Below are 55,733 nucleotides of genomic sequence, written 5' to 3'. Positions count from 1 at the left end.
ATGACATTTCCCGCCGTAGAACTCTATGAGATGACACTTCTCCGGCGACGTGGAGGCGGGCATGACCGCGATGAACGGAAGACCGAGCAACCGGGCGAAGTACGCCTCGCTGACGGCGGTGGACCCGCTCGACGCCTCGACGATCGTGGTGGTGGGGCCGATCCAGCCGTTGGCCAGGCCGTACAGGAAGAGGGAGCGGGCCAGCCGGTGCTTCAGTGAACCGGTAGGGTGCACCGACTCGTCTTTCAGATAAAGGTTTACGCCCCACTGCGGGGGCAGCGGAAAGACGTGCAGATGTGTGTCGCAACTACGGTTGGCGTCGGCCTCGACCTTGCGTATGGCCTCAGCCACCCAGTGGCGTGTACCCGTCTCGTGCCGGTCCACGAATCTCATGGCCATACGCTATCTCATGTGACACTCGCCACTATTCCTGTGGAAAAGGGCGAGTAGTGTTATGATAATGAGACTTGTCCGGCCGTGGACGTGACCACGCACGCCGCGAGCAGATGGACGTAACCCCCACTGACCACAGGCGGACCTCGCTAACGCGCCCCTTACCAAGGGCTTGCGATGATGGAACCGCCGTCAGGCGGCTTGTGCCGAAACGGGGGATAGCGCAAGGGGGAATGAATTGATCACCATGACCGATGAGCAGCGACAGGATTGGTTCGAGCGGGACGTCGTGCCCGTGACGTCGCAGCTGTTCGCCTCCGCCATGCGCCTGACCCGCAACACCGCGGACGCGGAGGACCTGGTGCAGGAGACGGTGGCGAAGGCGTACACGTCGTACCACCAGTTTCGCGAAGGCACCAACCTCAAGGCCTGGCTGCACCGCATCCTCACCAACAACTTCATCAACGACTACCGCAAGAAGCAGCGCTCGCCCAAGCTGTCCGCCGCCGAGGACATCGAGGACTGGCAGTTGCACGCCGCCGAGTCGCACAGCTCCACCGGTCTGCGGTCGGCCGAGACCGAGGCGCTCGACCGGCTGCCCGACAATGTCGTCATGAACGCCCTGCGCTCCCTCCCCGAGGACTTCCGCGTGGCCGTCTACCTGGCCGACGTCGAGGGGTTCGCGTACAAGGAGATCGCCGAGCGCATGGGCACGCCCATCGGCACCGTGATGTCGCGGCTGCACCGCGGCCGCCGCCAGCTTCGGGGGATGCTGGAGGAGTACGCCCGCGAGGAGGGCGCCGTACGCCTGCCCGCGCAGCGGGCCGCCTGACTCACGTCTCCGTCCTCAGATGGAGGCGGACCCCTAACAGGCCGTCCTCCGAGCGCAGATCCACCAAGTCGCACAACTGCCTGCTGATCCAGAGCCCGTATCCCCGAGGGGATTCGGGCTCCGGTGGTATGTAGCCGGGCAGCGGGTCGTCCAGCGCGCCTCCCGGGTCGGCGATCTCGCAGATCAGCTCGCCCTCACGCGGCCCTCCAGGCCGGCTCGCCGAAACGACCCACCATCGGAACGTGCCCGGTCAGGGCGTACGGGCGCAACGTAACAAGGCTAGGGGTGCTGTGCAACGGCTATGAGAGCCACCGCGGCAAGCGCGCAGACGACGCCGGTGATCTGGACGGTACGCAACCGCTCGCCGAGCACCCGGTTGGCGAGCAGCAGCGTGCTGGCGGGATAGAGCGAGACGAGCACCGCGACCAGGCTGAGCAGGCCGTCGCGCTGGGCGAGCAGGTAGAGCACGTTGGCCGCCATGTCGAGCACGCCGGCCGCCGCGATGACGCCCAGCGAGCCCGGCACCGGCCTGAGCCCGCGCCTGGTCAGCAGGGCCAGCAGGGCGACGACCGACACCGACGACAGGCGGGCGCCGACCAGCGGCCACATGCCGGCGTCGTCGGGCGCCATGGCGAGCAGGATGAAGAAGCCGCCGAAGCCCGCGCCGGCGGCCAGCGAGATCAGCACCGAGCGCGGCGTGACCTTCCCGCCTCCCGAGCCGTCCTGGCTGACCAGCAGCACCGCGCCGAGCGCGAGCACCACCCCGACCAGTGCCCACGGGCCGGGACGGTCACCGGTGGCCAGGCCGAACACGACCGGCAGCGCGGCCGAGGTGACCGCGGTCGTGGGGGCCACCACGGACATCACGCCGGTGGCCAGCGCCCGGTAGAACAGCACCAGCCCCGCCGCTCCCGCGAGGCCGGAGGCGAGGCCCCAGGAGAGCGCCTGGGCGCTGTACGTGCCGGGCAGCAGCGGCAGCAGGGCGAGGACCAGCGCCAGACCCGCCGTCTGGGAGAGCACGACGACGGAGAGCACCTGCGAGCGCCGGGTGGCCAGGCCGCCGAAGAAGTCGGCGGTGCCGTAGACGATGGCGCAGGCGGTTGCCAGGATGACGGTCACCAGGGGGAGTCCTCTCTGTTGCACTAATAGTGCAACATACAGAGTACAGTGCGCTGCACGAGACATTCACTACACTGCACTGACATGTTGCGTCCTGGACGGCCAAGCAGTCGCCGGAGCGGCGTTTCCATGCCCTGTATGACCGTGTCCACAGAGGTCGTGTCCACAGAGGTCGTGTCCACAGAGGTCGTGTCCACAGAGGTGACGTGCTGTGGGAGGCGTGGGAGCGGGTCCGGGCCAATAAGGGTGCCGCCGGAGTCGATCGGGTGACTGCGCGTAACCATGTCAAGAAGATCATCGGTAAGCCGTATGCGGGAGAACCGCACGTACGGAATTGAAAGGGGGATGGGGAACCGGGCCTTCACGGCACCGCGCCCCTGACTACCAATGGAAGACCCCGAGCTGATCACCCAGGCCATCGCCAACAACGTGCGCGCCCAGCGGGCCCACCGCGGGCTCACCCTCGACTCGCTGGCCGCCAGGTCGGGCGTGAGCCGGGGCATGCTCGTCCAGGTCGAGCAGGGCCGCACCAATCCCAGCGTGTCCACCCTCACCCGCATCGCCTCCGCGCTCGGCGTCACCGTGGCCCGGCTGGTGGAGGTCGCCGACGTGCCCATGGTGCGGGTCGTCCAGAAGAGCGACGTGGTCACCTTCGAGCAGGGCGACGTCCAGGCGCGGCTGCTGGTCGGCGCCGACATGCCGCTGATCCTGGAACTGTGGGACTGGCGTCTCGCCCCCGGCGAGCACCACGACGGCGACGCCCACCCGCCCGGCACCCGCGAGATGCTCACCGTCCTGCAAGGCGAGCTGACGCTGATCGTGGCCGGCAAGAGCCACGCGGTCGGCGAGGACGCCGCCGTGCTCTTCACCGCCGACCGGCCTCACCGCTACGCCAACCACGGCGATGCGGACCTCAGGTTCGTCATGGCCGTGGCCGAGCCGCGCGCCGCGAACGACGCCTGAGACTCCGCCACCGCGTGCCTGATCAATAAGCGCGAAACCCCTCCGGATGACCCGGCGGAGTTTCATGATTACTCCATGCTTTGGACGGCTGAGGCCCGTGGCTGGGTACATCCCCAGTGTGCGCCGGCCGCGCTCCGCGGCCCGGGGTGCGCGACGTCGGCAGGGGGTGACGTGTGAGTGAGGCTCGAGCGGCGACGGAGAAGCTCCAGGCGGAGCTTCATGGCCTGGGCGTCACCAGCGCTTACGAGGTGGGAGACGGCGAGACCATCTCGGTGTGGATAGGGCTGGTCGTACGTTATAGAGATGGTTTTTACCGTTGGCAGGAAGGACCGGTGAAACGTCGGCATCTGGGTACGGATCCGCTTGGTTGTGCCATGCGCGTGGCGCGCCGCTTCCAGGAATTGCAGGCCGATATCCCACTCTGGTGGGACGACCTGGCCAGGGAACTGCGGGGGGTGCCGGTCCAGGACTATCCATAGGCCCCCGCATGCGGCGTTCCGGGGGGAAGCATGCGCGTATGGGCCTTGCCGCTGGCCCTGCTCGCGCTGGCCGTCTGCGTCACCCACGCGGTGCCGCGGCGTCAGCACCAGCACATGAAGGTCACACCCATCAAGCCCGCCACCATCGATCCCGTGACGCTCGCCAAACGGCTGGTGTCGATGCAGGCGGGCTGGCCGCGCAGCCGGAACTTCGACTGCTCCAAGATCAAGTGCGTGGCACTCACCTTCGACGACGGGCCGGGCGAGCACACCTGGCGGCTGCTCGACCTGCTGCGCAGCCGTGACGTCAGAGCCACCTTCTTCGTCATCGGCCAGATGGTGGCGGCCGACAAGGGCGGCCACACCGTACGCCGCATCGTGGACGACGGTCACGAGATCGGCAACCACTCCTGGAGCCATCCGCCGCTCGCCGAGCTGCCGCCGCACCGGGTCAAGCAGGAGCTGCGGCACACCGAGCACATCGTGCGGCAGCTCACCGGGGTGCGGATGCGGGTGATGCGGCCGCCGTACGGGTCGACCGACGAGCAGGTCGCGGCCGTGACCAGACGCGAGGGCCTGGCCCAGATCCTGTGGAACCTCGACACCCTCGACTGGCGTGACCGTGTCACCGAGACCGTCGCCAGACGGGCGTCGCACGCCGAGCCCGGTTCGATCGTGCTGCTGCACGACATCCACCGCACCACGGTGGACGCCATGCCGAAGGTGCTCGACGTCCTCGCGAGGAGGGGCTTCACCTTCGTCACCGTCTCGGAGCTGTACGGCAGGACACCGTCACCGGGGAAGATGTACACCGAACGCTGAGTTGTCGGTGGCTCGTGGCACCCTTGCCTCATGGGATTCACCGGCTTTCCCGACGAGGCGTTCCTGTTCTACGAGGGGCTCGAGGCTGACAACTCCAAGACCTACTTCGCCCAGCACAAGCAGCTCTACGAGGAGGCCGTGCGGGCGCCCATGCTGGCGCTGGCCGACGAGCTGGGCCCGGAGTTCGGTGAGGTCCACCTGTTCCGGCCCTACCGCGACGTGCGCTTCGCCAAGGACAAGTCGCCCTACAAGACCCACCAGGGGGCCTTCGTCGGCCTGATGCCCGGCATCGGCTACTACGTCGAGCTGAGCGCGGCCGGCGTCTTCGCCGCGGGCGGCGTCTACACCGGCGCGTCCGACCAGGTGGCCCGCTATCGCGCCGCGGTCGACGAAGACGTCTCGGGCAAGCCGCTGGCGGCGCTCACCGAGCGGCTGGTGACCGCGGGCTACGAGCTGATGGGCGACCGCCTCAAGACCAGGCCCAGGGGCTTCGACGACGATCATCCGCGCATCGGCCTGCTGCGCCACCGCTCGATCTACGCCGGGGTGCGGTGGGAGCCCGAGCCGTGGGTGCACACGCCCGAGGTGCGCGCGCGGGTCGAGCGCTCGTGGCGGGCCTTCGGGCCGCTGGTCGAGTGGCTGTGCACGCACGTACGCGGGAGCGAGCTGCCCCGCCGCTGAAGGGCAGCGGGGAGCAGTTGTGCACGCTCGTGTGCGGGAGTGAGCTGCCTCGCCGCTGAGGGGCGGCGGGGAGCAGTTTGTGCGCGGGAGTGAGCTGCCCGAACCCGCGCTTCGTCGGCAAAAGGCAAACGAAACGCGGCTCTCGGCGGAACGTGCGTCAGGCGCGCTTGGCGCGGGCCGCTGCCCGGCCGCGCGTGGCGGCGTCGAGCACGACCTTGCGGATGCGTACGTGGTCGGGCGTGATCTCCACGCACTCGTCCTCGCGGATGAACTCCAGCGCCTGCTCCAGCGACATCACCCGCGGCGGGATCACCTTCTCCGTCTCCTCGCTCGTGGAGGAGCGCATGTTGGTGAGCTTCTTCTCCTTGGTGATGTTGACGTCCATGTCGTCGGAGCGGGAGTTCTCGCCGATGATCATGCCCTCGTAGACCTCGGTGCCGGGCGAGACGAACAGCGTGCCGCGCTCCTGGAGGTTGAGCATCGCGAACGCGGTGACCGGGCCCGACCTGTCGGCGACCAGCGAGCCGTTGTTGCGGGTGCGCAGCTCGCCGAACCACGGCTCGTAGGAGTCGAACACGTGGTGCACCAGGCCCGTGCCGCGGGTCTCGGTGAGGAACTCGGTGCGGAAGCCGATCAGCCCGCGCGCCGGCACCACGAACTCCATGCGGATCCAGCCGGTGCCGTGGTTGGTCATGTGCTCCATGCGGCCCTTGCGCACGGCCAGCAGCTGGGTGACCGCGCCCAGGTAGTCCTCGGGGCAGTCGACCGTCAGCCGCTCGACCGGCTCGTGCACCTTGCCGTCGATGACCTTGGTGACCACCTGCGGCTTGCCGACCGTCAGCTCGTAGCCCTCGCGGCGCATCTGCTCGACCAGGATGGCCAGCGCCAGCTCGCCGCGGCCCTGCACCTCCCAGGCGTCGGGGCGGTCGGTGGGCAGCACGCGCAGCGAGACGTTGCCGACCAGCTCCTTCTCCAGCCGGTCCTTCACCATGCGGGCGGTCACCTTCGAGCCCTTGACCTTGCCGACCAGCGGCGAGGTGTTGGTGCCGATGGTCATCGAGATGGCCGGCTCGTCGACGGTGATCAGCGGCAGCGGGCGCGGGTCGTCGGGGTCGGCCAGCGTCTCACCGATCATGATCTCGGGGATGCCGGCGATCGCGATGATGTCGCCGGGGCCCGCCTCCTCGGCCGGCTTGCGCTCAAGCGCCTGCGTCATCAGCAGCTCGGTGATCTTCACCCGCTGGATCGACCCGTCAGTACGGCACCACGCCACCTGCTGGCCCTTGCGCATGACCCCCTGGTGGATGCGGCACAGCGCGATGCGGCCGAGATAGGAGGAGGCGTCGAGGTTGGTGACGTGGGCCTGAAGCGGCGCGCTCGGGTCGTAGGTGGGCGCCGGGATCGTCGACTTGATGATGTCGAACAGCGGCTCGAGGTCCTCGGAGTCGGGCATGCCGCCGTCGTCGGGACGCTCCAGCGAGGCCCGGCCCGCCTTGGCCGAGGCGTAGACGATCGGGAAGTCGATCTGCTCCTCGGTGGCGTCGAGGTCCATGAACAGCTCGTAGACCTCGTCGACGACCTCTTTGATGCGGGCGTCCGGCCGGTCGACCTTGTTGATGCACAGGATGACCGGCATCTTCGCGGCCAGCGCCTTACGCAGCACGAACCGCGTCTGCGGCAGCGGCCCCTCGGACGCGTCGACCAGCAGCACCACCCCGTCGACCATCGACAGCCCGCGCTCGACCTCGCCGCCGAAGTCGGCGTGGCCCGGCGTGTCGATGATGTTGATGGTCATGCCGCCGTGCTGGACGGCGGTGTTCTTCGCGAGAATGGTGATGCCCTTCTCGCGCTCGAGGTCGTTGGAGTCCATGACGCGGTCGTCGACGTCCTGGTTGGCGCGGAAGGCCCCGGACTGCCAGAGCATGGCGTCGACCAGTGTGGTCTTGCCATGGTCGACGTGCGCGATGATCGCGATGTTCCGCAGGTCGTCGCGGCTGTTCAAAGGCATGATGACGTCTCGCTCTGTGTCGTGGGGGCGGCCGCGCGAAGTCGCGACCTCATAAGTCTAGTTGATCCCCTCGGCTGGCAGGCGCGAGCCGGGAACCTCAGCGACGGCCCCCGCGATGGTCCGCGACGGTCCGCGACTACATAGCGGCCTGCACAATCCTGCGCATGGCAAGTGCGGCCCGGATCCCTAGATTGGCGGCATGACCTGGACAGAGCTCGTGATGGCGGCGGCACCGATGCAGGGCGATCAGCCGGCGGTGAGCGACGTCAGGACCGGCGAGGTGCTGTCCTACGCGGCCTTCGCCAGACGGGTGACCAGAGCGGCGGCCGGGCTGCAGGCGCAGGGGCTGCGTTACGGCGAGCGGGTGCTCGTCGACGTCCCGCTGGGCGCGGCCCTGCCGGTGGCGGTGCACGCGGTGGCCTGGGCAGGGGGCATCGCCGTGCTCGGCAGCCATGGCGAGTCGCGCATCTCGATCACCTACGACCGCTACGACCCGGCCGCGGTCAAGGCCGACCTCGTCTTCTCCTTCCGTCCCGTCGCGGGGGCGAGGCCGTTCAACGAGCTGGTGGGGCCGGCGGCGGTCGAGTTCGGCCCGCTGGCCGGGCCCGCGCTCACGCTCGACGGCACCCGGCTGCTCGACAACGCCGAGCTGGCGACCGACCTGCGCAGGCTCGCCACCCGCCTGGTCGTCGGCAAGGACGACGTGCTGATCAGCGCGGTCAGCGAGCCGTTCCGCGGCCTGCGCACGATCGATTTAGCGATGACGGCGGGCGCCCACGTCGTGGTCGCCCACGAGCCGAGCCTGGTGGGCTGCCGGGTGCTGGCGCAGGAGCGGCGGGCCACGGTGGTCGTCGCCCCCTACGACCTGGCCAGGAGGCTGCTGGGCGACCCCACCCTGCGGGTCGTCGACGAAAGGGCGGTCGTCAGCTCGCTTGGCCTGTGAGAAGTGCGACACTGTGGGAGAGTGTGATCCTTCCGCGACGCAGGGTGAGCACATGCCAGATTCCCCCCGGCACAACCTGCCGGTCGAGCCCAACCGGTTCGTCGGGCGCGAGCGTGACGTCGACGACCTGCGCGAGCTGATCGGCGAGACGCGCGTGGTGACGCTGTGCGGGGTGGGCGGCATCGGCAAGACCCGGCTGGCCCTGCGGGTCGCCGCCGGGCTCGTGCCGTCCTTCCCCGGTGGCGTCTGGCTGGTCGAGCTGGCCAGGATCGCCAGGCCCGAGCTGGTCGAGCGGGAGGTCGCCCAGGTGCTCGGCGTGGCGGAGGAGCAGGGCGCCCCGCTGCTCGACACCGTCACGGCCCGGCTGCGCGACCAGCGCTGCCTGCTGCTGCTCGACAACTGCGAGCACCTCGTCGACAGGTCGGCACAGGTGGCGGCGGCGCTGGTGTCGGCCTGCCCGTCGCTGCGCGTGCTGGCCACCAGCAGAGAGCCGCTGCGCATCGCCAGCGAGCTGATCTGGCGGGTGCCGCCGCTCGACGTGCCGGAGGAGGCCACGGCCGACGCCGAGTCGGTGCGGCTGTTCCTCGACCGGGCGGCGGCGGCCGGCACCCGGCTGGGGCCGGAGAGCCTGCCCGACGTGGTGCGCCTGTGCCGGGCGCTCGACGGGCTGCCGCTGGCGATCGAGCTGGCCGCGGCCCGTACGACCGTGCTGAGCCCCGCCCGCATCGCGGGCCGGCTCGACGACCGCTTCTCGCTGCTGACCACCGGCGGGCGCACGGCCCCCGCCCGGCAGCGCACGCTGCTCGCGACCGTCGAGTGGAGCTACGACCTGCTCTCGCCCCGGGAGCAGGTGCTGCTGCGGCGGCTGTCGGTGTTCGCCGGCGACTTCGACCTGGAGCTGGCCGAGCGGGTGTGCGCGGCGCCGCCCGTCGCGGCCGACGAGATCCTCGACCTGCTCGGCGGCCTGGTGGACAAGTCGCTGGTGCTCTGCGACGGCGCCCGCGGCCGCTACTGGATGCTGGAGACCATCAAGCGGTACGCGCTCGAGCGCCTCGACCGGGCGGGCGAGCGCGGCGCGCTGCGCGAGCGGCACCTGCACGTGCTCTGCGACCTGATGGAGCGCCACTTCGCCGTCGAGATGGTGGAGCCCAGGCAGCCGTGGTCGCGCCGGCTGGCGGCGGCCAGGGCGAGCCGCGGCCTGCTGGACGACCAGCGGCTGGCGCTCGACTGGGCCGCCGAGTCCGGCAACGTGGTCATGGGGCTGCGGCTGTGCCGGACGAGCACGGGCCTGCTGCCGCTGGGCGGCAACGTGACGGAGATCGTCGGCTGGGTCGAGCGGCTGCTCTCGCTCGACACCGGTGACGTGCCGGCCGAGGAGGTCGCCCACTCACAGGCGTACCTCGCCTATGGGCTCGAAGCGCGCGACGAGCTGAGCAGGTCGCTGGAGATGGCCGGGCGCAGCCTGGCCGGGCTGCCTCCCGGCCAGGTGTTCCCGCGCTGCGTCATGCACAGCCTCATGGTCGTGGTGCTGCTGCGCATGGGCCGCGCAGAGGAGGCGCTGCACCACGCCGAGGAGGGCCTGGCGCTGGCCATCGGCTCGGGCGACACCTGGAACCAGGCGGCGGGCCTCGCGGGGCTGTCGGCGGTGGCGCTGGTGCGCGGCCGGCTGCGCGAGGCGCAGCGGCTCGGCGAGGACGCGCTGGCGCGGGCGCGCGAGCACGGCCACCGCTGGATCATGGCCAGGACGGCCGCCCAGCTCGGCTCCGTGGCCGAGGCCAGGGGTGACCAGGTGACCGCCAAGAAGCAGTACGAGCGGGCCGTGCCGTGGCTGCGCGAGCTGGGCGGCGACCTTGAGCTGGCGCGCTGCCTGGCCAGGATCGGCCGGGTGGCGGCGCTGCTGCACGAGTTCGGCGTGGCCCGCGAGCGGCTGGCCGCCGGCCTCGCGCTGGACCTGGCGACCGGGCAGCGCCAGGGGGTGGCGCGCTGCCTGGTGGGCCTGTCGGTGCTGGCCGAGTGCGAGGGCGACCTCGAGGGCGCGGTGCCGGCGGCAGCGGCGGCGGCAGTCCTGCGCGAGTCGATCGGCCAGCACGCGGCCACCAGGAGGATCGAAGAGCTGCTCGGCCGGGCCAGGACGAAGCTGGGCGAGGGCCGCACCACCGCGTTGTGGTCGCGGGGGAGGGCGATACGCCCGTACGACGCGGCCCGCCACGTGCTGGAGGGCGCGCGGCCGCCGGCGGCGGCGCCCGCGCCGGCCGAGCCGGTCAGGCGCTCGCTGCTGACCGCCCGCGAACTGGAGATCGCCGGCCTGCTCACCCGTGGCCTGTCCAACCGGGCGATCGCCGAGGAGCTGGTGATCAGCCCGGCCACGGTGGCCCGCCACATCGCCAACATCATGGAGAAACTGGGCTACACCTCGCGGGCGCAGATCGCGGTGTGGGCGGCGGAACAGCCCAGGTCCGCCCCGTAGGGGGCGGCCGCTTCTGCATACGGATCTGCATATTCCGCCCCATGTGTGCACAGGTCACCCTCCTTACGGTGTTCCCCATGGATGAGCGCATCGTGATGGTGGATTCCGGCACCGGCCTGAAGCTCACCGAGGAGCAGCTCGACGAGCGGTCCGCGGTCGCGGCCGTCCAGCTGCGGCGCAGCGGGGTGCGCGCGGGTGACACCGTGCTCATCTGCCTGCCGGTCGGGCCCGACCTGCTGGTGGCGACCGATGCGGTGATCGCCGCGGGCGGCGTGGTGTGGCCGCTGCCCGCCCATCTCGACGCGGCCGAGCTGCGCCGGCGCATCCTGGACAGCGGCGCACGGGTGATGATCTCCAACGTCCGCGAGGCGCTCGACGCGGCCGAGGAGTCGCGGGTGCGGATCGTGGTGAGCATGGCCGATCTGGTGCCGCGGCACCCCTGAGCTGGAGGGTCGCGCGAGGACCGGGCGACGGCGAATCTAAGCTCATGTCATGCCGTTCGCGCCCAGCTTCCCCGTCATGCTCAGAACCGAGGACGGCGTCCGCATCGACGCCGCGCACACCCCTTCTACCAGCACCGATCTCGGCATCGTCGTGGCGCACGGCTTCACCGGCTCGTGGCGCGAGCGCAGCGCCCGCCGCATCGTCCACGTGCTGAGCCGCTACGGCGGCGTGGTGGCCTTCGACTTCAGGGGCCACGGCCGCTCGGGCGGCGAGACCACGGTCGGCGACCTGGAGATCCTCGACGTGGAGGCGGCGGTCAGGCACGCCAGGGTGATCGGCTACCGGCGGGTCGCGGTGGTGGGCTTCTCCATGGGCGCGGCGGTGGCCGTGCGGCACGCGGGGCTGCGCGGCGGCGTGGACGCGGTGGTCGCGGTGAGCGGCCCGGCCCGCTGGTACTACCGGGGCACCCGGCCGATGCGGCAGGTGCACTGGGCGATCGAGCAGCCGGTCGGCCGGTGGGCGGCCAGGGTGGCCAAGCGCACCCGCATCGCGCGCGGGCAGTGGGACCCGATCCCGATGCCGCCGCACGAGGCGGCCGGGCTCATCTCGCCGGTGCCGCTGCTGATCGTGCACGGCGACGCCGACCACTTCTTCCCGCTGGATCACGCCCAGCAGCTGTACGCGGGCGCCAAGGAGCCGAAGGAGCTGTGGGTGGAGCCCGGCTTCGGGCACGCGGAGTCGGCGGCGACCCCCGATCTCGTCCGCCGGATCGGCAAGTGGCTGACAACTCACCCTTCCTGAGTAATACCCGTCATCCTGCGGCGTACGGATGGAAACCGCCGGGAGAAAGTCTCCGGGGGAGCAAAGTGTCGTTGTGCTTGCCGTGGGACATACTGCTGTGGTCGGTCTGTAGCGGTCGCGTCACGCATGGTGCTCCGCCGCCGGCGGGACCTAGCGTCGCGGGGGCGCGCTAGGTCCGCCCGAGAGGGGCCTCCGGGGGGGAGGCCCCTCTCACGCACGGCTCAGCCCAGGCGGGCGATCGTCTTGTACTCCAGGTAGCCGTTGAGCCCCTCGGGGCCCAGCTCGCGGCCGATGCCGCTGGCCTTGTAGCCGCCGAAGGGGGCGTTGGTCTCCAGCATGAAGCAGTTCACCCCGTACGTCCCCGTACGCACCTGGCGGGCCACCTCCATGCCGTGCTCGGAGTCGGCCGTCCACACCGTGCCGGCCAGGCCGTAGTCGCTGTCGTTGGCGATGCGTACGGCGTCGGCCTCGTCCTCGTACGGGATGACCGCGAGCACCGGCCCGAAGATCTCCTCCCTGGCGATGCGCATGTCGTTGGAGACGCCCGCGAAGACGGTGGGGGAGACGTACCAGCCCTTGTCACGCGGCCGGTCGAGCCCGCCGACGACGACCTTGGCGCCCTCCTCCATGCCGATCCTGATGTAGCCCTCGACGCGGTCCTGCTGCCGCTTGGCGACGAGCGGGCCGATGCCGGTGGCGGGGTCGGCCGGGTCGCCGACGGGCTGCGAGGTGACCATGCCGGCGATGGCGTCCACGACCTCGTCGTAGCGCTGCCGGGAGGCGAGGATGCGGGTCTGGGCCACGCACGCCTGCCCGTTGTTCATCAGCGAGGCCATCGACAGGAAGCCCATGCTGGCGTTCAGGTCGGCGTCGTCGAGGATGATCGCGGCGGACTTGCCGCCCAGCTCCAGGCTGACCCGCTTGAGCTGCTCGCCGCAGATGGCGGCGATGCGCCGGCCGGCGGCGGTGGAGCCGGTGAAGGCGACCTTGTCCACGCCGGGGTGCGAGACGAGGTGCTCGCCGGCCTCGCGGCCGGCCGCCACGATGTTGAGCACGCCGGCCGGCACTCCGGCCTCGGCCGCCCACTCGGCCAGCAGGTACGCGTCGAGCGGCGTCTCAGGCGCGGGCTTGAGCACGATCGTGCACCCGGCGAGCAGCGCGGGCGCGACCTTGGTCATGGTGACGAACTGGGGCACGTTCCACGGCACCACGGCCGCCACGACGCCGACGGGCTCCCTGCGCACGGTGATCGGCCCGAAGATGCCGGGCCGCTGCTCCTCCTGCTCGAACGTCTTGCCCAGCTCGGCGTAGAACTGCAGCATGCCGAGCGGCTGCGGCGCCTGGGCGAGGTTGGAGAAGGTGATCGGCGAGCCCATCTCCTCGGTGATGAGCTGGGCCATCTCGCCCTGCCGCTCGTTGTAGATCGCGGCCAGCCGGCCGATCACCTCGGCCCGCTCGGCGAACGTCATGCGCGGCCACGGCCCGTGGTCGAACGCCTCGCGGGCGGCGGCGACGGCGCGGTCCATGTCCTGGGCGGTGCCGTCGGGCACCCGGCCGACGACCTCCTCGGTGTGGGGGGAGATGACGTCGATCGTCCCGGTGCCCGCTGGGGCCACCCATTCGCCCCCGATGAACAGCGTGTCGTGCTGGCGCATGACGTGGACCTCCTGCTTGACCGAATGCTTGCTTGCTACGGGTGTGCCTCAAGGTGACCGAACCATGTTCTGTCCGTGCATGCAAGAGGGGTGCGGCGCGGGGCCGCACCCCTCGGAGGGGCTCTAGCGCGAGGGTCCGAGCAGGTGCCGCATGGACCTCTTGAGCAGGTCCGCACGCGCCGCCTGATCGGTCACGCTCTCCACGCCGAAGCCGAGGTAGACGGTGTCCTCGGTGGTGATGCCGCCGCCCTCCTCGAAGACCTGGTCCGTACGGAACCAGTTGTTGATCGACGGCGAGGTGCCCTCGGGCGGCGCGCCCACCGCCCAGCCGCCGAGGTCGCTCTCGAACGAGGTCGTCCCGGCCGCCGCGCCGTCCAGGGAGACCGTGACGTCGTCGAGGAAGACGCCCGCGCCCTGGGTGCCCCAGTCGCTGATGTACGAGATCGACACCTCGACCTGCCTGCCCGCGTACGGGGTGAGGTCGACGCGCCACTGCTGCCAGCCCGCCGAGTTGCCCGACGCCGCGTGCCAGGCGCCGGAGCTGCCGGCCGGCTCGCAGTCCACGCCCTGGTAGCGCTGCGTGAACGGGTGGATCGTGCGCCAGCCGCCGCTGTTCTCGACCAGGCAGCTGTCACCGACCTCCTGGGTGGTGTGGCCGTTGGCGTCCGGCAGCGTGGTCCAGTCGTCGCCGCCCGCCGTCCTCGCCTCGACGGTCAGGAAGTCCCAGTGGAACTCGGTGTCGTACGAGGTCCAGAACGACAGCTCACCACTGGTCCTGCCGGTGAGGTCGATCGTCGTGGTCAGCCGCTTCCAGGAGACGTCCGCGATGCCGCTGTAGACGTCCCAGGAGCCGGTGTGCGGGTCGAACGGACCACCTGGCCTGCCCCACTTCACCGGGGCCGAACTGGCGAACCTGGGGAACCGCGCGGCGGGCAGCACCGCAGAGGTGGCCACGAACGAGTTGGTGTGAGTCTGCTCCAGCGTGGCGTTATAGCCGTCGAACGCGCCGCCCACCCCGCTCAGCGGGTACGGCTGCCCTGTCGCCTGGTCGGTGCCGGCGTCGTCGAAGAACACGTACGCGCCCAGCCAGTACTGCTGGAAGTCGTTGAACACCGGGATGCAGGGCGGGTCGTCCGGCACCGTGCACTCCGGGTTGCCCGGCTGGTCCGGCTCGTAGTAGTAGGAGCCGTTGAAGTTGGCCGCGTACGACGGGTACTTCCCGGCGTGCAGCAGCTTGCCGCCCTCGTTGAGGTAGTCGCGCACGGCCAGCTCGGTGTCCACGCCGGCCTTCGACGTGGTGCCCGGCGCCTGGCCCTGCGACCTCGGGATGATGTCGTCGCCGGTCTCCCAGACCACCGCCTTGTAGTGGCTGAGCACGCCGAGCGGGTGCGGGGCCTTGCGGCCCGTCTTGTCCATGTCGTACACGTCGGTGCTGTAGCCGGCGGCCTGGAGCGCGGCGGTGTAGACGCCGGCGTACTTGGCCTCGGTGCCCTCCTGCGCGGGGCTGGGGCCGGTGACGTCCTCGGCGGCGAGCACCAGCACCTTGCCGCCGATGTCGGAGGCGACCGTGTAGGTGAAGCCGCCGCTCTTCCTGCCGATCGAGGTGAACCAGACCTTCACCTCGTCGCCCGGTCTGGTGCCGGTGATCGTGCCGCGCAGGCGGTGGTAGTAGCGGTCGTAGCCCTTGCCGTACCGCTCGCCGCCCTTCCACTCCTTGGTCAGGGCGGTCTTCGTCCTGCCGCCTTTGACCTGGTAGTTGAGGAAGACGGGGCCGAGCTTGCGCTTGGCGTTGACCTGGACGACCTGGTTCCTGCCGTGGCTGACCTCGAACGGGTCGAGCACGAAGTCGGGCGTCCTGTTGCCCAGGTGGCTGACCGGCTCGACCGGGTCGACCGCCGACTTCGCCACGTCGAGCGCGAACGGCAGGTTCTTCTCGAACTCGGCCTGCACCAGCGCCTCGTCGTCGGGGAAGACGAAGCCGCAGCCGTCGCAGCCCTCGTTCAGCTCGGGCGTCCACGACAGCGTCCCGTACGTGGAGTGGGCGTGGTCGTTGGTGTCGCCGTTGGTGGTGTAGAGCTCGGCGCCCAGGTCGGGGTCGAAGCCGGGGACGGCGGGCCGGGTGTCGTCGCCGGTCAGCGCCTCGTAGATGGGGTTGTCCGCGGTCTCCGTGGCGATCTGGAAGCCGCTCGGGTAGAGCAGCAGCGGCCCGTAGGAGTGGTAGTTGAGCTGCGTCTCGAACCCGACCCGGCGCAGCAGGCCGTCCATGGCCCTGGTCTCGGGCTCGCTGGCCGGCCCGGTGCCGCGGTAGGTCTCGCTGCTCGGGATGCTCGACGAGCCCTCCTCGTCGTAGTGGAAGTTCGTCGGGAAGTTGCGGTTGGGGTCGACGCCGTCGCCCGTCGTGATCTGGCCGTCGCCGTTCACGTCGCGCAGGTTCTTGCGCCACAGGCGGTTGCCCTCGGTGAAGGTGAAGTCGTAGCCGTCGGGGTTGGCGACGGGGACGAACCACAGCTCGACCTTGTTGAGCAGGTCGCGCAGCTTCGACTTGTTCGCGACCACGTACTTGAGCAGCCGCATGTCGACCTCGGTCGCGATCCACTCGCGGGCGTGCTGGGTGGCCGAGTAGAGCGCCGAGGGCTTGAGGCCGTCGGGCAGCGATCGGGCTCCCGTGGTGACCTTGGCGGCGAGGATGTCCTGGCCGCGCAGGGTCTTCCCGATCGACTGGACCTTGACGACGTCCTTGTGGGCATGGGCGATGGCCCTGAGCTGGTCGGCGATGCCGCCGCGCTCGGAGTAGGAACGGAAGACGGCGTAGCCGCCGGCGGCCTGCGCCCGCGCGGCCTCCAGCTGGGTCTGGCCCTGAGCGTTGCGCACCGGCGCCGGGCGGTGGCCGAGCTTGGCCAGGGCGTCCAGGTCCGTACGGTCGGCGGTCAGCTCGATGTGCTCCTTGCCGTCCGCGTGCTCCTGCTGGACGACGTCGAAGCCCTTCTCCCTGAGCAGTTGGGCGGTGCCCGGCGGGCTGTCGAGCTCGTACAGCTCGATGCGGTCGCGGGGCGGCAGGGGGGCCACGGCCGCGTGCGCGGGCGGCGTGACCACCACGACGGACGTGCCCAGGCCGAGGGTGACGGCCGCGGTGAGCTTCAGTAATCGAGACACGGTCTGCCCCTTCGCAGAGACGGGAATCGATCGCCATCTCAGACCTTTGGAGCGCTCCCGGGAAGGCCCAACTTTTAGGTCGGGCTTAAGTCGGACAAAAGCCAGAAAAACCCATCAAAGGTGCAGCAGTTCGGTCGTTCGGATGACAGGAATCAAGATCATCTTCTATAGTTTCGGTCCGTCTATGAGGGGAGGGGACGGGTGTGAGGATCTGGCGGCTCGCCGTTCTCGTCGCCGTGCTCGCCGGGCTGCTCGGACTCCCCACCCCGCCTTCCGCCGCAGCCGATCCCTCGCCCGCTGAGCTGCGCAGGCTCACCAAGCAGGCGGCCCAGCTCGAAAAGCTCTACCGCGGCCAGCTCCAGAGCCTGGAGGACATCAAGCTCCAGGTGAGGCGCGCCAGCGCCACGTCCGGCACCCTGCAGGCCCAGCTCAAGGCCGCCCAGGAGGAGGTCAGCCGGATCGCCCAGACCTCCTACATGGTCGGGCCCATCGACGGCATCCAGCTCCTCACGCCGTCCGGCGACCCGTACAAGGTGCTCGGGCAGGCGGCGAACATGGCGTACATGGCCAACGAGCGCGCCAGGCGCGTCGAGAGCATCAAGAAGCTCATCGAGAAGTCCAAGCAGGCCAAGCTCAACGCCAACAAGAAGGTCGAGAAGCTGGCCAAGGAGATCAAGCGGCTCCAGGCCAAGCGCACCGACATCGAGAAACTGCTCGCCAAGTACGGCTTCCAGCAGCCCGGCGGCGCCGAGGGCCTGACCCAGCGCATGATCCAGGTACGCGCGGAGATCATGGCCAACTTCCCCATGAAGTACGGCGTCGGCTGCCTGCGCCCCGGCGACCCCGGCGAACACGGCAAGGGCCGGGCCTGCGACTTCATGATGTCCAGAGGCGGCACCATGGCCGCCGGCTCCGACGCGGCCAACGGCGACGCGCTGGCCGCCTGGCTGATCAGGAACGGCGCCCGCATCGGCGTCATGTACATCATCTGGAAGCAGCGCTACTACGACATCCGCTCAGGCGGCGGCTGGGACCCGATGTCCGACCGTGGCGGCGTGACGGCCAACCACTACGACCACGTTCACGTGTCGGTGTTCTGAGCCTTCAGGAAATCCCGGTACCAGTGGTACGAGCGCTTCGGCGTGCGCCGCTGCGTCGCGTAGTCCACGTGCACGAGGCCGAAGCGCTGGTGGTAGCCCTCGGCCCACTCGAAGTTGTCGAGCAGCGACCAGACGAAGTAGCCGCGCACGTCCACGCCCTCGTCCATGGCCCGGCGCAGCGCGGCGATGTGACCGTCGAGGAAGGCGATCCGGCCGGCGTCGTCGATCGTGCCGTCCGCGCCGGGGACGTCGGGCTGCGAGCAGCCGTTCTCGGTGACGAGGATCGGCGGGAGCGCGGCGCCGTAGCGTGACTTCAGGCCGGTGAGCAGCTCCCGCAGGCCGTCGGGGACGACCGGCCAGCCGAAGGCGGTCGTGGGGTGGCCGGTGATGCCGGCGTCGGTGAACGGCAGGCCCGCGTCCGTGGGGGCGGCGATGCGGGTGGGGTTGTAGTAGTTGATGCCCAGCGCGTCGATGGGGGGCCGAGACGGCCTCCAGGTCGCCGTCCCTGACGAAGCCGAGGTCGCCTGTGTAGGCCGACAGGTCGGGGTAGGCGCCGGTCAGCACCGGGTCGGTGAACAGGCGGTTGTGCAGGATGTCGTACGCCTCGGCGGCCCGTACGTCCTGCTCCCGCGACGAGGCGGGCCAGACCGGGGTGCAGTTGTTGGTCAGCGCCACCTGGCACGCGCCGGCCGCCCTGAGCGCCGCCACCGCGCGGCCGTGGGCCAGCAACTGGTGGTGTGCGGCGGGCAGGGCGCCGGTCATCAGGGCGTGGCCGGGGGCGTGCAGGCCCATGGCGTACCCGAAGGCCATGTGCACGAACGGCTCGTTGAGCGTGATCCACAGCGGCACCCGGTCGGCGAGGCGGGCGGCGGCGACGCCGGCGTAGTCGGCGAACAGCTCCGCGACGTCGCGGTTCAGCCAGCCGCCCCGGTCCTCAAGTGCCTGCGGCAGGTCCCAGTGGAACAGCGTCGGCACCGGCTGCACGCCCGCCGCCAGCAGCGCGTCCACCAGGCGGTCGTAGAAGTCGAGGCCGCGCCCGTTGACCGCGCCCGCGCCGTCGGGCAGCACGCGCGGCCAGGCGATCGAGAAGCGGTAGGCGTTGACGCCGAGGTCCGCCATGAGCGCGACGTCCTCGCGCCAGCGGTGGTAGTGGTCGCAGGCCACGTCGCCGGTGTGCCCGTCGCGGGTGCGGCCCGGCTCGCGGGCGAAGGTGTCCCAGATGGAGGGGCCCCTGCCGTCCTCGCCGGTCGCGCCCTCGATCTGGTAGGCCGCCGTGGCCGTACCCCACAGAAACATCCTGGGCCTCCGCTGCTACCCGAGTGGGGCTCATGTTATCTGGGGCCGGAGACCCTGACTCGGCATCACCGAAATGCGTCAGGATGGAAACATGACCAGTACCTTGCGCCGCCGCCCCGCCCAGCGCCGGAGCGTCGAGCGCGTCGAACGCATGCTCGACGAGTGCGCGCTGCTGCTCGACGAGGTCGGCTACGACGCGCTGACCACCAAGGAGGTCGCCCGCCGCGCCGAGGTGCCGATCGGCACCTTCTACCAGTTCTTCCGCGACAAGCAGGGCCTGGTGCGTGCGCTCGCGCGGCGCAACCTGGAGGCGTTCCTCCAGCGCGTCGTCCAGCGCATCCAGGAGACCGGCCCAGGCCACTGGACCGACCTCGTCGACCTCGCCATCGACGTGTTCGTGGACATGAAGCGCACCACTCCCGGGTTCGGGGTCGTCGACTTCGGCGAGGTGCTGCTCACCCCGGGCGGGCCTGCCGTCGGGGGCAGCAAGCGGGCGCTCGACGAGACCCAGGAGAACGGCGTCGTGGTGGCCGAGCGCCTGCGCGACCTGATGCTCGGCCTCCTCCACGCCCCCGCGGGCCCGGGGCTCGACCGCGCCCTGCTCGTCGCCGTCGAGGCCACCGACGCGGTGCTCAAGCTGGCCTTCAGAGCCGACCCGGCCGGCGACCCCGGGCTGATCGCCGAGTGCAAGCAGCTCGTCCGCCGCTACCTCGCCGGCCACCTGCCCTCATGAGCCGGCAGGTGAGCTAGCAGATGGTGTCCAGGCGGGCGCGCAGCTCGGCGTCCAGCGTGAGGCGCGCCCCGCCGATCGCCTCCTCCAGTTGCTCCATCGTGGAGACCCCGACGATGGGCACCACGCCGCCGCCGATCAGCCAGGCCAGCACCACCTGGTTCGGGGTGGCGCCCAGCTCACCCGCCACCTCGCGCAGCGCGGCCAGCCGCCGCGTCGTGCCGGGGTGGTGGTAGATGTCGGGGATCGGCCGGTCCTGCCGCGTGTACGCCCCGAACATCAGCGTGTTGTACGCCCACAACGTGATCCCGGGCTCGGCCGCCAGGTAGTCGAGCGTGTCGTCGTTCACCAGCCGGTGACCGGACTCGGCCGGCCTGGTGCCCGGCCGCGGCCGCAGGTAGGTGTGGCGGAGCTGCAGATACGTGTACGGCGTCCAGCCGTGCCCCGCCGAGATGTTCCTGGCCCGCTCCAGCCGCCAGGCGGCCATGTTGCCGGCCCCGATCGCCCGCGCCTTCCCGGCCCGTACGACCGCGTCGAACGCCCCCAGGGTCTCCTCCAGCGGCGTGTCCCGGTCGTCCACGTGCGCCCAGTACACGTCGATCCGGTCCGTCCCGAGGCGCTGCAGGCTGTCCTCCACCCCCTTGGCGATCACCTCGGCCGACAGGCCCTCGGCCGAGTCGAGCGTCACGTCGCCCGGCACGGTCGGCCGCGCCCCCACCTTCGTGCTGATCACCATCTCGTCGCGGGTGCCGCGCGCGGCCAGCCACGCGCCGATGGCCAGCTCGCTCTCGTCGCCGGAGCAGCCCTCCACCCAGAACGGGTAGTTGTCGGCCGTGTCGATCCTGGTGCCGCCGGCCTCGTGGTAGCGGTCGAGGATGGCGAAGGTCTCGTCGATGCCGACGGATGTGCCGAACGGAATGGTGCCCAATGCGATGTCCATGGCCCATGACTGTGGAAGCTGGAGCGCACTCCATGTCAACAGCGCCCTTGTCCGGTTGACCTGGAGTGCACTCCAGGTGCGATCCTGATACCCGTGAGCGTGTACACCCCGGCGGAGGTCGTCGAAGAGACCGGCTTCACCATCGACACCCTCCGCTATTACGAGAAGATCGGCCTGCTCGAACGCGTCGATCGCAACGCGGCGGGCCAGCGCAGGTTCAGCGAAGAGGACATCGGCTGGCTCGGCATGCTCCGGTGCCTGCGCGACACCGGCATGCCCATCGCCACGATGCTGCGCTTCGCCGAGCTCGTCCGCGCCGGTGACCACACCATCCCCGAGCGCATCGAGCTGCTGGAGGAGCACGACCGCACGGTGCAGGCGCAGATCGGCAACCTCGTCGAGCGCCAGCACTACATCCACCACAAGATTTCCTACTACCGCAGCGTCCTCTAGCTCCCGCTTTGCGGGGCGGTTGGTACACCTCGAACCATGGCCGGTTCGAGGGCGAGGTGGATCAACGTGCCCCTGGCCCGCGTGGCCATGATGTGCGCGGTGATGCTGTTCGTGCTGCTCGCGCACATCACGCTGGTGCAGGCGTTCGGCTCGCGCGTGCTCGACGCCGACCCGAGGAACGAGCGCACGCTGATCCTCAGGTACGCCCACCCGCGCGGCGACATCCGCACCTACGACGGCACCACCATCGCCACCAGCCGCCCCACCACCGGCGGCCCCTACCGCTACCAGCGGGTCTACCCCTTCGGCGAGCGGTACGCGGCCGTCACGGGGCACGTCTCGCTGCGCCGGGCGACCGGCATCGAGCAGGCCCAGGAGGCCGTGCTGACCGGCGACGACCCCAGGGTCAAGGTGCGCTCGCTGGTCAGCGCGGGCAGCGGGGTGGGCGCCCACGTCCGGCTGACGATCAGGGACCGCGTGCAGCGGGCCGCCCACGACGGGCTCGCCGCCGCGGGGGTGCCCGGCGCGGCGGTCGCCATCCACCCGGCGACCGGCGCTGTGCTGGCGCTGGCCGGCCATCCGACGTACGACCCCAACGCGCTGGCCACCTTCGACCGGCTCAGGCTCGCGCTGACCTCGCGGCGGCTGCGCGAGTCGCCCGATCGGCCGCTGCTCAACCGGGCGCTCAACCGGCTCTATCCGCCCGGGGCCACGTTCAAGCTGGTGACGGCGGCGGCGGCGCTGGCGTCCGGCGAGTACACGCCGACGTCCCTGGTGGACGCGCCGCCGCGGCTGCGGCTGCCCGGCTCGTCCGCGTACGTCCGCGACACCGGCTGCGGCTCCGCCCACCCGACGCTCGTGTACGCCTTCCAGGCGCCCTGCGACACCGCCTTCGCAGGCATCGGGCTGCGGCTGGGGCACGACCTGCTGCGGGACCAGGCAGAGGCGTTCGGCTTCAACGCGGGCGTGCTGCGGATCCCGCTGGCCGCGACCGGCAGCCGCTACCCGGTCACCACCGACCGGTCGCAGACCGCGCTCGCCGCCATCGGACGGCACGAGAACCTGGCCACGCCGCTCATGGTGGCCATGCTGTCGGCGGCGGTGGCCAACGACGGGGTGCTGATGCGGCCGTACCTGGTGGAGGACGTTCGGCTCCCCGACCGGTCGGTGGTGAGCCGGGCGGCGCCCGCGCCGTACCGCACGGTGATGTCCCCGACGCTGGCCCGCTACCTCGCGGCCATGATGGCGACCACCCCCCGCCGCGGCGGCACCCGATCGGCGGCCCCGGGCGTCCGCGTGGCGATGACGAGCGTCCCCCTGACGGAGGACCACGCCCTGGTCACGGCCTTCGCCCCCGCCGGCGCCCCGGAGGTCGCGGTGGGCGTCGTCCTGGAACGCCCCGGCCCCCAGGCCACCGCCGTGACCACGATCGCCCGCTCGATCATCCAAGCCGCCCTCTCATGACCGCGGCGTCCGCTCTTGGGGTGGGCGGGGCCCTGGGCGCGAAACGTAGTTGGTGTCACACTCACAGTGATGCTGCGAACCGCCGACCCCAGCAACCTGCCGGCCGAGCCCAATCCTTTCGTGGGCCGGGAGTCCGATCTCGACGAGCTCGTCCATCTGCTCGGTGTCACCCGGTGCGTGACCCTGTGCGGGGCGGGTGGCATCGGGAAGACGCGGCTGGCGTTGCGGCTGGCCTCCCGCCTGGGCACCGCTCATCCGGCGACCAGGTCCGGCGGGGTCTGTCTGGTCGAGCTGGCCGATCTCGACAAGGGGGAGTTGCGCGGGCATGTGGCGGCGGCGCTCGGGATCGCCGGCGACCTCGCGGAGACGATCGGCGACCGCCGGCTGCTCCTGCTGCTCGACAACTGCGAGCCGGTGATCGGGGAGTGCGCGGAGCTGTGCAGGGACCTGCTGGGCGCCTGCAAGGGGCTGACCGTGCTGGCCACCAGCCGTGAGCCGCTGCGCGTCCCGGGCGAGACCGTGTGGCGGGTGCCGCCGCTGTCGGTCAGCAGGCCGGACGACGGTGAGAGCGAGGCGGTGCGGCTGTTCGTGACGAGGGCGACGGCGGCGCGGCCCGAGTTCGAGCTGACCGGCGAGACCAGGCCGCTGGCCGAGGAGCTGTGCCGGGCGCTCGACGGGCTGCCGCTGGCGATCGAACTGGCCGCCGCCATGGTCAGGGTCCTGTCCGTACGCCAGCTCGTGGAGCGCCTCGACGACCGGTTCACCCTGCTGGCGGGCGGTGCGCGCACGGCTCCTGCCCGCCACCGCACGCTCAGGGCGGCGGTCGACTGGAGCTACCGGCTGCTCAGCCCCCAGGAGCGCCTGCTGCTGCGCAGGACCGCCGTCTTCCGCTCGTCCTGGACCCTCGACCTGGCCGAGTGGGTCTGCGCGGGCCCGGGGCTGACCGAGGAGGAGGTGCTGCCCCGGCTGTGCGACCTGGTGGACAAGTCGCTGGTCGTCCTCGACGGCGAGATCGCCGGGCAGGCCCGCTACCGCCTGCTGGAGACCGTCCGCGAGTACGCACTGGAGCAGCTGGCCGAGTCGGGCGAGGAGGCCGGGCTGCGCGGGCGGCACCTGGCGGCGCTGGCGAGGCTGGGGGAGCGGTTCAAGCACGCGCTGGCTCCGGGCGTACGCACGTCGTGGCCGGTGGTCGAGCGCTTCATCAACCTGTTCGACGGCCTCAAGGCGGAGGTGGGGGCGGCCTGCGACTGGTCGATCGCCACCGGTGCGGCGCGGACGGCGCTCGCCCTGCTGGCCGACACCCGCTACCTGCTGATCGGCAGCGGCAGGAAGCTCGACATGGCCGAGCGGCTCGACCGGCTGCTCGCCCTCGACGACGCGCAGGTGCCGGAGGCGCTGCGCGGCCAGGCCACGATCCTGCGCGGCGAGCTGGCGCTGGCAGCGGGCGACGTCGAGCCGGCACTGCGGTACGTACGGGCGGGACACGAGCAGTGCACGGCGGCCGGCGACGAGTACGGCGAGACGATAGGGGCGATCGTGCTGTCCCAGCTCACCGGCGACCAGGCGCTGCTGGATCGCGCCCTTGAGCTGACCGGACGCTCGGGCGACCTGGCGCTGGAGTCGCTGGCCAAGGCCGTCAGAGCGCGGTCAGGGCTGCACCACGGCAGGCTGAAGGAGGCCAGGCGGGACTTCCGCGACGTGCTGAGCGTCCACGAGGAGCTGGACAACCACTACGGGCAGAGCCTGGCGCACATCGGCCTGGCCCAGGTGGCACGGCGCTCCGGCGACCTCGCGGCGGCCCGGCGGCACTACGACGCGGGGCTGCGCCTGCTGCGCCACATCGACGCCCGCCAGCACATCGTGAGCTGCCTGGCCGGCCTCGGCAGGGTGGCGCTGGACGAGGGCGACCTGACCGAGGCGCGGGCCAGGCTGACGGAGGCGCTGACGCTCAGCCGCGACGCCGGCCTGCGGGCGGGCATCGCGCGGCGGCTGGAGGCGTGGGCGGTGCTGGTGGCGGCGGAGGGCGACCACCGGCGGGCGGTGCTGCTGGCGGCGGCCGCGGTGACACTGGGCGGGCGGCAGCCGGACGCGCGTACCGAGGACGTGCTGCGACCGGTCCGCGACCGGCTGGGCGAGGCCGTGGTCGGCGTGCTGTGGGCCGAGGGCGCCGCCATGACGGCCGAGCAGGCGGTGGCCTGCGCGCTCGACGGTGAGCTGCCCGAGCCGCCGGCCCGTCCCGTCGTGCCGGTGAGCCGCGACAGCAGGCTCACGGCCAGGGAGCGGGAGATCGCCGAGCTGGTCGCGCGCGGGCTGAGCAACAGGGCGATCGCTGAGGAGCTGGTGATCAGTCCGGCGACCGTCGCCAGGCACGTCGCCAACATGCTCGCGAAGCTGGGCTTCTCCACACGTACACAGATCGCCGCATGGGTGATCGGCAGCCGGTGACGTCTCTACACATCCCGGCGCCCGTCGGCTTACATCGTCGAATGGCCATGTCAGCGCATGTGCGGGGGCATTGTGCACGCCTACCGTTCTTCGTGTGATCGGCCGTGCCGCGCGATCCCCGTCTCATCCCAACGGGGAGCCGCGCAGCCGTTCGGTCGATGACGTCACGCGCCCACACGGGGAGCGGCCTTCTCGGAGGGGTGGGGGCCGGGCCCCGGGCGCGTGACAGCGGGCCCGGGTCGCGCAGGGCTCGGGCCCGCCCACAGGTTCCTCCCGTCGCCGAATGCACACCCGCCTACATAGATCGGTGGATGCTCGCCCGCCTGAGCCCGCCGTACGTTGGCGGGCATGAGACCCACCGCCCCGGTCACCGGCACCGTGATCCACGAAGTGTTCCGCCGGGCCTACGAGCGTGGCGACCGGCCCGCGCTGGTCGATCTGCGGGGCGGTCACGTCTACGGCTACCGGCGCCTGGTGACCGAGGTGACCAGGGCGGCGTCCGGTCTCGTGCGCAGGGGCGCCCGGCGTGACCAGGTGGTGGGCGTGCATGTCTCCACGGCGGGGGCGCAGACGCTGGCGGTGCACACCGTGGTGGCCGCGGGCGGGGTGGCGGCGCCCGTCGAGGCGGGGGCGGGGGCGTACGAGCTGGCCGAGCGGCTGCGCGAGTGCGACGCCCGCGCCCTGATCACCACCCCCGACCTGGCCGAGTCGGCGATCCAGGCGGCCGAGCAGTCGCGGGTGCGCCAGGTCTACTCACTGGGCCGCGCGCTCGACACGATCGACTTCCGCTGCCTGCTCACGCTGGAGCCGACCGCGCTGCCCGCGCTCGACGCGGCGAGCCAGCCCGCGCTGCTGCTGGCCGACGGCCGCCGCCTGTCCCACGCGGAGCTGCTGGCCCGGATGGCGGAGCTTGATGCCCGCATCCGCCTGGCCGAGTCCGACGTGGTGCTGACCATGTGGCGGCCCGACGGCGGCTGCGATCTGCTCGCCCTGGTTGCGCTCGGCGTGTCGAAGGGCGCCCTGGTGGTGGCGGCGGGCGGCCGTGACCTGGCCGGCACCCGGCACGACTTCGGCGTCACCGTGCTGGCAGGCCCTGGCGGCACGCTGGAGCGCGTCGCCTGACGGCCCGAATATGCGGAGCTGTTACCCGGGTCGGAGTGGACGGTCACCCACCTGCTGGAGAGCGTGCTGCTCGGCACGCTCGGCGCCGACGCCTACAACGCGCTGTTCAAGCCGGGCGCCGACGTCATGAACGCCTCTCCTTACGCACCGACCAGATCAGGTACGGGATCACGAAGTTCAAGCCGCTCACCGAGGCCGATCCCGGGCAGGCGTGGAACCTGCCGCAGACGTGGACGACCGAGGCGTGGCGGGTGGCCTGGGAGAAGCTGGCCCCCGGCCTGTGGAACAGCGTGCTGCTCGCGGTGCCCGGGTCGCTGCTGTCGTGCGCGCTCGGCTCCATGAACGGCTACGTGCTGTCCAAATGGCGCTTCCCCGGTGCCGACGTGCTGTTCACGCTGTTCCTGTTCGGCATGTTCATCCCGTACCAGGGCGTGATGATCCCGCTCGTGCAGCTCCTCGTCGGGCTGAACGACCTCACCGGGCTCCAGGGCGTCTTCTACGGCGGCATCCCCGGCCTGGTGCTGGCGCACGTCGTGTACGGCATCCCGATCTGCACGCTGATCTTCCGCAACTACTACGTGACGATCCCCGACGAGCTGATCGAGGCGTCACGGGTGGACGGGGCCGGCATGCTGCGCGCGTACTGGTCGGTCATCCTGCCGGTGTCGGGGCCCGCCATCGCCGTGGTGATCATCTGGCAGTTCACCTCGATGTGGAACGACTTCCTGTTCGCGGTGTTCCTCACCGGGCCGACGAGCTGGCCCACGACCGTGATGCTGAACAACATCGCGGGCGCGCAGGCCACCCCGTACAGCCAGCAGATGGCCGCCGCCATCCTGGCGTCGATCCCGACGATGCTGATCTACGTGCTGCTCGGCCGGTTCTTCATGCGCGGGCTCATGGCGGGCGCACTCAAGGGTTAGCTCGGGTTGGCGAGGTGGGCGACGGGCTCGCCGCGTACGTAGCGGGCCACGTCGGCGGCCACGATGGTGGCCGCCTTCATCGCCGTCTCCTTGCTGGCCCCGGCCAGATGCGGGGTCATCACCAGGTTCGGCGTCGTGAGCAGGCGCGAGCCCGGCGGGATCGGCTCGTCGGGGAAGACGTCGCACGCGGCGCCGAACAGGTGGCCGGAGTCGAGCGCGTCGCACAGCGCGTCGTAGTCGAGCAGCGCGCCCCTCGCGCAGTTGACCAGCACCGAGCCGGCCGGCATGGCGGCGATCTCGGCCTTGCCGATCATCCCGGTGGTCTCGGGGGTGGCGCGGGCGTGCAGGGAGACGAACAGCGAGCGTTCGAGCAGCTCGGGCAGCGCGACGTTGCCGGGCACGTCCACGTAGGGGTCGTGGACGAGCACGGTCGCGCCGAACCCTTCGAGCATGCGGGCCACCCTGCTGCCGATCGCGCCGTAGCCGACCAGGCCGACCGTGTTGCCCTCCAGCTCGGGCCCCACCCGGTCGTAGGTGTAGTAGTCGCCCCGCCACACCCCGGCGGCCAGCTCCGCGTGGGTCTGCGGGATGCGCCGGGTGGCGGCGAGCAGCATGGCCAGCGTGTGCTCGGCGGTGGCCACCGCGTTGCGGCCCGGCGCGAACGTCACCTTCACCCCGGCCTCGGACGCCGCCTCAAGGTTGGCGTTGACCGGGCCGCCCCTGCTCACGCAGAACAACCGCAGCTCCGGCGAGGCGTCCAGGACCCGCTTGGTCAGCGGCGCCATCTGGGTGACGCACACCTCCACCCCGCGCAGCGCCTCGATCAGCTCGTCCTCCACGTCGGACGCCTCGTCCACCTCGCCCACCCGGCCGAACGGCTCGACCGGCCAGGGCAGCGTCAGCTCGCGGACGTCCAGCTCACCGGGCACCGCGCTCCTCAGCGCGTCGATGAGCAGGCTGTTCCTGACGAAGTGGTCGCCTGCGGCAAGGACTTTGAGTGTCAACGAACGGCTCCAATCGGGGAGTTGTACTGCAGCATCGCCACCCGTCCCGTACGGGCGTCGCACAGGCGCAGCTCGGTCAGTGCGCAGTTGTCGAGGCGGGGGAACAGCCGCCGGTACTCGCCGAGCGGCACCCCCAGCAGCCCGCACAGGGCGAGCCTGATGGCGGTCGTGTGCGCGACCACCAGCACCCGGCCTCCGGAGTGCGCGGCGGCGATGTCGTCGAGCGCGGCGGTGAACCGGCCCGCGGCCTCGTACGGGTCCTCGCTCCCCGGCAGCGGGTTCCCGGCCGGGTCGGCCTCGAACGCGGCCCTGGCCTCGGGGAAGCGGGCCTTCATCTCGGCCGAGGTGAGCCCCTCACCCTGCCCGAAGTCCAGCTCGCGCAGCCGCTCGTCGGTCCGCACGGGAAGTCCCGCCCGGTCGGCGGCTGCCTGGGCGGTGATCCTGGCCCGGGTCAGCGTGGACGCCCACACGGCGGTCAGCCCCGCTCCTGCCGCCCAGGACGCCAGCTCCGCGGCCTGCTCGCGGCCGCGCTGCGTCAGCTCGACGTCGCTGATCCCGGCGTAGCGGTTCTCGGCGTGCCAGACGGTCTCGCCGTGGCGGACGAGAACGAGGTCGGTCATCGGGTGGTCCTCTCGCGGGCGTGTGCGGCGGCCCGGCCGTCGAGCCAGCCGCGTTGTTCGAGCTCGGCCACGAACCGCAGGTACGGCTCGCGCGCACCGGTGTCCGACGGCTCGACGACGGCGCTGGTCCTGATCATGGCGGCTGGGTCGCCGCCCGCCAGGACGGCCATGCCGAGGGCGGGCTCGGCGTTCTCGCGCAGCGTCACCGGGCGTTCCAGCACGTCGGCGCGGAGCCGCGTCCAGTACGCGCTCCTGGTGGCGCCGCCGGTCAGGATGATCTCCCCGTCCACGGGCGCGCCGAGCAGGTCGAGGTAGTCGAAGCAGAGCCGCTCGACGAAGGCCGCGCCGAGCAGGATGGCGGCGTAGCGCTCGACGTCGTCGGCCGGCTCCCCGAGCGTGAAGCCCTCGGCGGCGGGCGCCGCGAACGGGAACCGCTCGCCCCGCGACACCAGCGGATACGTGACGACCGGTGGCAGGCGGCGGCCGTACCGCTCGGCGGCCCGCCGGCTGAGCGCGTCGAGGTCGGCGCCGGGCAGGTCGCGGGAGAGCACGCCGGCGCCCGTGCTGGACGCGCCGCCGGGCAGCCAGGAGCCGTCGGGGGCGCGGTGGGAGTAGACCACGCCGAGCGGGTCGTGGATCAGCTCCTTGGTGACGCCCTTGAGCACCAGGGTCGTGCCGATCACGGAGTTCCAGCTCCCCGGCTGCCGGGCGCCCGCGCCGAGCTGGGCGGCGCAGCCGTCGGTGGTGCCGGCGATCACCGGGGTGCCTTCGGGCAGGCCGGTCTCCCCGGCCGCCGCCGCGCACACCGTGCCGAGGCGGGCGCCGGGGCGTACGACGGCGGGCAGCATGCCCTCAGGCACGCCCAGAGCCTCGAACACGTCGGAAGGCCAGCGCTCGTCGATCAGGTCCACGCCGGTCTTGAGCGCGTTGCTCAGGTCGGTGGCCACCTCGTGGCCGACCAGGCGGCGGTTGACGAAGTCGCTCTGGTGGGCGGCGCGGGCGCCTGGAGGGGCGTCGCGCAGCAGCCACAGCAGCTTCGGCAGCGCCCAGTTCGGCTGCATGCGGCGGTAGCCGAGCCGCTCCCACACCGCGGCGCCCGCCTCGTTCGCGCGGGTGGCGTCGGCGCGGCGGTCGTCGTACATGAGGGCGGGCGTCACGGCGCGGCCCTCGGCGTCGGTCAGCAGGATCGTTCCAGAGGTGGCGTCCACCGCGACGCCCTCGACCCGCTCACCGGCGGGCACGCCGCGCAGCGCCTCGCGGGTGGCCGCGGCCAGCTCCCGCCACCACTGCTCGGGGTCCTGCTCGTGCCGCGGCCCGTCGCGGTGGCTGGTCAGCGGGCGGCTGCCGGTGCCGAGCACCCGCCCGTCGCCCGCCACGGCCAGCGCGCGCACGCTCTGGGTCCCGAGGTCGATGCCGATCCACACGCTCATGTACGGTCCCTCAGCTCGGCCAGCAGCGGCCAGTTCCCGGCGGTGCCGCCGCGCAGGGTCAGGAAGGCGGCGAAGAGGTCGTCGTAGAGTGCCCGCCGGCCGGGGTCGGGCTCGACGGCCTGGCGCAGCCGTACGTGCCGGGCCGCCGCCTCGGCGACCGACGGCGCCCCGCCCGTGGCGGCCATCCCCACCAGCGCCGCCCCGCGCGCGCCCACCTCGGTGTCGGTGGAGCGGCGCACGGGCAGCCCGGTGACGTCGGCGATGAGCTGCAGCCAGACCGCGCTGTTCGCGCCGCCGCCGCAGACCCGCAGCTCGGTCGGCGCCGCCCCGGTCGCCTCCAGGCAGTCGCGGATCACCATGGTCAGCCCTTCGAGCACAGACCGCGCGACGTGGCCCCTGCCGTGCTCGAACGACATGCCGAGCAGCGCGCCCCTGGCCAGCGGGTCGGAGAACGGCGCCCGCTCACCGGCCGGCGACAGGTACGGCAGGAACGCCAGCCCGCCCGCGCCCGGCTCGCTCGTCATGGCCAGCTCGCCCAGCTCGTCGGGGGCCGACAGCCCCAGCAGGCGGCACGTCCACTGCACCACCTCGGTGCCCGCGAACGTGGGGAAGGCCCGCAGGTAGCCGCCGGGCAGCGCGATCGTGATGCCGGTCGGCGGGCCGTCGAGGTCGGGCGTGGCGGCGATGACCTCGGTGCACAGCGTGGTGCCGAGGATGCCGCACGCCTGCCCTGGGCGTACCGCGCCGGAGCCAAGTGCCGTGGCGGCGATGTCGTACGGCGCCATGACCACCGGCGTGCCCGCCGCGAGCCCCAGCGTCTCGGCGGCCCGCGCGGTGAGCCCGGCGACCGGCGTCGGCCTGATCGGCGGCAGCAGCCGCTCGGCCCACTCCAGGCCGAACAGGCGCAGCAGCTCGGGCGAGTACGCCCGCTCCCGCAGGTCCATGAACGGTGCGGAGGCGTCGGACTCGTCGGCCGCGATCTCCCCGGTCATCCGGGAGAAGATCCAGCCGCCGCAGGTCAGCATGGCGCTGGAGCGGCCGAGGCGATCGGGGTCGTGGGCGCGCAGCCAGGTGAGGATGGCGTGCGGCAGCCCGGAGGCGGCCGACGAGCCGTTGCGACGGAACGCCGTCCCGGCCAGGCCGTCGCGCGTCCAGGCGGCCACGGTGGCGGCGGCCCTGGCGTCGTTCCACAGGATGGCCGGGCCGGTGGGCTCGCCCGCGGCGTCGACCAGCCAGCAGCCGTCGCCCTGGGCGGTGACCGCGACGAACTCGGCGCCGCCGGTCCGCGCGGCGACCTCGCGCACGGTCTCGGCCACCGCGTCCCAGACGGCGTGCATGTCCTGCTCGGTGTGGCCGGGCGCGGGCCTGGTGACCACGGTCGCGCGGCGGGCCACGGCCGCCTCGGCGCCGGAGCCGGCGTACCCGACGGCCTTGATGACCGTGGTGCCGGCGTCCACGCAGATGATCGCCATCACGCCCTGCCGTGCGAGGTCCTGGACCGGCGTGAGACCGAGTCGACGATCACCGCGAGCAGCAGCACCGCGCCGGTCACCACGAACCGGATGGAGGAGTCGAGGTTGAGCAGCGTCAGGCCGCTGGAGATGGACTGGATGACGATGATGCCGAGCAGCGCGCCGAACGCGGTGCCGCGCCCGCCGAACAGGCTGGTGCCGCCGATCACCGCCGCGGCGATCGCGTTGAGGTTGACGTCGCCCGCGCCGCTGCTCTGGTTGGCCGCCGCCAGCCTGGCCGCGGCGAGGATGCCGCCGACCGCGGCGAACGTCGAGCAGAGCACGAACACCGAGGTGTAGACGGCCCGGACGTTGATGCCGGCCCGGCGGGCGGCCTCGACGTTGCCGCCGACGGCGTACACGGATCTGCCCCACTTCGTCCGCACCAGCAGGTAGTGCATGATCAGCACCAGCGCCACGAAGAAGACGAACATCCAGCCCACGCCGCGCGTCTGCCCGAGGTACCAGACCACGAACGCCAGCACCGCGAGCAGCGCCACGCTCCGCACGACCAGCGTCGTCGTGCTGCGGGCCGACAGCCCGGCCTCGCGCCGCTGCCTGGCGTGCAGGTAGCCGCCGGCGAACAACCAGCCGGCCGCGATCACCGCGAACGTGTACGACAACCACGCCGGCACGAAGTCGAGCTGCGCGAAGCTCACCAGGCCCGAGTCGAACGGCAGGTTGATCGACCCCTTGGTGCCCAGCACGTAGAGCTGGAAGCCGAGGAAGGCGAGCAGCCCGGCCAGCGTGATCACGAAGCTGGGCACCCCGAACCGGTTGAACAGCTGCCCGTACACCCAGCCGATGACCGCGCCCATCAGCACGGACGCGGCGATCGCCACCCACACGGGCAGGCCCTGGCCGACGAACAGCACCGCGAGCACCGCGCCCGACAGGCCGCTGACCGAGCCGACGGACAGGTCGATCTGGCCGACGAGCAGCACGCACACGATGCCGAGCGCGATGACGCCGACGGCGGCCGACTCCAGTGTGAGGTTCACCAGGTTCGCGCTGGACAGGAAGATCGGGTTGAGCGCCTGGAAGACCGACCAGATGACGATCAGGCCCACCACGACGGGGATGACGCCGAGGTCGCCGCCGCGGGCCCGCTCCACCACGTCGGAGAGCGCGCCCCGCAGGCCCTCGCTCTGCCGCAGCCGCTCGTCCTGGCGGTCGGTGGTCACGGCGGTCATGACACCTGTCCTTCCTGTCCCTGGCCGCCCTGTACTTGGCCGCCCTGTTCCTGGCCGCGCTGTGTCTGGTCGCGTTGGGCCCGACGGGACACCACGTTGTCGGTGGCGCCGGTGATGGCCGCGATGATGTCCTCGGTGGTGACCTCGTCCACGGCGAACACGCCGTTGTTGCGGCCGAGCCGCAGCACCGCGACGGTGTCGGCGACGGCCTTCACGTCGGCCATGTTGTGGCTGATCATGATGACGCCGAGGCCGTTCTCGCGCAGCCGCTCGACCAGGTTGAGCACCTCGGCGGTCTGGGCCACGCCGAGCGCGGCCGTGGGCTCGTCCAGGATGATCACCTTGGGGTCGCCGAGCAGCGACCGCGCGATGGCGACGGTCTGCCGCTGGCCGCCCGACAGGGCCGCGACCGGCACCCGCACGCTCGGGATCTTCGCCGAGAGCTGGCGCAGCAGCTCCCACGAGCGGGTCTCCATGGCCACGTCGTCGAGCCGCAGCGGGCGGATCTCCTGGCCGAGGAAGAGGTTCTGGATGACGTTGAGGTTCTCGCACAGCGCGAGGTCCTGGAAGACCGTGGCGATGCCGAGCCGGTGCGCGGCGGCAGGGGTGGGGATGTGCACCTCGCGGCCCTCGAACGTGATCGTGCCCGCGTCCGGGGGGTGCACCCCCGACAGGATCTTGACCAGCGTGGACTTGCCCGCGCCGTTGTCGCCGACGACCGCCACGACCTGGCCGGCGTCCACGTCGAGCTCGATGCCGGTGAGCGCGGCGACCGCGCCGAACGTCTTGCTGATCCCCCGGAGGGACAGAACGCTCATCACTTGATTCCGAGCTCGTCGCAGCCCTTGGCGTACTCGCCGGCGCACACCTCGGACGCCTTCATGATGCCGCTGTCGAACAGCACCTCCTTGACGTTGTCCCTGGTGACGACCGTGGGGACGAACAGCTCGGACGGCGTGTCGTACAGCGTGGTCTTGCCGGCCGGCTTCTTGCCCTGCATGAACTCCCAGGCCACGTTCGCCGACGCCTCGGCCACGATCTTGATGGGCTTGGAGATCGTGTTGTACTGGTCGCCGTTGATGATGCGCTGGGCGGCGGCGATCTCGGCGTCGTTGCCGGTGACCGGCGGCACCTTCACGCCGGCGGCCTTGAACGCGGCGATCGCGCCGCCGCCGGTGCCGTCGTTGGCCGCGACCACGCCGACGATCTGGTCCTTGAACTGGGTGATCTGGCCGCTGACCCAGGTCTGGGCCTTCTCCGGCTGCCAGTCGGGGGTGTCGTACTCGGCCAGCAGCTTGAAGCCGCTGGGGTCGACCGCGCTGTGGATGCCCTTCTTGATCAGCCCGGCCGCCGCGTCGGTGGGGGAGCCGTTGACCTGGAGGATGCCGCCCTCGGCCTTCTCCTCCTTGAGGTGGTCGACGAGGGACTGCGCGATCAGCCGGCCGATCTTCTCGTTGTCGAACGAGATGTAGTAGTCGGCGGGGGTGGCCGGGATGGGCCGGTCGTAGGCGATGACCGGCACCTGCTGCGACTGCGCCGACTTGACGATGGTGGCCGCGGCGGCGGAGTCGACCGGGTCGATCACGATGGCCTTGACGCCCTGCGCGAGCGCGGAGTTGGCCTGTTGCTGCTGCTTGGAGGCGTCGGAGTCGGCGTTCTGGTAGATGACCTCGCAGGTCGGGCAGAGCTGCTTCATCTTCGCCTCGAACAGGGGCTTGTCCTGCAGCTCGTAGCGTGTGGACGCGAGGTCGGGCATGAGGAAGGCGACCTTGGCGTTCTGCACGTCGCCGTCTCCCGCGGTGTCCCCGCCGGTCGAGCCGGTGCCGGAGCCGCAGGCGGCCAGCACGGAGGTGGCGAGCACGGCCGCCGCGGCGAACGCGGAGGTCCGCATCTGAGCTCTGTTCACGGGTTGTTACCTCACTTACGCCTAATTCTGAACGCACGCCGTCCCCGAGGAAGGGATGCCCGCACAGGAGCGCACACCCTGTGGTGCGGCTCACGTTAGCGCGCTGTCAGAAACTTTGTCCAGCACAGATGTTCAGAGCTGGTGAGCGGCGGCGACGAGCCCTTCCGCCGTGGGCGTGTCCGTGACGAGCTGGTTGAAGTAGCCGCCCCTGGCGCCGGCCACGATCGAGAGCACCTTCTCGGCGCCGACCGCGACCGCGATCGTGTGCGGGATGCGCCGCAGGTCCTCCTGCTCGGCCGCGACCAGCCGCTCGCTGCCCGGGTACGTCACCGGCGCCCCGTCGCGGTCGTAGATCCGCATGCACACGTCGCCCACCGCCTGGCGCAGGCTGTCGGCGTCGCGGGGCATGAGCGAGGGCACCATCTGCCGCATCAGCGGCGCGGAGCCGACGCCGACGAGCGCGCACTTGGCCCGCCCCCACAGGTCCATCACCCGGCGCACCGACGGCTCGTGCTGCAGCGAGTAGAACAGCTCGGGGCCCGGCAGCGCGGGCGCGTAGAGGTAGGCGGGCACGCCGCCGACGCGTTCGGCCAGGATGCGGGTGGTCTCGTTGGTCTGGTACCAGGGCTGCGGCTCCTCCTGGCCGCCGACCGCGGGGGCGATGGTCACGCCGGGATGGCGGCCGAGGTCCTCGCGGGCGCACTCGTAGACGGTGGTGCCGGAGGAGACCAGCACGACGTCGCCCGAGACCAGCCCCGCGCCGGCCAGCGCGCGGGCCACTCCCGGCGCCAGCCAGGGGCCCAGGGCCGGGCCGTTGGCCTTGGGCACCAGGTGAACGCGGTCGAGGCCGAGCGCCTCGGCCACCTCGGCGGCCAGCGGGCCGTCGGCCAGCGTGGCCGGGCGGTGCACCCTGATCTCGACGATGCCCTGCCTGCGGGCCTCGGTGAGCAGCCGGCTCACGGTCGCCCTGCTGACGCCGAGCCGCTTGGCGATGTCGCCCTGGGTGGCGTCCTCCAGGTAGTACTGCTGGGCCGCGGTGTACATCAGCTCCTGGGGAAATCTGGCCTGCGCCTCGGGTGCGACGTCGGCGGCATTCATGCACGCGCTCCTCGGTGAACAGATTTGCAGAACTGATGCGCAACCACTATAGCCACGTGCTTCCTGCACGTCCCGGGGGACAGGCTAGCCGCCGATCAGGGCGTCGCCGAGCGGGGTGCGCGCGTACACGACGCTGCGGCCGGTGCGGGTGCCGGCGATCAGGCCCGCGCCGCGCAGCGCCGCCACGTGCTCGCCGACCGTGCCGACGCTCTGCCCGAGCAGCGCGGCGAGCTGCGTGGTGGTCGCCGGCTCGGCCAGCTCGGCGAGGATGCGGGCCCTGCTGCGGCCGATCAGATCCGCCAGCCGCCGGTCGGGCGCGGCGGGTGCGGCGGCGATGCCCCTGGCCGGATAGACCAGCGCGTACGGCCAGCCCTCCTCCAGGTACGCCCCCACGCTCTCCATGAACGCCGACGGCAGGAACAGCAGCCCCCTGCCGCCCAGCCGCCGTTCCTCCCCTTGCATGCTCCGCAGCTTCACCTCGATCCGCCCGCCCCGCCAGCGCACCTGCTGCGGGCTCAGGTCCTCAAGGGCCGCCTGCCACCCGTACGCCGCGAGCCGCCCCGCCCGGTAGGCCACGTCCCGCTGGAGCACCGCCCGCAGCCGCGGCCAGTCGTGCACCAGGATCTCCGACCACAGCGCCTCGTACGCCCGCGCGACCAGCGCCACCACGTCGGGCCCGAACAGCAGCTCCCTGACCCAGGGCGCCACCGGGGGCCGCTGGGCCAGCACCCGCTCGATGTCCGCGTGCGCCCGCGCCACCGGCGTGGCCCGCACGGCGGCCAGCTCCGCCTCGAACGGCACGTCCACGGCCGTCGGCGGCGGGGCGATGAAGTCGACGTTCGCACCGCCCCTGTTGCCGGTGATCGCGCCGGCCGCGCGCAGCGCGGGCAGCTCCCGCGTCAGCCGCAGGTACGTCTCCCGCCACCGCGTCACCCACGCCTCATGGGGGCCCGCCCGGTAGTGCCCGGCCAGCACCCACTGCGCGTGCATGGTCTCGATCAGCGGCGAGATGGCGAACCTGCTGGCCATCACGTCCTGCGGGCCCACGGCGATCGCCACCACCTTTCGGTTATATCCGAAGAAGTCGCCCGGGGCTCGGGGCGGGCCGCAGCATCGTGGCCGTGAAAGGTGCGACGTTCGGCGAGGTGTTCGCCGTCAAGGAGTTCCGGGTGCTGTTCGGCAGCTTCGCGCTGCTGATCGCCGGTGACTCGATCAAGATGCTGGCCCTGTCCGTGCTCGTCTACGCCAGGACCGGGTCGGCCGGGCTGTCGGCGGCGGCGTACATGGCGGGGTGGCTGCCGTACATCTTCGGCGGGCTCTTCCTGCTCTCCCTGGCCGACCGGCTGCCGGCGCGGGCGTTGATGATCGCCGGTGAGCTGCTCAGGGCCGTCACCTGCCTGCTGCTCGCCTACGCCGGGCTGCCCGTGTGGGCGATGCTGGCGCTGGTCGTCGGGTCCGGGCTGCTGTCGCCGGTGTTCTTCGCGGCGCGGGCCGCGATGCTGCCCGAGGTGCTGCCCGGCGACGCGTTCGTGCTCGGGCGCTCGCTGCTCAACGTGGCCTCGGCGAGCGCGCAGGTCGTCGGGCTCGCCGCGGGCGGCACGTTCCTCGCCGTCGCGGGGCCCTCCGGGGCGCTCGCCGTCACCGCCGGGCTGTCGGGGGTGGCGGCCCTGGTCCTGCGGTACGGGCTGCCGTACACGCCGGCGCGGAAGGGCGGCGAGTCGGGGGCGGTCCGCCAGACGCTGCGGGTCAACCGGCGGCTGCTGGCCGATCGCCGGGTACGGGGGCTGCTGCTGGCCGGATGGCTGCCGTGCGTGTGCATGGCGGGGGCGGAGGCCATGGTGGTGCCGTACCTCGGCGGGCAGGGGCAGGCCGGGATGGTGCTCGCGGCGGCGGCCGTCGGCATGGCGGCGGGGGAGTTCGCCGTGGGGCGGTTCGCGGCGCCCGCCCTGCGTGAGCGGCTGTCGTTCCCGCTCGCCGTGCTGATCGCGGTGCCGTGGATCGCCTTCGCCCTGCAGCCTGGCATCGCGTGGGCGGCGGTGCTCGCCGCCCTCGGGGCGGCGGGGCTGTCGTACCAGCTCGGGCTGCAGCGGCGGTTCGTGGACGCGGTGCCGGAGGAGGTGCGCGGGCAGGCGTTCGGGCTGCAGTCGGCCGGGTTGATGACCGGGCAGGCGGCCGGCGCGGCGCTGATCGGCGCCCTCGGCGAGGTGGTCGCCCCCGGGCACGCCATGGCCGCGTCGGGGGTGGCCGGGGTGCTGGTCGCGCTCGCCCTGGTCCGCGTGCTCCGCCCGCCGGGCGTCCCCGTCGCCGTCCCGGTGTCCTCCTAAGCGGGAAGCTCGCCCGAGCCGCGCACGATCAGGCGTACCGGCAGCTCGACGTGCTCGGAGCGGCCCGTGTCGCCGCCCAGGCGGCGGAACAGCAGCTCGGCGGCCACCCGCCCCATCCACGCGGGATCCTGCGCCACCACGGTCACCCCTGGGTCGAGCAGGTCGGCCAGCTCGAAGTCGTCGAACCCGACCAGCGCCACCCGCCGCCGCGCCAGCGCCCGCAGCGCCGTCACCGTGTAGCGGCCGTTGCCGGTGAACAGCGCCGTCGGTGGCTCGTCCAGGGCGAACATCCGCGCCAGGTCCGTACGCACCGCATCGGCCGACGGCGCCCGCATGGCCACCAGCCGCTCGTCGTACAGCTCGCCCACCTCGTCCCGGTAGCCGCGCAGCCGCTCGGCGGCGGTGAAGATGGCCGGGTCGTCACCGAGGAAGGCGATCCTGCGGTGCCCGTGCGCCATCAGGTGACGTACGCCCTGCCGCGCCCCGCCCGCGTTGTCGGCCAGCACGGTGTCCACGTCGAGCCCCGCGCCCGGCGGCCGGTCGGCGAACACCACCGGCGTCCCCGCCTCCAGCTCGGGCCGCAGGTAGGTGTGGTCGTCACCGGCCGGCACCACGATCAGCCCGTCCACCCGACGCGCGCAGAACGTCTCGACCAGCTCGCGCTCCCTGCCGGGCTCCTCGCCTGACGAGCCGCTGAGCAGCAGGCAGCCGTGCTCGATCACGACGTCCTCCACCGCCCTGCTCAGCCCCGAGTAGAACGGGTCGGCCACGTCCTCGATGACCAGCCCGATCGTGGCGGTCCTGCCCCTGCGCAGCACGCGCGCGCTCTCGTTACGGCTGTAGCCGAGCCGCTCGATGGCCGTCCGCACCCGCTCCGCGGTCGCCGGGTGGACGCCTGGCTCGCCGTTCACGACCCGCGAGACGGTCTTGAGCGCCACGCCGGCCGCCGAGGCGACGTCCTTCATCGTCGGTCTCACGCCTGGATCATTTCCTACTCGGGAGGGGCGGACAACGTTGTCAAGCGCTTATGCGAGAGTGGTCGTCTATGTCGCTGAGATCCGCCTTGCTCGTGGCCGGTGTCGCCCTGGCCGCGCTCAACCTGCGCCCGGCCATCGCGGGCGTCTCCCCGCTGCTCGACGAGATCATGGGGGACGTGGGTCTCAGCCCGGCGGGCGGCGGCGCCATCACCACGGTCATGGTGGTCTGCCTGGGCGTGTTCGGGCCGGTCACGCCGCTGCTGGCGCGCCGCGTCGGCCTCGACCGCACGCTGCTCGCCGGCCTGCTCGTCATCGCGGCGGGCGTCGCCGTACGCGGCCTCGACGGCGCCCCGCTGCTCTACCTCGGCTCCGCCCTGGCCGCCACCGCCATCGCCGTCATGAACGTCTCCATGCCCGGCGTCGTCAAGCAGCACTTCCCCGACCGGGTCAACCTCATGACCGGCGTCTACGTCTCCTGCGTGGTCGCCGGCGCCGCGCTCTCCTCCGCGCTGGTGATCCCGATCGAGCACGGCACCGGGTTCTCCTGGCGCGGCGTCACGGCGCTGCTGGCCGTGCCCGCGCTGCTGGCGGCGCTGCTCTGGCTGCCGCAGGCGCTGCGCGGACCGGAGGCGGCAGCCAACGGCCCCCGCCCCTTCGGCGCCGTCCTGCGCAGCCGCGTCACCTGGTACGTCACCGCCCTCATGGGCCTGCAGTCCCTCACCTTCTACGTGATGCTGGCCTGGTTGCCCACGATCTTCCTGGAGGCCGGACTGCCCGCCGACCAGGCCGGCTACCTGCTCAGCCTGACGAACCTGGTGCAGGTCGGCACCTCGCTCGCGGTGCCCGTGCTGGCGGGCCGGCGCGCCTCGCAGGTCCCGTACGTGGTGGGCGCGTGCCTGCTGACCGTGCTCGGCTACCTGGGCGTGCTGCTGGCCCCCACGACGCTGCCGTGGGCGTGGATGATCGTGCTGGGCGTCGGCCAGGGCGCCGCGTTCGCGCTGGCCCTGCTGATCATCGCGCTGCGCCCCGCCGACCCGGCGGCGGTGACCGCGCTGTCGGCCGTCGCCCAGTCCGTCGGCTACGTGGTCGCGGCGCTGGGCCCGCTGGTGTTCGGCTTCCTGCGTGAGGTGTCGGGCGGCTGGACAGTGCCGCTGACCGTCGGCCTCGGCGTGCTGGTGGTGCAGCTCGTGGCCGGTTGGCTGGCCGGCCGCCCTGCTACGTTGGAGACGATGAGTCACAAGCAGGGCCCCGCGTGCTGACCGACGTCCTTCGCCGGCTGGCGGACGAGCGCGGCGGGGTGCTCGGGGTGGTGCCCGAGCTCGTCATCGAGCCCGACGAGTCGTGGACCCCGGTCACCGAGCTGGTGCGCGAGCCGTACACGCTGCTGGCGCGGCTGGTGGACGAGACCGCCGCGCGCTGGAACGCCCCGCGCCACGTCGGCGCGGCGCTGTTCTGGAAGACCTACGGCTACTGGCACGCGCTGCCCATGGCGCTCGGGTGGGCGCTCGACGGGCGGGTGCCCGTCATGCCGTTCGGGGAGACGTACGTCAAGGCGTCGGACGCCGGGGTGACGCTGGCCGCCACCAGCGTGCGATGGGAGAGCGGCGAGGGCGCCATCCGGGAGGCGCTGGAGGAGTCGCAGCGCCCGCTGGTCGCGGCGATCGGCGCGCTGGCCAAGGTGGGGGAGCGCACGCTGTGGGGCTCCACGGCCGAGGCGTTCGCCCACCCGCTGACCTCGATCGTGCCGGGCGACTACATGGAGCTGCTGCGCCGCATCGGGCCGCCGCTCGACGGGCTCATCGAGCCCGCCGGCGACGGCTACTTCCGCAGGACCTGCTGTCTGTGGATCACCCTGCCCGACGTGGAGCCCTGCGGAAGCTGCTGCGTGCTCCTGCCGAAGACCCGACATGAGACCCCGCCGAAGACAGGGGCGGACTCAGGCGACTGACCCCACCGGCTGCGCGGCGGCGGGCCCGTCGATGGGCCCGTCGATGGGCCCGCCGACAGGCATGTCGATGGGCTCGTCTATGGGACGCAGCTCGTCGGCGTAGCTGACCGAGACGCGGCGCATGACGCCCGTGCCGTCGATGGAGTACTGGCCGAGCCGCCACAGCGGCGGCGAGTACGCGTGGATGGACACGCTCTGGTCCACCGCGCCGGTCAGCCGGTGGATGTGGTCGGGACCGAACGAGAACGACTGACCCTCCGTCACCACCGTCTCCAGGTGCTCGCCGCCGATGCGCGGGTTGCATTCGAGCAGCGCGCCCTGCACCACGTGCACCGCCCCTGAGGAGGTGTCGTGGTCGTGCCAGCCCGTGTCGTCCTCGGGACGCCAGCACAGCAGCCAGACGTCCACGTAGGCGTCGCGGTAGAGGGAGGCGTAGTGGCGCCCGCCGTCGGCGGGGAAGTCCACCTGGTCGCGCCACTCCTCCGGATGGGCGGCCAGCTCGTTCACCAGGCCGCGCAACTCACGCCGGTCGAGAGTGCGCTCGGGGAGGCCGGCACAGGTGCCCCCGTCCTGGATCTGGTCAGTGCTCACGTACGAGTCTCCTTCCTGTTCAGCAGACGACGGGGGTTGACGACCCGGACGGCGTGACCGGCGGCCGCGCCGAGCCCGGGGTCGGGTGCGGTGGCGTAGGGGGCGTCGGATCCGTTGACCACGACGTCGATGCCGAGCTCGCGGACGATCGCGTCGATCGCGCGCGGGCCGTAGGAGGAGGTCTCCACGAAGAAGTCGCGGTCGACCTGGCCGCGCCCGCCGCCGCCCCTGGCGATCAGGCGCTCGGAGTGCAGCGGGGCGAGACCGGCGAGCAGCGCGAAGCAGACCCGCAGCCGCGGATGCCTGGGCCGGACCACTGCGTGGAAGTAGTGCCACGCCGCGTGCATCTGCTGGACGTACGGCACCAGCGCGGGCCACCACGGCGGCGTGCCGGGGGCCGGCGCGGCCGGGCCGGGGTGCACGAACAGCGGCAGGTCCCTGGCGGTCAGCACCTCAAGCAGCCGGTCGTCGGGGACGGCGGTGGCCGGGATCTGCAAGCCGGCGAAGCCGCGGTCGAGATCCTTGGCCAGGCGGTCGGGGTCGAGCTCGCTGTGGCAGGTGGCCGCCCACGCGCCGAACGGCTCGCCCACCGCGAGCGCGCCGTCGTGGTAGGCGTCGATCAGCGGCCAGGCGTCATCAGGCGGCAGGAACTCGATGCCGAGCGGGCTCGACAGCGACACCAGGGCCAGCTCCAGGCCGGTCGTGTCGCGCCGCTCGTGATCGGCCGGGTTCACCTCGTACGGCGGCTCGCCGTCGAGGATCAGCGTCCAGCCGTCGAGGTACGGCGGGCTCGTACGGGCGCGCAGCGCGTCGATGAACGCCGGTGTCCACAGGTGCTGGTGCACGTCGATGCTCATCGTCCGCGGGCCTCCTTCCGCTATTTCCTACTCACAATACATGTAAACCGTCCAGCCTGCGCCACCGCAGGAGTGAACCGTTTCAGTGATACGGTTCAGTGAACCGCTTCACTAGAGGGCTGTCAATGGGTGGCCCCGCCACAGAACCGGACAAGCGCCGGCGGGAGAACGGCTTCTGTCGGTGACACGCAATAGGCTGGCCCAATGCCTCGGAAGAGAGCCACGATCCGTGAGGTGGCACAGGCCACGGGTCTGTCGCCGGCGGCCGTCTCCTACGCGCTGCGCGGCCTCCAGGTCTCTGAGGAGACCATGGAGCGGGTCCGCGCCGCCGCCGCCGAGCTCGGCTACGAGGCCGACCCCATCGCCAGAGCCCTGGCCAGCGGACGCACCGGCATGATCGGCCTGCTCTGCGGCTCGCTGGAGGACCTGTGGCAGCAGTCGCTGGCCGTGGGCATCAGCAGGGGCCTGCTGGAGAAAGACCGCTACGCCCTGATCCTCGACGCGGTCGGCGACCCCGCCCGCGAGCGCGCCCTCGGCCGGCAGCTGCGCGACCAGCGTGTCGACGGCATGATCGTGCAGCCCGTCGATCCCGCCGCCGCGTTCTGGGCCGAGCTGTGCGAGTCGGTGCCGGTGGTGGCCATCGGCGACTCCATCGCCGGCACGGCGGGCGAGGTCGTCTTCGACAACCGGCGCGGCGTCACGCTCGCCCTTGAACACCTGCGCGCCCTCGGCCACCGCCGCATCGCCGTGCTCACGCCCACCCGGCCCAGCACGCCAGACCGGCCCGCCGACGTCCACGTCACGGCCGAGGCCGAGCGGCTCGGGCTCGACATCGAGCTCACCACCGCGCCCCACGACCTGGCAGGCGCCACCGCGACCGCCCACCGCGTGCTGTCGGGCGAGCAGCCGAGCGCCGTCTTCTGCTTCAGCGACTCCATCGCCTACGGCGTCTACGCGGCGGCGGCCGACCTCAGGCTGTCGATCCCCGGCGACGTGTCCGTCATGGGCTACGACGACCATCCGATGTCGGGCCTGCTCAGCCCGGGGCTCACCACCGTCGACTGGGACATCGACGGCATCGTCAGGGCCGCCGTGCGGCTCATCTCGGCGGCGGCCGACGGCGGCGCGCGCCGGCGTCGGGTCGTCCAGAAGCCGACGCTGCGCGAGCGCGGCTCGGTGGCTCAGCGCTCCTGAGTTCAGGCTCCTGTCAGGGCCCGGCGCGACTCCTCCAGGTCCGCGGTGAGCGGCCGGTCGGGAGCGGGGGCGTCGGGCGCGGAGTGGAAGTTGCCGTTGTGCCAGGCGAGTGAGCCGGCGAAGAGCGGGTTCTCGGCGGCGGCGTTGAGGTCCGTCTCGATCGCGGTGACCGCCCTGCCGAGCGCGTCCACGGCGGCGCCGTGCACCTGGGCGAAGGCGCGGAAACCGTACGGGTCCTGGACGCGGGTGCTCGGCTCGTGCGACACCAGCCCGCGCAGCGCCGCGGCGACCGCCGCCTGGCCGGGATGCGGGCGCGCCTCCTGCACGAGGGCGGCCAGCGGCTCGGCCGAGGCGTCCACGGCGGCGAACGACATGGCGGCCACCCCGATCGCGGCCTCCATGAGCGTGCCCAGGCGGTGCACCGCGATGGCGGCGTCGGCCGGCGTGGCCGCGCCCGAGCTGATGAACGGCAGCGCGTCGCTGGAGGCGAGCGGGTAGTGCGGCGGTTCCGTTTCCATCGGCTCGGCGCTGTCCCAGGGGAGTTCGCCGAGCAGGCAGAGCGCCGCCGTGGACAGCGCGGTCAGATCACCGGTGCCGATCGCCCCGTACGTGCGCAGCGGCGGCGTGAAGCCGTGGTTGACCGCGTACGCCAGCGCCTCGCACACCCCCGGGCCCACGCCCGAGCCGCCCGCGAGCAGCTGGTTGAGCCGCACCACCAGCATCGCCCTGGCCCGGCCCGGATCGACGCGCGGACCCGCGCCGCACGCGTGGCTGCGCAGCAGGTCGAGGCCGCCGCCCTCCAGCAGGACGTCCCGGTTCGCGCCCACGCCCGTGCTCCTGCCGTACACCGGCCCGGTCAGCTCCTGGGCGGTGGCCCACGCGGCCCGGGCCCGATCGAGGGAGGCGATCGCGACCCGGGCTCCTCCGTAGGCGGCCTCGTGCACCCGCGCGCATGTCAGGCCGGCACCGTCGAGCTCCATGAACGGGGGGTCAGTCTCCGTCGGGGATGAACGCGCTGAGCACCCAGCTCACCACGCTGACGATGATCGCTCCCCAGAAGGCGGCCGGGTAGAAGTTGTCGACGTGGAAGGGGATGCCGAGCTCGCCCGCGATCCAGCTCGTCAGCAGCAGCATCGCCGCGTTGATGACCAGCAGGAACAGGCCTAGTGTCAGGACGATGATCGCGCAGCCGAGCGCCTTCACGATCGGTTTGACGATGGCGTTGACGACACCGAAGATCAACGCCACCAGGAGCAGGACGCCCCAGTATCGGGCCGAGTTCGTGGGGGCGTCGACGGAGATGCCGTCGAGGAACTGGATGGCCACCCACAGCGCCACTGCCGCTGCGAGCGTTCTGATGATGAATCTCACGCTGGTTGATCCTCCCACTTGAGATCGGTGCTCGATAGGGGCGGCGTCAGAACGATGCCCGCCGATCACTTTCCGTAGTCGCCGGATGGTCGCCGGTTATCGCCGGACGACGCGGGGAAGAGGCGTGCAGGGGAGGAACCGACATGGACACGAACGGGCTCGAGTCGTTGCCGGCCGCCGAATTGCACGATCGGGCGGTGCGCTACGCCGTACGCCACGGGGACCTGGGGTTCCTATGGGAGTTGCTCAAAGTGATCCCGGCCGCCGAGGCCGCCAGCGGACACTCGACGGAGTCCGCCAACGACCTCAGCAAGGTCTCCGCGCTGCTCAGCGACGCCCTCGCGGCGGGCGAGGGCAAACTGGGCGAAGCGCTGCGCCCGGTCTACCTCGACTACCTGCGCAAACATCCTGACGCCTGAACGCGTGGGAGGTGCGGCTCAGCCCGCGAGGCGTTCCCCGGGGCCGCCGTACGTCGTGAAGCCGGGCGTGGTGAGCTCCTGGCCGTCGTGCAGCACGATCAGCGTCTCGTACGGTCCCTTCCCGGCCAGCTCGGTCGCGTAGCGGCGGGCCCGCACGGGGCCCATGGCGTACATGGCGGTGGCGTACGCGTCGGCGAGCCCCAGGTCGGGGCCGATGACCGTGACCGCGCCCAGCGCGTCGCGCACCTCGCCGGTGTGCGGGTCGAGCACGCGGGACCCGCCCGAGGTGGCGATGCCGAGATCGTGGGCCGGCACCGTCCTGCGGACCTCACCCGTACGCGGGTCGCGCACCGGCACCCGCCAGCGCCTGCCCGGAACGGCCGAGCCGCGCACCCGCACGTCGTTGCCCGCCGTGATGCGGTGGTCGCCCGCGCCCGCCTGCACCAGCGCGCGCGACAGGCGCTCCAGCGCCCAGCCCTTGACGTAGCCAGAGGGGTCGGTGACGCCGTTGATGCGGGCGTCGAACCAGCCGCCGGTGGCCTCGCTCAGCTCGTCGCAGCGGTGCAGCACCTCGACCAGCTCGGGGACCTGCTCGATGGTGCCGCCCCTGTTGAGGCGGCTGATCTGGCTGTCCTCCTTGTCGGGGCTGAAGGTGTCCTCGACCCAGCGCAGCCAGGCGAACGCGTCGTCCAGCAGCGGGGTCAGCTCGCGGGCGGGAAGGGGGGTGCGGATGTCGATGGTGACCGGCCGGCCCATGACCGTCTCGACCCGGCTGCTGCCGGGGAACGCCGTCGGGGCTTCTGCGATATGGGAAGTCGGGTCAGACTCGGTGACTTGCGAAGTCGTCACGGACCCGGTGACCTTGGAAGTCGTCATCTTGCCTCCTTGTCCGTCGTCCACGTTGTCAGATCGCTCGTATGCTCAGCCTAAGCCTCGAGCTCGGACCTGAAATGGACCTGTGACCTGGGCACCGCCAGGCGCGACAGCGCGCCCCCGACGTACCGCTGGAAGCGGCGCGGACCGGCCACCACCACCTCGCGCTGGGCGATGTCGGGGACCTCGCGCCCGAGCCCGGACGCGCTCACCCGCTCCTTGACGCGCGGATCGTGCTCGGCGCCCACCACGAGGATGACGCCGTAGCGGCACTGCAGGTCGCGCAGCTCGTCGGTGACCCGCTCGGTCCGGTAGACCGCGACCGTGTCCGGCTCGCGGGCCAGGCGCTCTGCCAGCGCGCGCGGGTCGAGACCGGTCGCGATCAGCAGGATCGGCCGCGTGCGGCCGGGGACGCGGTGGCTCCGCAGGGCCATCACGGCGGCGGCCGCGTACAGCAGGAGTGAGGCCACCCGGGTGAAGCCCGTGGCCTGGGTGGTGACGCTGAACGGGTGGGCCACCAGCAGCGCGCCCGCGAGATAGCCGCCGAGCCGCAGGCGCTGCCTGGCCTCCTCGGTGCGGAGGCGGCCGGTGGCCACGACGGTGAGGAAGCCGACCGCGACGAGCAGCGCCGCGGCGGCGTAGGCAGAAGGAGCCAACGGATGGCCGGAACCCGGATGGATCGCCCCGAACTCGGCGACCGCGACGCCGCTCCAGAAGAGGATCGGCCCCTGATGAGCATTCGCCTCGCTAGCCATGTCATCAACCTTGCGGATCGAACATGAAAGCATTCTGAGTAGGGTCTAGAAACATGGCTAACGTGCGCGTGGAGCGGACTGAAGAGGGCGGATTCCGGGCGACCAACGCCCGCGGCGCCGAGGTGTCGATAGGCGGCGGAGACCAGGAGGGCGTGTTCACTCCGGTCGAGCTGCTGCTGGCGGCGGTGGGCGGGTGCAACATCGTGACCGTCGAGCCGCTCACCGCCAAGCGCGGTCACCGGCTGGTACGCCTGGCGATGACCGTCGAGTCGGAGAAGGTCGAGCCCAACAAGCTGGGGCCGGTGACGGTCACCTACGACGTCGAGCTCCCGTCGGAGGAGGCCGGCGAGGTGTTCGAGGCGGTCGCTCACCGGGTGCACGAGAAGTACTGCACGGTGAGCAGATCACTGCAGGACGGCACTGAAGTTCGGTTGGAGCTTCCGTAGGTGGATTAAACAGATATTCGACCCCGTTATGACGCGACCGTTGCATTCGTCTCGGTAGCGTAGGAGCAGGTCAGGAGCACTGGCGACTGACCACGAGGACCTTCACCGATGCGAGCGCGGAGGGGGACCGCGGTTCGCAAAGTGCGGGACCGCCGGCGTTTTTGGGGGAAAGCGCCGGCCTGGACCGCCACCGATCGGGCCGGGCAGATTTGGGGGAACTGCCCGGCCCGATCCATGCGTAAGCTCCGATGAGTGAAGAAAGTTCTCATTGACTGCGATCCGGGCATAGACGACGCCCTCGCCCTCGCGCTGGCCGCCGGCTCGGCGGACGACATCGACCTGGTGGGCATCACGACCGTCGGCGGGAACGTCGACCTGGAGTTCACCACCGCCAACGCCCTCACCCTGCGCGAGTTCCTGCGGCTCGGCGACGTGCCGGTGACGCCCGGCAGCGCGGGCGCCCTGCTGCGGCGCACGGTCAGGGCCACCGACGTGCACGGGCCTACCGGGCTCGGCGACGTGGTGCTGCCCGCCCCCTCGCGGGGGCCGTCGGAGGGGCACGCGGTCGACTTCATCGTGGAGACGCTGCGGGCCGCGCCCGGCGAGATCACGCTGGTCGCGGTGGGGCCGCTGACGAACATCGCCCTCGCCGTACGCCGCGAGCCGCGCATCGTCGAGTGGGCCCGCGACTTCGTCATCATGGGCGGCTCGTACACGCGCGGCAACTACAATCCGGCCGCCGAGTTCAACATGCTGGCCGACCCCGAGGCCGCCGCGATCGTGTTCGAGGCCGGGTGGACGGTCAAGATGTTCGGCCTGGACGTCACGCTGACCGCCGCCGTGACCTCGCAGGTGCTCGACCGCATGCGCCCGCTCGGCCGGCTGTCGGACCTGCTGGTGCCGGCCGCCCAGTACTACGGGGTGGTCTCGGCCGAGGGCGGCCCGGCGATCCACGACGCCGTCGCGGTGGCGTACGTGCTGCGCCCGAGCCTGTTCACCTGCGTGCCCGCCGTGGTGAAGGTGGAGACGGCAGGGGAGTACACGAGGGGCATGACGGTCACCGACTTCCGTATCGACGCAAGCCAGGCGAACGCCCTGGTGGCCACGGCGATGGACGTCCCGGCGTTCTGGGACCTGGTGCTGGGGACGTACGAGAAGCTCTCGGCCCGCCTGACGTAGGGATGAGCGCCCGGGCGGCGCGGGCACTGTCTGGCGGCTGATACAGTTATCCCTGTTGCGCCGCTAGCTCAGTTGGTCAGAGCAGCTGACTCTTAATCAGCGGGTCCGGGGTTCGAGTCCCTGGCGGCGCACCAAAGAAAACCCCAGCTCAGCACGCTGAGCTGGGGTTTTCGCTGATCGTCAGGCCGGGCGTTCGTCGACGCCCACTGCGCCGACGCCGCTGGTGAAGATGCCGCCGCAGTAGCCCTGTGACTGGCCCGATGCGCCGGGGGTGAGGCGGACCCATTCGCCGACCACGTCGGGGGCGCGGCCGCAGACCACCACGGCGCGGAAGATCCAGGTGCGGCCCGTCGGGTTGGAGCAGGAGGCGATGCCGAGGTCGCGGTCGTTCTCGTGGACGAAGGTGCGGCAGTTGAGGTGGGTGGCCGCGGCGGCCGGTGACGCGGTGAGTCCCGTCGTCAGCAGTGCGAGCGCGCCGGCCGCCGCCATCCACATCCTTTTGGACATTGCCCCTCCTGGACGAACGATCGAACGTTACCTTCCGTAGTCGATCGTAAGCGAGGGGTCGCGGCCTGCCTAGTGGTAATAGCCCTCGACAGGGGTGCGGGCCTCGTCGTACAGGGCGGGACCGGAGGAAGGCGGGTCGGTGAAGGCGGTGCCCGGGGGCTTGAGACCGTCGAGCTGCTCGCCCGACAGGGCGTAGACCACCCGGCCGAGGCCCGAGCGGGCGATGGTGCCGGCGCACATGCCGCAGGGCTGGCAGCTGGTGAACATCGTCGTGGCCGCCGCCGTCCCGGGGTCGAGCTCGCGGGCGGCCCAGCGGGCCAGCTTCAGCTCGGGGTGGGCGGTGATGTCGCGGTCGGTGAGCGAGCTGTTGCGCTCTTCGGCCAGAATCGTGCCGTCGGCGGCGGCCAGCAGCGAGCCGAACGGCGGGTTGCCGCCCTCCCGTGCCTCGGCGGCCAGCTCGATCGCGCGGCGCAGCAGGCGCTCCTCGTCAGGTGTCACTATGACCAGCTCCTCCGTCGGTGTTCAGGTCACAGCAGCCTCTCATGCCCTCGCTACGACTCCTGGAGGCGGCGGATCATGGCCTGCTTGGCGGCGGCGAACTCGTCGTCCGTCAGCACGCCCGACTGGTGGAGCCGGCCCAGCTCGGCCAGGCGGCGCAGCACCGCGTCGTGGACGTCGTCGTCGGGGGCCGGCGCGGGCGGCAGCTCGGGCGGCTCGCGGGGCAGGCGGGCCAGGACGGCCGCGGCCACCAGCGCGGTGGTGCCGCCGAAGCGCTGCACGCTCCACGCCACGCAGCGCGGGTCCTTCTGCGGCGGCAGGGACGGCCCGCCGCCCTTGACCCGGAAGCGCAGCGTGCCGTAGCCCATGCCGGACTGCGGCTTCCACTCCACGCCCGCCACGTCGGTCAGCGGGAACTCCTGGGTGCCCATCTTCTCTTTGTCGCTGCTGGCCCAGCCGGTCCACTCGAGGCGGATGCGCTCGCCGTCGAAGAACACCTGGCCATCGCCGGCCGTGGCGGTGATGGGGACGTCGGGGACGCGCAGGAGGTAGGCGTCGCAGGGGCCGCTGGGCGTCTCGAAGACCCGCAGGGTGTCGCGGACCTCGTCGGCGAAGTATTCGGCCGCGCCGGCCCGCGCCTTGGGCACGGCCAGCCGGTACGGATCGGCCGGCGCCGCCAGCGCCCCCGCCACCACGTCGGACAGCGCGTCGGCCCCCTTGCGCAGCCGCAGCCGGAGGTGGCCGCCCTTGCGCCCGGGCTCGAACGCCGCTCCCGCGATGGCCTCCAGCGGCACCTCGATCTCCCCGAGCGTCCTGCGCAGCTCGTCGACGCGTTTGTCGCTGCCGGGGACGATCCGCAGTAATTCCCCATTGAACGTCCACTGCCCGTCGGGCACCGCGATCTCGGCCATATTCTCAGCCTAGGACACGCTCGCGGCGACGATCACAGACGAAGGAGCGGGATGGAGATCTTCACGAGCTGGCCGTCCTGGGCGCACGCGGAGGGCCCGCTGGCCGCGGCGCTCCCGGAGCGCACCGTGGACGCCCTGCGTGACGCGGTCGCCTTCGCCCGGCGCCGGCACGGGGTGCAGCAGCGGCCCACGGGACGGCCGTACCTCGAGCATCTGCTGGAGGCGCTGGAGGTGGCGGTGCGCGGCGCGGGGCTGAGCGACAGGGACGTGCTGGTGTCGATCGTGCTGCACGACGTCCTGGAGGACACGGCCTGCACCGAGGCGGAGGTGGCGCGCAGGTTCGGGCCCGAGGTGGGAGCGCTGGTGCGGTGGGTGACGAAGCCGCCGGGCGGCGCGAAGGCGGACCATCTCGCCTCGCTGGTGAAGGCGCCGCCCAAGGCGGTGCTGGTCAAGCTGGCCGACCGGGTGAGCAACGTGCAGGAGTTGCAGCGGATGCCGTGGCGCTTCCAGCGGCGCTACTACCTGGAGACGGTGGCGTACGTCATGCCGCTGGCGGGGGCGCATCCGTGGTTCGCGCAGTGGTTCGGCGACTGGCGCGGGCGGTGGCGGCGGGTGGAGCGCTGGCCGGCCTGACCCGCGGGAAGCGGGCCCCCGCGTCGAGGGCCCGCTCGCACCGGTGAGCTACGACTCCGCGTGCACCGCCCGCTCGTTGGGCACGCAGTGGGTCATCTTCAGGTTCTCGACGTCGCGAGGGCCGTTCCTGCCCAGCTTGGCGAGCCGGTTGCGGTCCTCGTCGGTGAGGTCCTGGCTCTGCAGCGGCTCCAGGTGGGCCACGTCGTCCGGCGTGATGCCGAGGCCCTCGCCGACGCGCAGGCCGAGGTCGTCCTCGGCGAGCAGGAAGTGCCAGACCATGCGCTCCTGGATGGCGCGGTCGCACTGCTTGAGGTTGGTGACGAAGTTGCGGACGAGGTCGTCGCGCTCCCACTCCTCCATGAGCAGATACCGCTGCCCGGCCTGCGTGTAGTCGTTCGTGCGCGGGATCCGCTTGCGGGTCAGCCGGCCGGAGATGACCGGGCCCACCTCGTCGGCGTGCGGATAGTGCGCCTCGCGCAGCCCGTCGCGCAGTGACGGCTCGTAGTTGATGTGCGGGTCCTCGCCGCCGGTGTCCACGAAGTACGTCATCTGGCCGTCGCGCTGGTTGGTCCGGCACTCGGCCCTGGTCTGGTTGACCGGGAGCTGCAGGTAGTTCGGCCCGACCCGGTAGCGCTGGGTGTCGCTGTAGGAGAACGTCCGGCCGATGAGCATCTTGTCGTCGGAGAAGTCGAGGCCGTCCACCAGCACGCCGGTGCCGAACGCGGACTGCTCGTTCTCGGCGAACTGGTTCTCCACGTTGCGGTTCAGCACCATGCGGCCGACCGGCAGCGCGGGGAACTCGTTCTCCGGCCAGACCTTCGTGTCGTCGAGCGGGTCGAAGTCCAGCTCGGAATGCTCGTCGTCGGTCATGATCTGCACGAGCAGCTCCCACTCGGGGAACTCGCCGCGCTCGATCGCGTCGTGCAGGTCCTTGGTGGCGTGGCCGAGGTCGTGCGCCTGGACTGCGGCGGCGTCGGCCTCGGTCATGCTGCGTACGCCCTGCTTGGGCATCCAGTGGTACTTGACCAGCCGCGACTCGCCCTGCGCGTTGACCCACTTGTAGGTGTTCACCCCGAAGCCCTGCATGTGCCGGTAGTCGGCCGGGATGCCGCGCGGGCTGAACAGGTTGACCAGCATGTGCAGGCTTTCCGGCGTCTGCGACATGAAGTCGAAGATCCGGTTCGGGTCCTGGCGGAACGTCACGGGATCCGGCTTGAGCGCGTGGATCACGTCGGGGAACTTGATGGCGTCCCTGATGAAGAAGACGGCCAGGTTGTTGCCCACGAGGTCCCAGTTGCCGTCCTCGGTGTAGAACTTGACGGCGAAGCCGCGCGGGTCGCGGGCCGTCTCGGCGGAGTCGCGGCCGCCGATCACCGTGGAGAAGCGCACGGCCACGTCGGTGCGCTTGCCCTCCTCCTGGAAGAGCTTGGCCCTGGTGTAGCGCGCGATCGGCTCGTCGCCGAGCTTGCCGTACGCCTCGAAGTAGCCGTAGCTGAGCGTGCCCCTCGCGTGCACGACGCGCTCGGGGATGCGTTCGCGGTCGAAGTGGCTGATCTTCTCCAGGAACTGGTAGTTCTCCAGCGTCGCCGGGCCGCGCGGGCCGACCGTCCGCTGGTTCTGGTTGTCGTAGACCGGGTGCCCCTGCCGGTTGGTGAGGACAGGGCGCTGGTCTTCCGGCTGCGAGCCTTGGCCCGAAACGTCGGTCATCGTGCCGTTTCCTTCCCCGTTGCGTAGTCCTGTCCGCCTGCCCGCGAGGCAGGGACGAAAACAGGGGGAGGAACGGCTAGGCGCGGCGGCTGCCGGGCGGCACGACCTGGAGCGCCGTCTCCAGCGCGGTCGCCTCCTCGGGAGTGAGCCGTTCGAGGAAGTGGACCAGCGTGGCGGCCTGGTTGCCGCTGGCCGCCAGCGCGTGGCGCATCAGCTCGGCGGTGTAGGCCTCTTTGGTGGCGATGGGCTCGTACACATAGGCCCGCCCGACCGGCTCGCGCCGCAGCAGGCCCTTGGTGTGCAGCTTGTCCATCACGGTCATGACCGTGGTGTAGGCGATCTCGCGCTCCTTGCGGAGGTCTTCGAGCACGTCGCGGACGGAGGCGGGCCTGCGGTAGGCCCACATCCTGTCCATGATCGTGGACTCGAGGTCTCCCAGGGGGCGTCTCATGCCCCACATGTTAAGGCTTGGTCACGTATGAACCTCAGCGGTTGACGCCGTCCGCCGGCTTGCGGAGCAGGTCGAGGTCGGAGCGCCGGGGCAGGCTCTCCCAGTCGCCCTGCGAGGTGACCGCGAACGCCCCCGCCGCGCACGCCGTGGCCAGCCGGTCGGCCGGCTTGGCCCCCGCGAGCCAGTCGGCCAGCCAGCCCGCCGCGAACGCGTCGCCCGCGCCGACCGAGTCGACCTCGGTCACCTGGTACGGCTCCGCCCGCAGCACCGCCCCGCCGGACAGCTCCATGGCCCCCTCGGCGCCGAACTTGATCAGCACGTGCTTCGGCCCCCGCCCCGCCAGCTCGCCGGCCAGCTCATCGGCGCCCTCGACGTCGGCGATCAGCCGGCCCTCCGCCTCGGTGGCGAACAGCACGTCCACCTCGCCGATCACCTCGCGCAGCCACGCCCCGGCCTCCTCGGGGCTCCACAGCGCGCGCCGGTAGTTGACGTCCAGCGAGATCGGCACCCCGGCGTCCCTGGCGACGGCCATCGCGTGGCGCACGGCGTCGCGCGCCGACGCCGACAGGGCGGGCGTGATCGCGGAGACGTGCAGGATCCTGGCCGACCTGATGAGGGCGGGGTCGAGGTCGCCGGCGCGCAGCCGCGAGCCCGCGCTGTCCCTGCGGTAGTAGCGCACGTCGATGAGGTCGGCGGTGCGCCTGCCCTTGATCATCAGCCCGGTGGGCGCGCCGGGGTCGGGGATGGCCCGCACGTCGACGCCCTCGCCGGCGAGCGTGAACCTGATCAGGTCGCCGAACTCGTCGGCGCCCACCCGGCCCACCCAGGTGGCCGCGTGACCGAGCCGGGAGACGCCGATCGCCACGTTCGACTCCGCGCCGCCCAGGCCGAGGTCGAAGTCGCGGGCGAAGCGCAGCGGCCCCGTGCGGCGCGCCGCGAACAGCGCCATGGTCTCACCGAAGGTCACCAGCTCAGTCATCGGATCGTGCTCCCCAGCCCTTACTCGAACCAGCGCCGGCGCCGGCGCGCCCCCCACCCTAGCGGGACGCGCCTGCCCGGTTCGGAGGGGTTAGTTCTGGGGGCGTTCGCCCAGTTTGTCGGTCCAGCCGAACTCCTCGAAGGTGACCCTCGTGGTGTCCTCGCCCTTCTCCGCCACCGAGTACTCCAGCAGCTCCGCCGTGTCCTCGGCGACGACGAGCCGGAACTCGTACCCGTCGTCGCTGTCCACCGTCAGGCCGACGCCCTCGCGGCCGGCAGCGTCCTTGACCTCGCCGTCCGAGCGGATGCCCGGCTGGTCGGCGAGGATGCGGAAGATCGCGGCGCGGGTGCCAGGGGTGGTCGGGGCGGTCATCAGGTCGACGGTGGTCTGCCACAGGTAGAGGTCGAACTCCTTGCCGTCTTCGGGCAGCCGCTCGAACTGCGCCCGCAGGCGGGCGGCCAGCGCCTTCTTCGACCGGGGCAGGTCACCGACGTTCTGCATGGTGATGTCCATGTTCTCGATCGACAGCGGCCTGGGCAGGGTGTCGTCGACGTTCTCCGGCCGGTCCCGCAGGAGCTTCGGCGAGCCCTCCTTGCGCCACGCGGCCTCGTCCTGCGGCGTGGGGAAGACGACCTCGCGGTCGGTACGCCGGGTGCGGTGGGTGCCGCCCGCCTGCTTCGGCCGCCACCGCTCCTCGGACTCCACGATGTACGCCTTGAACGGAGGACCGTCGGGGTAGACGCGCTCGCGCAGGTCCGCCAGCTTCTTGTTGTACTTCTCGTTGATCGCGATCAGCTCGTCGTCCTCGGCGCCGGTCCTGTCGATCTCGGCCTGCTCCTGGCGCTGGAGCTTGCTCACCCCGTCCCAGAACTCCTTGGGCCAGTAGCCGGTGGGGGAGGTCGCGCGCTCGCGTACGTACCAGTAAGCGCCGGACGTGGGCCGCTCGCGCAGCGCGGTGTCGGCGGCGGCGAGCAGGAAGGCGCGGGCGTCGATGCGGGTGGCCGGCGACGCCCCCGGGTCGCCGCCCGTACCTGGGCCTGCGGCGCGCGCCCGTACAGCAGGATCGGCGCCCGGGTACGGCCTGCCATGCCCAGCACGTACGGGTCGTCGGCGTTGAG

At 71.8% G+C, this 55,733-nt stretch carries 52 protein-coding genes, 1 tRNA gene and 2 pseudogenes (1 of these 55 running past the window's edge); 25 read left to right on the top strand and 30 right to left on the bottom strand.

The genetic code is table 11. From position 1 onward, the window contains the following. A protein-coding gene (locus ABZW11_RS35350; RefSeq protein ID WP_355426979.1) for a PLP-dependent cysteine synthase family protein crosses the window boundary here: on the bottom strand, window positions 1-393 show its 5' end (the start). 681 nt of this gene lie to the left of the window's left edge; the window shows 393 of its 1,074 coding nt (coding positions 1-393); it begins with the start codon at window positions 391-393; its stop codon lies off the left edge, out of view. Window positions 394-640: 247 nt separating this feature from the next. Between ABZW11_RS35350 and ABZW11_RS35345 the strand changes: the two genes are divergently transcribed. Further along, window positions 641-1,225, top strand: coding sequence for a sigma-70 family RNA polymerase sigma factor (locus ABZW11_RS35345; protein ID WP_345389138.1), 585 nt, complete (start codon window positions 641-643; stop codon window positions 1,223-1,225). Window positions 1,226-1,504: 279 nt separating this feature from the next. On the opposite strand, the gene ABZW11_RS35340 is transcribed toward ABZW11_RS35345, so the two are convergent. Next, window positions 1,505-2,344: a DMT family transporter gene (locus ABZW11_RS35340; RefSeq protein WP_355426976.1), complete on the bottom strand. Its 840-nt coding sequence runs from the start codon at window positions 2,342-2,344 to the stop codon at window positions 1,505-1,507. Between the two features lie 387 nt (window positions 2,345-2,731). On the opposite strand from ABZW11_RS35340, the gene ABZW11_RS35335 reads away from it, so the two are divergent. The 4 genes from ABZW11_RS35335 to ABZW11_RS35320 all read left to right on the top strand — a co-directional run bounded on the left by ABZW11_RS35335 (window position 2,732) and on the right by ABZW11_RS35320 (window position 5,289). Further along, window positions 2,732-3,307, top strand: a complete 576-nt coding sequence (locus tag ABZW11_RS35335) for an XRE family transcriptional regulator (protein WP_355426973.1) — start codon at window positions 2,732-2,734, stop codon at window positions 3,305-3,307. Between the two features lie 173 nt (window positions 3,308-3,480). Continuing rightward, entirely contained in the window at window positions 3,481-3,786 is a 306-nt protein-coding gene (locus ABZW11_RS35330) for a hypothetical protein (protein WP_355426970.1), read from the top strand. 30 nt (window positions 3,787-3,816) lie between these two features. Continuing rightward, entirely contained in the window at window positions 3,817-4,608 is a 792-nt protein-coding gene (locus ABZW11_RS35325) for a polysaccharide deacetylase family protein (protein WP_355426968.1), read from the top strand. A gap of 30 nt (window positions 4,609-4,638) precedes the next feature. Continuing rightward, window positions 4,639-5,289, top strand: coding sequence for a DUF2461 domain-containing protein (locus tag ABZW11_RS35320; protein WP_355426966.1), 651 nt, complete (start codon window positions 4,639-4,641; stop codon window positions 5,287-5,289). Between the two features lie 157 nt (window positions 5,290-5,446). Here the strand turns inward: ABZW11_RS35320 and typA are convergent, their stop codons facing one another. Then, window positions 5,447-7,297 (bottom strand): translational GTPase TypA, encoded by a 1,851-nt coding sequence (gene typA, locus ABZW11_RS35315; protein ID WP_355426963.1) that lies wholly within the window; start codon window positions 7,295-7,297, stop codon window positions 5,447-5,449. A gap of 199 nt (window positions 7,298-7,496) precedes the next feature. Between typA and ABZW11_RS35310 the strand changes: the two genes are divergently transcribed. From ABZW11_RS35310 to ABZW11_RS35295, 4 genes are all read left to right on the top strand, one after another. Continuing rightward, a complete protein-coding gene (locus ABZW11_RS35310; protein ID WP_355426960.1) occupies window positions 7,497-8,240 on the top strand; it encodes an AMP-binding protein in 744 nt (247 codons plus the stop codon). Window positions 8,241-8,292: 52 nt separating this feature from the next. Beyond that, window positions 8,293-10,707, top strand: coding sequence for a LuxR C-terminal-related transcriptional regulator (locus tag ABZW11_RS35305; protein WP_355426957.1), 2,415 nt, complete (start codon window positions 8,293-8,295; stop codon window positions 10,705-10,707). Between the two features lie 77 nt (window positions 10,708-10,784). After that, the gene (locus ABZW11_RS35300; protein WP_345389116.1) at window positions 10,785-11,150 is read left to right on the top strand and encodes an AMP-binding protein; all 366 of its coding nucleotides are present in this window, start codon (window positions 10,785-10,787) and stop codon (window positions 11,148-11,150) included. A 49-nt stretch (window positions 11,151-11,199) separates the two neighbouring features. Further along, on the top strand, window positions 11,200-11,952 hold the full coding sequence (locus tag ABZW11_RS35295; RefSeq protein ID WP_355426954.1) for an alpha/beta fold hydrolase: 753 nt from the start codon (window positions 11,200-11,202) through the stop codon (window positions 11,950-11,952). Between the two features lie 221 nt (window positions 11,953-12,173). Here ABZW11_RS35295 and ABZW11_RS35290 read toward each other — a convergent pair whose 3' ends face one another. Together ABZW11_RS35290 and ABZW11_RS35285 are read right to left on the bottom strand one after the other, a co-directional pair. Beyond that, on the bottom strand, window positions 12,174-13,607 hold the full coding sequence (locus ABZW11_RS35290; protein WP_355426951.1) for an aldehyde dehydrogenase: 1,434 nt from the start codon (window positions 13,605-13,607) through the stop codon (window positions 12,174-12,176). 123 nt (window positions 13,608-13,730) lie between these two features. Next, window positions 13,731-16,760, bottom strand: coding sequence for a M14 family zinc carboxypeptidase (locus ABZW11_RS35285; RefSeq protein WP_355426949.1), 3,030 nt, complete (start codon window positions 16,758-16,760; stop codon window positions 13,731-13,733). 203 nt (window positions 16,761-16,963) lie between these two features. Between ABZW11_RS35285 and ABZW11_RS35280 the strand changes: the two genes are divergently transcribed. Beyond that, on the top strand, window positions 16,964-17,860 hold the full coding sequence (locus tag ABZW11_RS35280) for a hypothetical protein (protein WP_355426946.1): 897 nt from the start codon (window positions 16,964-16,966) through the stop codon (window positions 17,858-17,860). Here the strand turns inward: ABZW11_RS35280 and ABZW11_RS35275 are convergent. Next, window positions 17,842-19,156, bottom strand: a pseudogene (locus tag ABZW11_RS35275) (GH1 family beta-glucosidase). The gene ABZW11_RS35280 and the pseudogene ABZW11_RS35275 sit on opposite strands and share 19 nt — an antisense overlap. A 91-nt stretch (window positions 19,157-19,247) precedes the next feature. Here ABZW11_RS35275 and ABZW11_RS35270 point away from each other — a divergent pair. Further along, window positions 19,248-19,889: a TetR/AcrR family transcriptional regulator gene (locus ABZW11_RS35270; RefSeq protein ID WP_355426942.1), complete on the top strand. Its 642-nt coding sequence runs from the start codon at window positions 19,248-19,250 to the stop codon at window positions 19,887-19,889. Window positions 19,890-19,902: 13 nt separating this feature from the next. On the opposite strand, the gene ABZW11_RS35265 is transcribed toward ABZW11_RS35270, so the two are convergent. Continuing rightward, entirely contained in the window at window positions 19,903-20,826 is a 924-nt protein-coding gene (locus tag ABZW11_RS35265; protein ID WP_355426939.1) for an aldo/keto reductase, read from the bottom strand. 93 nt (window positions 20,827-20,919) lie between these two features. On the opposite strand from ABZW11_RS35265, the gene ABZW11_RS35260 reads away from it, so the two are divergent. The 5 genes and pseudogenes from ABZW11_RS35260 to ABZW11_RS35240 all read left to right on the top strand — a co-directional run. After that, window positions 20,920-21,279, top strand: a complete 360-nt coding sequence (locus tag ABZW11_RS35260) for a MerR family transcriptional regulator (RefSeq protein WP_355426936.1) — start codon at window positions 20,920-20,922, stop codon at window positions 21,277-21,279. Between the two features lie 36 nt (window positions 21,280-21,315). Next, complete coding sequence (locus ABZW11_RS35255; RefSeq protein WP_355426933.1) at window positions 21,316-22,743, top strand: penicillin-binding transpeptidase domain-containing protein; 1,428 nt, start codon at window positions 21,316-21,318, stop codon at window positions 22,741-22,743. Window positions 22,744-22,812: 69 nt separating this feature from the next. Then, window positions 22,813-25,188 (top strand): LuxR C-terminal-related transcriptional regulator, encoded by a 2,376-nt coding sequence (locus tag ABZW11_RS35250; protein WP_355426930.1) that lies wholly within the window; start codon window positions 22,813-22,815, stop codon window positions 25,186-25,188. 348 nt (window positions 25,189-25,536) lie between these two features. Further along, complete coding sequence (locus ABZW11_RS35245) at window positions 25,537-26,310, top strand: AMP-binding protein (RefSeq protein ID WP_355426927.1); 774 nt, start codon at window positions 25,537-25,539, stop codon at window positions 26,308-26,310. A 167-nt stretch (window positions 26,311-26,477) separates the two neighbouring features. Continuing rightward, a pseudogene (locus ABZW11_RS35240) lies at window positions 26,478-27,233 on the top strand (carbohydrate ABC transporter permease); the annotation flags it as partial. On the opposite strand, the gene ABZW11_RS35235 reads toward ABZW11_RS35240, so the two are convergent. From ABZW11_RS35235 to ABZW11_RS35195, 9 genes are all read right to left on the bottom strand, one after another. Next, complete coding sequence (locus tag ABZW11_RS35235; RefSeq protein ID WP_355426924.1) at window positions 27,230-28,237, bottom strand: 2-hydroxyacid dehydrogenase; 1,008 nt, start codon at window positions 28,235-28,237, stop codon at window positions 27,230-27,232. The pseudogene ABZW11_RS35240 and the gene ABZW11_RS35235 overlap by 4 nt on opposite strands. Further along, the gene (locus ABZW11_RS35230; RefSeq protein WP_355426921.1) at window positions 28,234-28,857 is read right to left on the bottom strand and encodes a histidine phosphatase family protein; all 624 of its coding nucleotides are present in this window, start codon (window positions 28,855-28,857) and stop codon (window positions 28,234-28,236) included. The genes ABZW11_RS35235 and ABZW11_RS35230 overlap by 4 nt, the downstream gene beginning before the upstream one ends. Further along, window positions 28,854-30,287: an FGGY family carbohydrate kinase gene (locus ABZW11_RS35225; protein ID WP_355426918.1), complete on the bottom strand. Its 1,434-nt coding sequence runs from the start codon at window positions 30,285-30,287 to the stop codon at window positions 28,854-28,856. The genes ABZW11_RS35230 and ABZW11_RS35225 overlap by 4 nt, the downstream gene beginning before the upstream one ends. Continuing rightward, the gene (locus tag ABZW11_RS35220) at window positions 30,284-31,759 is read right to left on the bottom strand and encodes an FGGY-family carbohydrate kinase (RefSeq protein ID WP_355426915.1); all 1,476 of its coding nucleotides are present in this window, start codon (window positions 31,757-31,759) and stop codon (window positions 30,284-30,286) included. The genes ABZW11_RS35225 and ABZW11_RS35220 overlap by 4 nt, the downstream gene beginning before the upstream one ends. After that, complete coding sequence (locus ABZW11_RS35215) at window positions 31,759-32,991, bottom strand: sugar ABC transporter permease (protein WP_355426912.1); 1,233 nt, start codon at window positions 32,989-32,991, stop codon at window positions 31,759-31,761. Before ABZW11_RS35215 ends, ABZW11_RS35220 begins: the two co-directional genes overlap by 1 nt. After that, window positions 32,988-33,809: an ATP-binding cassette domain-containing protein gene (locus ABZW11_RS35210; RefSeq protein ID WP_355426909.1), complete on the bottom strand. Its 822-nt coding sequence runs from the start codon at window positions 33,807-33,809 to the stop codon at window positions 32,988-32,990. The genes ABZW11_RS35215 and ABZW11_RS35210 overlap by 4 nt, the downstream gene beginning before the upstream one ends. Beyond that, window positions 33,809-34,897: a sugar ABC transporter substrate-binding protein gene (locus ABZW11_RS35205; protein ID WP_355426906.1), complete on the bottom strand. Its 1,089-nt coding sequence runs from the start codon at window positions 34,895-34,897 to the stop codon at window positions 33,809-33,811. Before ABZW11_RS35205 ends, ABZW11_RS35210 begins: the two co-directional genes overlap by 1 nt. A gap of 132 nt (window positions 34,898-35,029) precedes the next feature. Further along, window positions 35,030-35,995 (bottom strand): sugar-binding domain-containing protein, encoded by a 966-nt coding sequence (locus ABZW11_RS35200; protein WP_355426903.1) that lies wholly within the window; start codon window positions 35,993-35,995, stop codon window positions 35,030-35,032. 84 nt (window positions 35,996-36,079) lie between these two features. Further along, on the bottom strand, window positions 36,080-37,057 hold the full coding sequence (locus tag ABZW11_RS35195) for a DUF5937 family protein (RefSeq protein ID WP_355426900.1): 978 nt from the start codon (window positions 37,055-37,057) through the stop codon (window positions 36,080-36,082). A 59-nt stretch (window positions 37,058-37,116) separates the two neighbouring features. Here ABZW11_RS35195 and ABZW11_RS35190 point away from each other — a divergent pair, with 59 nt between their 5' ends. After that, window positions 37,117-38,319, top strand: a complete 1,203-nt coding sequence (locus ABZW11_RS35190; protein ID WP_355426897.1) for an MFS transporter — start codon at window positions 37,117-37,119, stop codon at window positions 38,317-38,319. Here ABZW11_RS35190 and ABZW11_RS35185 read toward each other — a convergent pair. Next, window positions 38,316-39,284 carry a LacI family DNA-binding transcriptional regulator gene (locus tag ABZW11_RS35185; protein ID WP_355427002.1) on the bottom strand — a complete coding sequence of 323 codons (969 nt, stop codon included), beginning with the start codon at window positions 39,282-39,284 and terminating at the stop codon, window positions 38,316-38,318. The genes ABZW11_RS35190 and ABZW11_RS35185 overlap by 4 nt on opposite strands. Before the next feature lie 80 nt (window positions 39,285-39,364). Between ABZW11_RS35185 and ABZW11_RS35180 the strand changes: the two genes are divergently transcribed. Both ABZW11_RS35180 and ABZW11_RS35175 read left to right on the top strand, forming a co-directional pair. After that, window positions 39,365-40,555, top strand: a complete 1,191-nt coding sequence (locus tag ABZW11_RS35180) for an MFS transporter (protein WP_355426894.1) — start codon at window positions 39,365-39,367, stop codon at window positions 40,553-40,555. Next, window positions 40,549-41,244 (top strand): (2Fe-2S)-binding protein, encoded by a 696-nt coding sequence (locus tag ABZW11_RS35175; protein WP_355426891.1) that lies wholly within the window; start codon window positions 40,549-40,551, stop codon window positions 41,242-41,244. Before ABZW11_RS35180 ends, ABZW11_RS35175 begins: the two co-directional genes overlap by 7 nt. Here ABZW11_RS35175 and ABZW11_RS35170 read toward each other — a convergent pair. Further along, window positions 41,233-41,835 carry a cysteine dioxygenase family protein gene (locus ABZW11_RS35170; protein WP_355426888.1) on the bottom strand — a complete coding sequence of 201 codons (603 nt, stop codon included), beginning with the start codon at window positions 41,833-41,835 and terminating at the stop codon, window positions 41,233-41,235. The genes ABZW11_RS35175 and ABZW11_RS35170 overlap by 12 nt on opposite strands. Next, on the bottom strand, window positions 41,832-42,692 hold the full coding sequence (locus ABZW11_RS35165) for an amidohydrolase (RefSeq protein ID WP_355426885.1): 861 nt from the start codon (window positions 42,690-42,692) through the stop codon (window positions 41,832-41,834). The genes ABZW11_RS35170 and ABZW11_RS35165 overlap by 4 nt, the downstream gene beginning before the upstream one ends. 204 nt (window positions 42,693-42,896) lie before the next feature. Here ABZW11_RS35165 and ABZW11_RS35160 point away from each other — a divergent pair, with 204 nt between their 5' ends. After that, complete coding sequence (locus ABZW11_RS35160; RefSeq protein WP_355426882.1) at window positions 42,897-43,886, top strand: LacI family DNA-binding transcriptional regulator; 990 nt, start codon at window positions 42,897-42,899, stop codon at window positions 43,884-43,886. Between the two features lie 2 nt (window positions 43,887-43,888). On the opposite strand, the gene ABZW11_RS35155 is transcribed toward ABZW11_RS35160, so the two are convergent. Next, on the bottom strand, window positions 43,889-44,866 hold the full coding sequence (locus ABZW11_RS35155) for an aromatic amino acid lyase (RefSeq protein WP_355426879.1): 978 nt from the start codon (window positions 44,864-44,866) through the stop codon (window positions 43,889-43,891). A gap of 10 nt (window positions 44,867-44,876) precedes the next feature. Beyond that, a complete protein-coding gene (locus tag ABZW11_RS35150) occupies window positions 44,877-45,257 on the bottom strand; it encodes a phage holin family protein (RefSeq protein WP_355426876.1) in 381 nt (126 codons plus the stop codon). Window positions 45,258-45,400: 143 nt separating this feature from the next. On the opposite strand from ABZW11_RS35150, the gene ABZW11_RS35145 reads away from it, so the two are divergent. Then, window positions 45,401-45,676: a hypothetical protein gene (locus ABZW11_RS35145; RefSeq protein WP_355426873.1), complete on the top strand. Its 276-nt coding sequence runs from the start codon at window positions 45,401-45,403 to the stop codon at window positions 45,674-45,676. An 18-nt stretch (window positions 45,677-45,694) separates the two neighbouring features. On the opposite strand, the gene ABZW11_RS35140 is transcribed toward ABZW11_RS35145, so the two are convergent. After that, complete coding sequence (locus ABZW11_RS35140; protein ID WP_355426871.1) at window positions 45,695-46,552, bottom strand: FAD:protein FMN transferase; 858 nt, start codon at window positions 46,550-46,552, stop codon at window positions 45,695-45,697. A 50-nt stretch (window positions 46,553-46,602) separates the two neighbouring features. Continuing rightward, the gene (locus ABZW11_RS35135; RefSeq protein ID WP_355426868.1) at window positions 46,603-47,304 is read right to left on the bottom strand and encodes a hypothetical protein; all 702 of its coding nucleotides are present in this window, start codon (window positions 47,302-47,304) and stop codon (window positions 46,603-46,605) included. 53 nt (window positions 47,305-47,357) lie between these two features. On the opposite strand from ABZW11_RS35135, the gene ABZW11_RS35130 reads away from it, so the two are divergent. The 3 genes from ABZW11_RS35130 (at window position 47,358) to ABZW11_RS35120 (ending at window position 49,063) form a co-directional block, all read left to right on the top strand. Further along, window positions 47,358-47,750 (top strand): OsmC family protein, encoded by a 393-nt coding sequence (locus ABZW11_RS35130; RefSeq protein WP_355426865.1) that lies wholly within the window; start codon window positions 47,358-47,360, stop codon window positions 47,748-47,750. 252 nt (window positions 47,751-48,002) lie between these two features. Next, on the top strand, window positions 48,003-48,929 hold the full coding sequence (locus tag ABZW11_RS35125; protein WP_355426862.1) for a nucleoside hydrolase: 927 nt from the start codon (window positions 48,003-48,005) through the stop codon (window positions 48,927-48,929). A 57-nt stretch (window positions 48,930-48,986) separates the two neighbouring features. Further along, window positions 48,987-49,063 (top strand) — tRNA-Lys (locus ABZW11_RS35120). Window positions 49,064-49,109: 46 nt separating this feature from the next. On the opposite strand, the gene ABZW11_RS35115 is transcribed toward ABZW11_RS35120, so the two are convergent. The 3 genes from ABZW11_RS35115 to ABZW11_RS35105 all read right to left on the bottom strand — a co-directional run bounded on the left by ABZW11_RS35115 (window position 49,110) and on the right by ABZW11_RS35105 (window position 50,845). Beyond that, window positions 49,110-49,436 carry a hypothetical protein gene (locus ABZW11_RS35115; protein ID WP_355426859.1) on the bottom strand — a complete coding sequence of 109 codons (327 nt, stop codon included), beginning with the start codon at window positions 49,434-49,436 and terminating at the stop codon, window positions 49,110-49,112. Between the two features lie 69 nt (window positions 49,437-49,505). Continuing rightward, window positions 49,506-49,934, bottom strand: a complete 429-nt coding sequence (locus ABZW11_RS35110) for a nucleoside deaminase (protein ID WP_355426856.1) — start codon at window positions 49,932-49,934, stop codon at window positions 49,506-49,508. A 53-nt stretch (window positions 49,935-49,987) separates the two neighbouring features. Then, on the bottom strand, window positions 49,988-50,845 hold the full coding sequence (locus ABZW11_RS35105; RefSeq protein ID WP_355426853.1) for a DUF4429 domain-containing protein: 858 nt from the start codon (window positions 50,843-50,845) through the stop codon (window positions 49,988-49,990). Window positions 50,846-50,896: 51 nt separating this feature from the next. On the opposite strand from ABZW11_RS35105, the gene ABZW11_RS35100 reads away from it, so the two are divergent. After that, window positions 50,897-51,478, top strand: a complete 582-nt coding sequence (locus tag ABZW11_RS35100) for an HD domain-containing protein (RefSeq protein ID WP_355426850.1) — start codon at window positions 50,897-50,899, stop codon at window positions 51,476-51,478. Between the two features lie 48 nt (window positions 51,479-51,526). On the opposite strand, the gene ABZW11_RS35095 is transcribed toward ABZW11_RS35100, so the two are convergent. From ABZW11_RS35095 to ABZW11_RS35080, 4 genes are all read right to left on the bottom strand, one after another. After that, on the bottom strand, window positions 51,527-53,185 hold the full coding sequence (locus tag ABZW11_RS35095) for a catalase (protein ID WP_355426847.1): 1,659 nt from the start codon (window positions 53,183-53,185) through the stop codon (window positions 51,527-51,529). 76 nt (window positions 53,186-53,261) lie between these two features. Further along, window positions 53,262-53,636, bottom strand: a complete 375-nt coding sequence (locus ABZW11_RS35090) for a BlaI/MecI/CopY family transcriptional regulator (protein ID WP_355426844.1) — start codon at window positions 53,634-53,636, stop codon at window positions 53,262-53,264. Window positions 53,637-53,670: 34 nt separating this feature from the next. Further along, window positions 53,671-54,615 carry a sugar kinase gene (locus ABZW11_RS35085; RefSeq protein ID WP_355426842.1) on the bottom strand — a complete coding sequence of 315 codons (945 nt, stop codon included), beginning with the start codon at window positions 54,613-54,615 and terminating at the stop codon, window positions 53,671-53,673. A 90-nt stretch (window positions 54,616-54,705) separates the two neighbouring features. Continuing rightward, a partial coding sequence (locus ABZW11_RS35080; RefSeq protein WP_355426840.1) for a hypothetical protein occupies window positions 54,706-55,733 on the bottom strand: 1,028 nt, incomplete at its 5' end.

It is taken from the genome of Nonomuraea sp. NPDC004580, from assembly GCF_040609855.1.
GTDB lineage: Bacteria > Actinomycetota > Actinomycetes > Streptosporangiales > Streptosporangiaceae > Nonomuraea > Nonomuraea salmonea.
This window is presented reverse-complemented; position numbering and strand designations above follow the sequence as displayed.

Coding starts and splice junctions, on each gene's coding strand:
- ABZW11_RS35345 (WP_345389138.1), top strand. CDS start 641: ATGACCGATGAGCAGCGACAGGATTGGTTCGAGCGGGACGTCGTGCCC.
- ABZW11_RS35335 (WP_355426973.1), top strand. CDS start 2,732: ATGGAAGACCCCGAGCTGATCACCCAGGCCATCGCCAACAACGTGCGC.
- ABZW11_RS35325 (WP_355426968.1), top strand. CDS start 3,817: ATGCGCGTATGGGCCTTGCCGCTGGCCCTGCTCGCGCTGGCCGTCTGC.
- ABZW11_RS35320 (WP_355426966.1), top strand. CDS start 4,639: ATGGGATTCACCGGCTTTCCCGACGAGGCGTTCCTGTTCTACGAGGGG.
- typA (WP_355426963.1), bottom strand. CDS start 7,297: ATGCCTTTGAACAGCCGCGACGACCTGCGGAACATCGCGATCATCGCG.
- ABZW11_RS35310 (WP_355426960.1), top strand. CDS start 7,497: ATGACCTGGACAGAGCTCGTGATGGCGGCGGCACCGATGCAGGGCGAT.
- ABZW11_RS35305 (WP_355426957.1), top strand. CDS start 8,293: ATGCCAGATTCCCCCCGGCACAACCTGCCGGTCGAGCCCAACCGGTTC.
- ABZW11_RS35300 (WP_345389116.1), top strand. CDS start 10,785: ATGGATGAGCGCATCGTGATGGTGGATTCCGGCACCGGCCTGAAGCTC.
- ABZW11_RS35295 (WP_355426954.1), top strand. CDS start 11,200: ATGCCGTTCGCGCCCAGCTTCCCCGTCATGCTCAGAACCGAGGACGGC.
- ABZW11_RS35290 (WP_355426951.1), bottom strand. CDS start 13,607: ATGCGCCAGCACGACACGCTGTTCATCGGGGGCGAATGGGTGGCCCCA.
- ABZW11_RS35270 (WP_355426942.1), top strand. CDS start 19,248: ATGACCAGTACCTTGCGCCGCCGCCCCGCCCAGCGCCGGAGCGTCGAG.
- ABZW11_RS35265 (WP_355426939.1), bottom strand. CDS start 20,826: ATGGACATCGCATTGGGCACCATTCCGTTCGGCACATCCGTCGGCATC.
- ABZW11_RS35255 (WP_355426933.1), top strand. CDS start 21,316: ATGGCCGGTTCGAGGGCGAGGTGGATCAACGTGCCCCTGGCCCGCGTG.
- ABZW11_RS35250 (WP_355426930.1), top strand. CDS start 22,813: ATGCTGCGAACCGCCGACCCCAGCAACCTGCCGGCCGAGCCCAATCCT.
- ABZW11_RS35245 (WP_355426927.1), top strand. CDS start 25,537: ATGAGACCCACCGCCCCGGTCACCGGCACCGTGATCCACGAAGTGTTC.
- ABZW11_RS35230 (WP_355426921.1), bottom strand. CDS start 28,857: ATGACCGACCTCGTTCTCGTCCGCCACGGCGAGACCGTCTGGCACGCC.
- ABZW11_RS35225 (WP_355426918.1), bottom strand. CDS start 30,287: ATGAGCGTGTGGATCGGCATCGACCTCGGGACCCAGAGCGTGCGCGCG.
- ABZW11_RS35220 (WP_355426915.1), bottom strand. CDS start 31,759: ATGGCGATCATCTGCGTGGACGCCGGCACCACGGTCATCAAGGCCGTC.
- ABZW11_RS35215 (WP_355426912.1), bottom strand. CDS start 32,991: ATGACCGCCGTGACCACCGACCGCCAGGACGAGCGGCTGCGGCAGAGC.
- ABZW11_RS35210 (WP_355426909.1), bottom strand. CDS start 33,809: ATGAGCGTTCTGTCCCTCCGGGGGATCAGCAAGACGTTCGGCGCGGTC.
- ABZW11_RS35200 (WP_355426903.1), bottom strand. CDS start 35,995: ATGAATGCCGCCGACGTCGCACCCGAGGCGCAGGCCAGATTTCCCCAG.
- ABZW11_RS35185 (WP_355427002.1), bottom strand. CDS start 39,284: ATGAAGGACGTCGCCTCGGCGGCCGGCGTGGCGCTCAAGACCGTCTCG.
- ABZW11_RS35180 (WP_355426894.1), top strand. CDS start 39,365: ATGTCGCTGAGATCCGCCTTGCTCGTGGCCGGTGTCGCCCTGGCCGCG.
- ABZW11_RS35165 (WP_355426885.1), bottom strand. CDS start 42,692: ATGAGCATCGACGTGCACCAGCACCTGTGGACACCGGCGTTCATCGAC.
- ABZW11_RS35160 (WP_355426882.1), top strand. CDS start 42,897: ATGCCTCGGAAGAGAGCCACGATCCGTGAGGTGGCACAGGCCACGGGT.
- ABZW11_RS35155 (WP_355426879.1), bottom strand. CDS start 44,866: ATGGAGCTCGACGGTGCCGGCCTGACATGCGCGCGGGTGCACGAGGCC.
- ABZW11_RS35145 (WP_355426873.1), top strand. CDS start 45,401: ATGGACACGAACGGGCTCGAGTCGTTGCCGGCCGCCGAATTGCACGAT.
- ABZW11_RS35140 (WP_355426871.1), bottom strand. CDS start 46,552: ATGACGACTTCCAAGGTCACCGGGTCCGTGACGACTTCGCAAGTCACC.
- ABZW11_RS35135 (WP_355426868.1), bottom strand. CDS start 47,304: ATGGCTAGCGAGGCGAATGCTCATCAGGGGCCGATCCTCTTCTGGAGC.
- ABZW11_RS35130 (WP_355426865.1), top strand. CDS start 47,358: ATGGCTAACGTGCGCGTGGAGCGGACTGAAGAGGGCGGATTCCGGGCG.
- ABZW11_RS35115 (WP_355426859.1), bottom strand. CDS start 49,436: ATGTCCAAAAGGATGTGGATGGCGGCGGCCGGCGCGCTCGCACTGCTG.
- ABZW11_RS35105 (WP_355426853.1), bottom strand. CDS start 50,845: ATGGCCGAGATCGCGGTGCCCGACGGGCAGTGGACGTTCAATGGGGAA.
- ABZW11_RS35100 (WP_355426850.1), top strand. CDS start 50,897: ATGGAGATCTTCACGAGCTGGCCGTCCTGGGCGCACGCGGAGGGCCCG.
- ABZW11_RS35095 (WP_355426847.1), bottom strand. CDS start 53,185: ATGACCGACGTTTCGGGCCAAGGCTCGCAGCCGGAAGACCAGCGCCCT.
- ABZW11_RS35090 (WP_355426844.1), bottom strand. CDS start 53,636: ATGAGACGCCCCCTGGGAGACCTCGAGTCCACGATCATGGACAGGATG.
- ABZW11_RS35085 (WP_355426842.1), bottom strand. CDS start 54,615: ATGACTGAGCTGGTGACCTTCGGTGAGACCATGGCGCTGTTCGCGGCG.